Raw genomic sequence first — 48,649 nt, 5'->3', positions numbered from 1 at the left:
GGTAGCTGAACCCGCTCCAGTAGCTGAACCCACGTCCGCACCTGAGGCGTAAGGATGAACGACCTCAACCAGGTTGTCCTCACAGGCAGGATTACCAGGGATCCGGATATCCGCTACACACCCTCGGGCAAGAAAACGGCCCGTGTTTCAATTGCTGTGAACCGGAGCTGGAACGCGTCCAAAGATCCGTCTGTCCGTGACTGGAAGGAAGAAGCCTTTTTCGTTGACATCAGCGCATGGACTTACGTTGCCGACAAGATCGAGAAGTCGGCTGAGAAGGGTCTTCGCGTTCTCGTGACAGGACGCTTGTCCATTCGAGACTATACGGCCAACGATGGAACCAAGAAACGTGCTACCGAGATCGTGGCTACAACATTCGAGATCATCGGTACTCCTCAGAACCGTCAGAGTTCCGGTGAGCCCGCTGAAGCGCCCGGCGAAGATGACCTTCTGAAGGACTTTGAAGTCCCCGAGGGATCATTGCAGCAGGGTTCCGGCTCTGAAGACCACGACGTGCCATTCAACTGAGATGAAGGAGTAAACTACTATGCCAAACGCACCATTCAAGAAACCAAGCAAGACCGGCAAGAAGAAGTCCTTTTACTTTCGCGCGCGTAAGAAGTTTTGTCCATTCTGCGCTGACAGGACTGATGATATCGACTACAAGGATGCTTCACGGCTGCGCCGTTTCGTAAGCGACAAGGGCAAGATTCTCCCTCGCCGTGCGACAGGCGTGTGTGCAAAGCACCAGCGTGCCCTTGCGGGTGCCATCAAGAGAGCTCGCGTCATGGCTCTCCTGCCGTTTGTGAATCGGTAGTTCAACACCTGCCATGGACAGGAAGGTAGTTCTGCTCGCCGACGTCAAGGGCGTAGGCCACAAGAATGACGTGGTCAGCGTTTCTGTGGGCTATGCTGCCAATTACCTCCTTCCCCAGCGTCTGGCTATCGAAGCAACGTCCGAGAGAGTTGCCGCTCTCAGCAAACACAAGACGGCAGTGTCTCAGGAAAAGGATGTTGCGCTTGCGCGGGCCCAGGACTTGGCGGCGAAACTGACAGGTCAGTCGGTTACCGTTCGCGCCAAAGCGACGCCACAGGGGAGACTGTATGGCGCTATCACTCCGGACGAAATTGCTGCAGCCATTGGCAGTCAACTCGGTGTCGCCGTGGAAAAGAGAACCGTGAGTACCGATGAACCCATCAAGGCACTTGGTGTATATGCGGTTGCTTTGAAGCTGAATCCCCAGGTTACTGCCCTCGTCTCCGTCACCGTGGCGGAAATTGTCTGAGGATGGCCGATCGGAGTGATGCCCAGGTAAACGAAGCCCGCCCACGAGCCGGACAGAATGAATCCGGTTCGACTCCGGGGAATGTCGTTCCACCGTATGATATGGGGGCCGAGCAGTCTCTGCTCGGTTCCTTTATTGTCTCAAATACCACCGTCGACGAAGTCATGGACTATCTCAAGCCTGAGGACTTCTACTTCGATGAACACGTCGCCATCTGTAACTCCATTTTTCGCCTCCGAGCGTCCAACAAGCCTGTCGATGTCATCGTTCTGAGCAACGACATCAAGAGTCATGGCGACCTCGATCGCATTGGCGGTGTGGCATACCTGGCCAAACTCACTGAGCTTGTCCCGACAACCCAGAACGTCAAGTATTACGCTGAGATCATCAAAGAATCATCGATCAAGCGCAGTATTATACGTGCGGGCCGCGACATCTACGAGCTGGGGTTCTCTCCCACCGTTACAGCCATGGAGCTGATCGACCGGACGGAGAAGTTCATCTACGAAGCGTCTCAGGGTATGGTACGCGGTGACTTTCAGCCGCTGGAACGCATCCTCCCGGACACGTTCCGGGTGCTGCAGGAGCGGTATGACCACAGAGGTTCTATTCGCGGGATTGCCACTGGTATCAAGAACCTGGATCTTCAGATCGGCGGGTTCCAGCCCCAGGAGCTGGTCGTCCTGGCAGCGCGGCCAAGCGTCGGTAAGACGTCGCTTGCATTGAACATTGCGGCGTACAACGCAGTCCGCCTGAAGAAGCCCGTGGGCATTTTCAGCCTGGAGATGTCCCGAGAGCAGCTGGCCGAACGTGTCATATCGTCAGAAGCGATGATCGAGGCGGACAAGCTTCGGTCGGGCTATCTGTCGCAGGAGGACTGGCAGGCGCTGACACAAGTCAGCAACAAGCTATCGGAAGCACCCCTGTATATCGACGACGCGGCGGGGCTGACGGCTCTCGAGATACGGGCGAAGGCAAAGCGTCTTGCGGTCACAGCGAAGGTGGAACTCCTCATTGTCGACTACCTCCAGCTTGCTGCCTCTGGTGAGAAGGTCGAAAGCCGCGTCCTTGAAGTGGCGCAGATTACTCGCATGCTCAAGAACCTGGCCCGCGAACTCAATGTGCCGATCATTGTCGTTTCTCAGCTGTCACGGGATATCGAGAAGAGAGACCGCAAGAAACCTCAGTTGTCTGATCTTCGTGAGAGTGGAGCCATTGAGCAGGATGCCGACATTGTCATCTTCCTGTACACCGACGAAGCGATAGATACTTCCGAGATGAACACCCGGACGCCCACCAATGCTTTGGTCGCCAAGCACCGCAATGGCAAGCAGGGCAACGTGAAGCTGATGTTCGACAAGAGGTACACTCGATTCGAGTCTCTCGACACGACTGCAGAGGACTAAGTACAGCCACTCGGCGGTCGTAACTATTGACGAGGAGCCAGTTCTCAGTAGAATGAACTGGTGCGCGGGCCGTTAGCTCAGTTGGCAGAGCATCTGCCTTTTAAGCAGAGGGTCACAGGTCCGAGTCCTGTACGGCTCACCAAAAGCCCTCGTAGTCTAATGGTCAGGACACGGCCCTTTCAAGGCTGCGATAGGAGTCCGATTCTCCTCGAGGGCACCACCTATGGGCGGATGGCTCAGCGGTAGAGCACCTCCCTCACACGGAGGGGGTCGCAGGTTCGAACCCTGTTCCGCCCACCACGTTTCTTGTGTCACATATGGTAACAGCTTTGCGCGGCTAGCGAGGCTGAGACACCGGATGCTCACTTGACTTTTTGTGGAACAATCTATACTAAGTATGGTACGGGGTCGTGGTGTAGCTGGTCCAACACGCTGGCCTGTCACGCCGGAGACCACGGGTTCAAATCCCGTCGATCCCGCCAGAGCGGGAGTAGCTCAGGGGTAGAGCTCTGCCTTGCCAAGGCAGTTGTCGCGGGTCCGAATCCCGTCTTCCGCTCCATTTTTTTCGTTCTGGCCAGTTGGCTATTTTTAGGCCGGCGTAGCTCAGTTGGTAGAGCAGCTGATCCGTAATCAGCAGGTCGTCTGTTCAAATCAGATCGCCGGCTCCACTGTTTTTCGCTCCTACTTCGCGATACCCAGTACAGGAGGACCCTTGTAGTGAGTATTCCATCGCAAGCAGTTGTTGTCTACCCTCTCATTCTCGTTCCTGTCCTGTCGATTGTCGGCCTCTTGTTCGTAGCTGTTCTGGCGAGATCCATTGCGCGCCATCCACTCGATAATGAGGCAATCCTCCAGATCACTCTTACCATCCATCGTGGTGCTACCACGTTCCTGGCGCGTGAATATGCCGTGCTGTTCCCCATCCTGGCGGTCGTGGGCGTTCTTCTCGCCCTGGGGGACGGGCTTGTAGCAGGACTTTCCTTCGTTGTCGGTGCGGGATTCTCGATACTGGCCGGTTATGTGGGAATGCAGATTGCCACTATGGCCAATGGTCGCACAACTCTGGCGGCGCGACGTTCCCTAGGGGCAGCTCTCAACATGGCTTTCTCTGGCGGGTCCGTCATGGGGATCGTTGTGAGCAGTCTTGGTGTTGCAGGGTCGTTCCTTTCGATGTTTGGCACACTGTCTATCCTCCACAGTCCGGAGAAGGCTCTCGTTGCTGCAACCGGATACTCCATGGGAGCATCCCTTGTTGCACTGTTTGCGCGCGTCGGGGGAGGTATCTACACCAAGGCAGCGGACGTGGGAGCAGACCTCGTCGGCAAGGTCGAAGCCGGTATCCCCGAAGACGATCCTCGCAATCCCGCCTCGATAGCGGACAACGTTGGAGACAACGTCGGCGACGTTGCAGGCATGGGTGCCGATCTTTACGAGTCATACGTGGGGGCCATCCTGGCCGCCGACATCCTGGGCTACTGGTTCGCCCGTCAGCATGGAATTGCTGATGCTCTCTTGGCGGTGCGCTACGTCTACTACATCGTCGCGGCGGGTTTGATGTTCTCTCTGATGGCCGTGCTCCTGGTAAAGCTCCTGTCGAGAAGTGACCGGTTCTCGCCTGAGTCCCTCCTGCGCTATGGGTCCATTGGAGCTTCTGTTGCGCTCGTGGCTGCCTCGCTTCCTCTTTCTCTCGGAGTATTTGGCGACATGAAGGCAGGAAGCGCTGTCACCGTGGGCGTCGTGTCCGGAGTCCTCATTGGTCTGGCTTCGGAGTATTTCACGTCGTCACGACCTGTTGCGCAGATTGCGCTTGCATCCAAGAGCGGTGCGGCGACCAATATCCTCAGTGGAATGTCTGCCGGAATGCGCAGTGTCGTCATTCCTGTGGCCGTGATTTCGGCGGCCCTGCTTGCAGCCTATGCCGGACTCGGGATGTATGGCATTGCGCTGGCCGGAGTTGGGATGCTGGGAACCCTTGGTATATCCCTGTCAGTCGATGCCTATGGTCCGATTGCCGATAACGCAGGTGGAATTGCCGAACTGACTGGACAACTGCCTGTTGTTCGAGAGCGTACGGATCAGCTCGATTCGCTCGGCAACACAACGGCGGCAATGGGGAAGGGTTTTGCGGTCGGCTCCGCCGCCCTGACGTCGCTGGCACTGTTCAGCAGTTTCGCGCAAGCTATGAACTTGCCAGTGCTCAACGTTCTTGATCCGCGCGTGGTCGCAGGCATGTTCCTGGGCTCGGTTCTGCCATTCTGGTTCTCAGCGCTTCTCATCGAGGCAGTTGGTTCTACCGCAATGCTTATGGTTGCCGAAGTGCGCAGGCAGTTCCGCGAGATCCCTGGTCTTCTACAGGGTCTCGCTGCGTCCGATCCAAATGCGTGCATAGCTATCAGCACACGAGGCGCGCTCAAGTACATGGTGCCGCCGGCTCTCGTTGGTATTGCCGCTCCTTTTGTCACGTACTTCCTGCTGGGCAAGGAAGCAGTCGGTGGTCTTCTTCTTGGTGCTACGGTGACCGGCACACTGCTTGGACTATATATGGCAAATGCCGGCGGAGCATGGGACAATGCGAAGAAGCTTATCGAGCGATCACTTGGCGGAAAGGGCAGTCTCGAGCACCAGGCGAGTGTTGTCGGGGATACCGTTGGCGACCCATTGAAGGACACTGCAGGACCTTCACTGAACATCCTCATCAAACTTATATCGGTGGTCTCGCTCAGCTTCCTCCCCCTGTTGATGAAATAGACAGGATCAGTCCAGAGAAACCGACGATTCCTTCAGTGTTTGCGTCTTGCGCTGTCGCTCCAAATGCATACTCTTTGAGTACGCAGATGAACGAATCTGGACTCTTACGCGAAGGAACGTGCCAATGAAAACAGAAACCAAGAGACTGACGGGCTCTTCTCGCTCCACAAAGGTCCGCAAGATACTTCTGATAGGCGTTGTGTCCATTTTGACTATTGTAGTTTGTTTTGCAGGCTATACTGTCATTTCTCTCTATAATTCTCTCCGCTCGATCAATCCGAATGCAGGCGCCACGGCATCGACTCTCAACCTGAGGGAACGGATCAATATCCTGGTCGTCGGTGTCGACTCACGAGCCACGAACGATCCAGGTCGCTCTGACAGCATTATGCTCATCGGCCTCGATCCAGCCTCGCGTACCATGTCGGTCATGTCGATCCCCAGGGATTCTCGTGTCAACATTCCTGGACACGGCTACGACAAGATCAATGCTACGACAAATCCCGACTACTTTTCCGATGGTGGAATCCCACTTCTCGAGAAAACGGTCGAGGCGATGATCCCTGGTATCAAGATCAACTACTATGCGAAGGCCGATTTCGCCGGGTTTGAGAAGGTCATCGATGCTTTGGGAGGCGTGACCATCAACGTCGAGAAGGCGATGTACTACAGAGCAGTGGATACCCTTATCAACTTGAAGCCAGGGATACAGCACATGGACGGCAAGACGGCTCTGGAGTACGCCCGCTTTCGTCATGATGCAATCGGTGATTTTGGCTCCCAGAACGGCGAAGAACTGGGACGTGTTGTTCGTCAGAAAGCTCTTCTCAAGGCTATCGTAGCCCAGACCACCTCGCTTCGCAACGTCTGGAAGCTCCCGCCTGTCATCAGTGCGGTCGAGAAAGCTGTTGTGACAGACCTTCTCCCCAATGACATGCTTCGCATCGCCCTTGCTTTCAAGAATACGACCGACAAGGAAGTAACCACGGTCCCGTTCCCTGGAGTACCAGGGACTGTCGGGGGAACGTCGTACGTCATTCCGGACCTGGATGCCTTGCAATCGAAGATTGCTCCGCTATTCAGTCCGCTCGTCCCGTCCAACTAGGAGCCCTGACGAACGGAATCTCCGCCTGGGGTTGGCAACAACCGCGCAATGGTGCTTCATGAGCATCATCGCCGTCGTGATCACCTTGGACCGCCCCGAAACGGCATCGTGCTGTCTGTCGTCGATCCTGCACGGAACCCAGCGACCCGACCGGGTCGTCGTCGTCGACAATGGTTCTGCCACCCCATACACTGCTCCGCAGGAATACCGGCAAGATGTCGATGTCGTTCGTCTGGAAGACAATACTGGGCCTGCAGGAGGTGCAGCCGTCGGCCAGCAGAAGGCACTGGAGCTCAAAGCTGACTGGGTTTGGATGGTCGACGACGATGCTGTCGCCGATCCAGACGCCCTGATGCGCCTCATGCAAGGCGTCGAAACTCATGGCATACGGACGTACTTCCGCTCTGTGTGCTATAATATGCCACAACCGGAACTCCCTTTCTTCAACTCGTTCACGTATAGTCGCAGGACCGGAATGCTCAGGCCAGTGCCCCGGGAACGCTATCAGGATCCCGTATTCCCCTTTGACGCCTGTGCCATGGCAGGCCTCTTCGTCCCGTCTTCCTTGCTCCTTGAATCCGGCATCTTCGACGCGTCGCTGTACGGATGGTACGACGACACAGAGTTCACGCTGAGAGCAACGTTGGCGGGTTTCCACGGGTACGCCATCCCCACGAGCAGGTTGCTGCACCCTTCGGCCAACCGCAGAGAGCTGCGGGTTCTCGGAAGGTCACTTGCAGTGCTCGTCGACCAGCCGGTGCGCTTATACTATGGAACCCGCAACTGCATTTTGACACAACGCCGGCTCCTCACACGAGCTCGTTTTCTGACCTTGTTCCTTCCTCTCTTCGCGGTTCGACGTTTCGTTTCGATTGTGCTTTTCTACAATAATCGTCGTGCTTTTTTGCACTACTTCGTGAGGGGCGTCTCAGATGGCCTCCACGGCCGGAAAGGCAAACTCACACAAGGGGGTTGTATCATATGAGAAACAAATGGATTGTTGGAATCGTACTTGCGCTTGTCATCATCGCGGGTGTCGCTGCAGCGCACAAGCTGACGCGTTCGTCCAAGGGTGCGGCGGGTCTCTCAGGGAAGCGCATCGAGGCAACGTTCCTCGCTTTTGGGATCGAGCCGCAGACGGCCGCACAGATCAAGGTGAATACCCCCATTTATGACGAGACAGGCAGGGCCTGCTTTACGATTACGAACATCACGATGACTCCGGCTGAAGAGGACGCGTTTGACAGCAATGGGGTGCTTCATGTCGTCGGGCACCCGATTCTCAAAGACATCGTTATCACAGCACAGTCCATCGGCCCGAAGGTCGCGTGGGCCTATATGTTCGGCACAGACAAGATTCTCGCCGGAGCAAACCTTGCCCTCTATGGAGACAGCTGGAAGGTCTGGGTACGTACCCTGACGGTGCACGACCTCCCATAGGGACGGAATGAACCTCAACTCCACCAGGAGGCGGTTGGCAGCGAGAGTCTTTCTCCTGCTGGTCGCCTACTATCCTCTCGTCAACTGGGCCATCCGGAAGGCCAATTTCCCTCTTGCCAACCTCTGGGAAGAGATCATGCTCCTGGTCTTCCTTGCCCTTGCCGTCGCCACGAGTTGGCGGAAGATCGGACGTCTCGTGGCTTCACCCGTCGTTCTGACAGCTCTCCTGTTTCTTTCTGCGACACTTCTGGGCTACGCAGCGAATACATATTACGTTGGTGCGTATATTCAAGAAGCCCGTCTGGCGTTTGAACCATTCATGGCCTTTGTCATCCTCTTTCTTCTTGTCGATGGGAATGCCGCCGGTCTCCTCCGCGAGATGATTCCTCACCTCGTGGTGACTGCCACCATGGTAGCCCTCATCGGGGTCTATCAGTACGTCCGGAAGGTCCCTATACCTGCTCAATGGCTTGACAAGGCCACCGAGAGGGGGGTCATCAGTACTCGGGCATTCTCGCTGTTCGGCAGCCCTAATGTCCTTGCTGGTTACCTCGAGGCCATCATTCCCCTGGGTGTGTACATGGTCCTCGTGCGGACAAGGTGGTATGAGCGAGCAATTGCAGCAGGATGCGTGCTGGTTATGGGCTGCGGATTCCTTCTCACCCTGACGCGAGCCGCCTGGTTGTCGGCGGCAGGATCGTACCTTGTCGGACTCCTCATCCTGAACCCCGTAGTAGCAGCGGTATTTGCCGCTGCCGGCGCAGGTATTCTCATCGCTGTTCCAACATTCCGACTCCGCATGACTAACCTGCTCAGTTCAGCTTATGTCGACAAGAGCAACAACCTCGGCCGCCTGTTCCGATGGAGGCAAGCGTTTGTGAATCTCACGGACCACCCTCTGCTTGGAAGCGGTTTTGGCACATTTGGAGGTTCCGCCGCCCAGAAGTATGGCTACTTCACGGGCATTTCTATGGATTCGGTGTGGATTCGTGTGCTTGCTGAGACAGGCATGGTCGGCTTCGCTTTATATGTCTCATGGTTGTCGAGCGCTTTTGCCTGCGTCGCCACACGCTTCTTTCGCTCGAAGGACAAACTCTGGCTGTTCGCGTCGGTGGGCCTTCTTGCACTTCTGATCAATCTGTTCACTGACAACCTTCTCGACTCGTGGGCAATAACGCTTGTTATGTGGAGTCTTTTCGCCCTCGGCGCCGTTCCCGAGGCTGGCGAATGAAGGCGCTTGTCCTCAGCACCAACAACTATCGCTCGTTCCCCAGCCGAAAACAGCGCTTTGCTCGAAGACTGGTCGAACGAGGCTATGACGTTCTCTACGTTGAAGCGCCGGTAACCTGGCTAGCGCTCGCCCGTCCGAAGCAGCGGTGGAAGTTGAATGCCTGGCGGTCCGGTACGCACGAGCAAGGAGAACACATGTGGACCGCGTCGCCCACGCCGTGGCTTCCGTTCTTCAAGAAGTATGAACGTATGGCAGACCACGACTCACTCACCTACTACCGCTACTTGCAGAGTCTTGCTGGTGGCTGGACGGCTGAACCCGGCATCGTCCTGACGTATCTGCCATTTGTCCCAAAAACTCTTCGGTTGCTTGGCGCTCCGGTCGTGTACGATTGCGTCGACGACCACAGCGCGTATCCCGGACTCCTCGACAAGGGTACTGTCGATCGCCTCGAGGCTCGGACTGCCGACATTGCGTCTGCTGTGATTGCAACCAATGAAACCATCGCTGCCAAGTTCCCGTCGCACGAAGACAAGCTGAGTCTGATCCAGAATGGCGTGGACCACGAACTGTTTGCTGCGCCCGCCATGGCGTGGCTCGACACATTGATCGCCCTGCCGAGGCAACGCAAATTCCTGTATGTCGGAGCAATGCGCGAATGGTTCGATGTGCAAGCGCTTGGCGCCATTGCTGCTGCGTATCCAGACTGCGTGATCGACTGCTTCGGCGAGGCCTTGCCGCTCGTTCGTAGTGAACTGGCCATCCATACCAACATCGTCTTCAAGGGAACGCTTTCCCAAGCTGCGATCGCGCAGGAAGCCCCCCACTACGACGTCGCGCTCATCCCCTTCCGTGAATCGCCGCTGATTTTGGGCGTCGACCCACTGAAGTTCTATGAATACGTTGCAGCTGGACTGCCTGTGGTTTCGTCGACAATCCACGCCCTTGGAACATTCGGCAACGACCTCGTGCGACTTGCATCCACTCCGCAGGAGTTTATTTCCGCAGTGCAAAACACGATCGATGCGGATTCACTCGAGTTGCGCCGTTACCGCGTGCAGTCATCCCGACGTTTTGACTGGTCGTTCCGGATTGCCGAATTCGACCGCGTTCTTGACACGTTGATACCCCACCAGTCCTGAATATGGAGGAAAAGATGGAAAGAAAGCTTGCAATTGTCGGTCTTGGCTATGTCGGCCTGCCTCTTGCGCTCACCTATGCGCTCGATGCATTCCAGGTCTCCGGGGTCGATATCGACCCGCGTCGCATCGAGTCGATCAAGTCGTCTTCGCTCGGTATGCGCGAGGATTTCGACAGCGTGCCGGTCAATGATGTCCTCCGAACGTGTCTTGCAAACGGCAGCTTGAACGTCACCAGCAGGTTCGACGAACTCCCAAAGGACGTGGCGACCTTCATTATTACGGTTGGCATCCCTATCGACCATGCATGGACTCTGGACATGAGCATGCTCACAAGCGCCTGTGCGGAGCTCGGCAAGCTGCTCAAGAAAGGAGATCTCGTCATCTGCCGGTCCACAGTACCTGTTGGCACCACTCGTGGCCTCGTTCTGTCCACGCTGGAGCGTGCAAGCGGACTCGTGGCAGGTACCGACTTTGACCTCGCGTATTCGTCGGAGCGGATAGCTGAAGGACACGCGTATGACGAGTTCCGCAACATGCCACTGGTCGTCGGGGGCATCAACGGGAGGAGTCTCGATCGTGCGACCCAGGTGCTCGGAGCCGTCAACCGGGAACCCATCTTCAAAGCGTCCTCCATCGAACTTGTTGAGGCGGCGAAGATGTTCGAGAATGCTCAGCGGGACGTCAACATCGCAATCGCCGACCAGATGGCACGTTTCGCGAATTACTTCGGCATCCCCACGTGGGAACTGATCGAAGCCTGCAACACGCACTCCAGGGTCAAGATCCTCATGCCTGGGATTGGCGTCGGGGGGCACTGCATCCCGTATGCTTCGCCTTATCTGTTCGGTTCGCTCACAAATCAGGCTGAATGTGCAGAATTGCTTCCGACGTTTGTCTCCGCACGTCGGGCGAACGCCGCTCAGCCCGATTACATCGCCGAGCGCATGTCCAGGAGGATGGGCGGACTCGAGGGCAAGCATGTGCTGTTTATCGGCATCGCGATGAAGGACTACTCGGACGACGTCACGGTGAGCCCGGCCGTCGACCTTGCCAGGGCACTTGCCAAGGCGGGAGCCGACGTGCACGTTCTCGACAGCGTCGCTGAGGCGCCCAGGGAATTCGGACGCGAGATGGACATTGATACGGGCTGTTTATGGGCAGACGCAGTCGTGTTGCCTATCCGACAAGGCAATGTGGACTATGAACGCGTCAAGAAGCTCGTCATAGCAGCGGCCGGCCGCGTGATTCTGTTTGACTTCAGGGGCGTGTTCGAACATGACGCCGACGTCCTGCAGCAACTCTGGTACGTTCGTCTGTAGAAGGCGGATGCGTCCGCACGACAATGACTGAACGAGTCTACGTCGCCGGTATTCCGGTCGACAACCTGGACATGGACGAGACTCTCGCCACTATCGAGGCCTTTGTGGCGTCTCGGATCCCTCATATGGGTGTGGCCATCAACCCGGAGAAGGTTATCAAGGCCAGACAGGACAAAACCCTTCAGAAGATCCTGCGCAGAAGCGATCTGAATTTCTGCGATGGAATTGGAATCATCTGGGCTACGCGAGTGTTTTATCGCGTGCACATCAAGTCGCGAGTGACCGGTGTCGACCTGTTCTTGCGGCTGCTTGAACGGGCAGATGCTCGTGGATGGCGTCTTTTCCTTCTTGGATCGCGCCCTGAAATCCTCTCCGGAGTTGTGGCAATCGTGAAGGAGAGATACCCCGGGCTCGTCGTGGCGGGTTCACACGACGGATACTTCACCGCTGCAGACGAACCCGGGCTCGTCGCAGAGATCGCTGTCGCCAAGCCAGACATCATGTTTGTCGGCATGGGCAGTCCCAAGCAGGAGAAATTCCTTGCCGGCAACCTCTCGGCGATGGGCGTCCCGTTTGCCATGGGCGTGGGAGGGAGCTACAACGTCCTCTCGGGCGAGTTCAAACGTGCACCTGCCCGCGTCCAGAAACTCGGACTTGAGTGGTTGTACCGGTTCGTGCTTGATCCCAAGCGGCTGCCCCGCATTCTTTCACTTCCACGGTTCGTCGGTATTGTGCTGCGGTCATCTCGGAAACATGTCGACAACATCGACTTCTTTGGCATTTCCATCAGCAACAGGGATATTGACGAGCTTCTCGAGATAGCCGACGGTTTCGTGAAAAGCGGGGTGCCCCATCTCGTCGTTACACTGAATGGCGAGATGGCCGCTCGTGCGTTCAAGGACGCCGAATTCCTCGAGATTGTCCAACAGGCGGATCTGGTCGTTGCTGATGGCGTTGGCATCGTGTGGGGAGCGCGCATGCTGGGACCGCGCATCGAGAACCGCATTCCCGGTATCGAGTTCTCCGGCTCTCTGCTGGCACTTGCCGAACGGAAGGGATACCGTGTCTACTTCCTCGGTGCAAAGCCGGACATTGTCGAGCGGGCTGCCTCCAATGTCATGACTCGGTATCCTGGTCTTCATGTCGCCGGCTTTCACTCCGGCTACTTTGACGCGGCGGAAGAAGCGCTCATGATCCAGGAAATCCGGGCGGCACACGTCGACATTCTCCTCGTCGGTATGGGTGGAGGAATCCAGGAGAAGTGGATCTGGCACCACCGCGACATGGGTATCCCTATTGCAATCGGCGTGGGCGGCACATTTGATGTCTGGAGCGGACTTGTTCGCCGAGCGCCTCGATTCGTTCAGAAGACCGGCACGGAGTGGTTGTATAGACTGGTCGTCCAACCAAGCCGCGTACGGCGCGTAGGGAGTATCTTCTACTTCATGTTCCGCGTGCTTGCGCATCGTCGGACAGCATCCAGGAGCTAGATGACCCGAATCCTTGTCCTGGGCTACTATGGTTTTGGTAATTTTGGCGACGAGCTCATTCTGTCGGCTGTACAGAATGAATTGACGAGTATCGAGTGCGAGGCGGTGTTCGTGGTCAATGAACCGGGCCAGTATACGAGCCCCGTCTGCCCGCGACACACGCTCGTCGACCGACATAACCTGGTAGCGATGAGAGCAGCCCTCAGGACGTGCGACTATGTGATGCTGGGTGGGGGAGGACTCATCCAGGACGTTACCAGCTGGCGAAGCAGTCTTTACTATTTGGGAATTCTCCTGCTGGCCGCGCTACACAACAAGCGAATCCTCTCCTACGCACAGGGCCTCGGTCCCGTTAGGCGGTTTTGGATCCGCCGTATAGTGAGGTCGGTCTTTGACCGCATGATCCTCATCGATGTACGGGACGACGCTTCGCGAGACCTCCTGCTCGATTGCGGGATTCGAACACAGGACATCTGCGTGTCGTCCGATGTTGGGCTTGCCTATCTGGTCGCGTTAAGCGGTGAACCTGTCGCGGCTCCCCGTCGCGCGTCCCGGATTATTGCCTGTGTCAACGAACGATTCGGGTGGACACCCGAGGAAACAGCCTCGTTTCTCGACTGCCTGGGGTCCCAGTCATTTGCCCAGCTGGACCTGGTCGTGCTCTTTCCATCAGCAGACCTGGCATTCACACGAGCGGTCCAGGACCGCCTGCTCACGCCGTCAGAACTCATTATCTCGCCTCAGCCATTGGCACTGCTGGACCTCTGCAGTTCCGCCAGTTTGACGGTTGCGGGCCGATACCATATGGCTGCCGCGGCGGTCGCCGCGCGGTCTCCCCTGGTAGCGCTCGCCTATGACCCAAAGATCTCCCAGTTGGCCGACTGTTGTGGCTTTGATGCCTTCCAGCCAGGGAATTCACCGCAACAGGCTGCTCAGCGTGTTCGCACCAGAAGCATCCCGCCCGTGACCGAAGAATCCATTGAACGAATCGGCCGGACCAGAACGGACCGCATCGCCCGGCTGAAGACCGTTCTGGAACGTCGGAACCTGTGAACGTTCTGTCGGTTCTTCGTCAGGTCCTCGCTGACAAGGCTTGTTTTCTCTGTGGCGAGGAATCGGACCTTCCTATTTGTCCCGGCTGTGCTTCTTCATTTCGACCATGCGATCCAGGGTGGAGCGACAGCCATCTCGCTGCCGGCCATGTATCGGGTTTCTCGGCGTACTGGTACGAAGGAACATTGCGACAGGCCATCCTACAGATGAAGGTACAAGGTGAGTATCGGTTGGCCGGACAGCTTTCCGGCATGTTGGCGAGCCTCGCAAAAAGTCTTCCACTCGAAGATCGACCGGTTTTTGTCCCCGTTCCGCGGTTCGGCGCACGGGATAAGACAGAATATCGTCACTTCCCACATATNNCTGATAAAGACCCGTCGCACGCCTCTGCAGACACAGTTGTCGGATACGGAACGCCTCAAGAATGTTGATGGCGCGTTCGAACTCTCGCCCACTGCCGTCGACCGCCTATGCGGCAGGACGGTCGTCATCGTGGACGACGTCCTCACAACAGGAGCTACCGTCTGTGCCGCCACGAACGTTATCCTGCAAGCACGTCCACATCAATGTCTGTACTTGACCCTCGCTCGTAGTCGGGCTACAATACGGTCAGGCTTATGAAGGCAAGAGCCTAATCTGATGCAAAGGGAGGCACACATGAAGATAGAACATAAGTCCAAGACGCTTGAGATCCCTCCGCGCATTCTTGCCTATCTCAACGAAAAGGTCAGTCGGTTTGACAAGTTCTTTCGCAAGGAACCCACGCTCGGTGCCAATCTAAACCTCCTGCGAGGTAAATATACATGCGAACTCACGCTTGAGGTCTCTGGCCGCATCATCAAGGCTTCAGGACAGGGACCGGACATGGAAGGTTCTATCGATGCTGCGTGCGACAAGCTCGATGTGCAGATCCGTAAGTTCCACACCCGGGTCTTCCGGAGGGACTTCAAGGCGGTTGCCGAGCTCAAGGGTCTGTTCCAGTCTGAAGTACCGGTAGAGGATGTTGAAGAATCTCCTGAGGGTATCGTGAAGCGCAAGGAATTTGAGGTGCTTCCGATGTCTGAGGAAGAGGCGATCCTCCAGATCGAGATGCTGGGGCACCAGTTCTTCGTCTATCGGGAAGGCTTGTCCAACAAGGTCTGTGTTCTGTACAAACGTACCTATGGGGGCTACGGTCTGATTGAAATTGACTGACCAGACGAGACCCCCGATTGTTGCTGCGACACTGGCGACCATCACTTCAGCTTTGGCGCCGCGATCTGACGAGCCACGCCAAAGCTGTGTTGTGCCAGCGCCTACGCTGGAAGGCCGAGTCCTGTGACAGTCCATCAAGCCAGTGTAGTGTCTGTGTCGAAAAGTCCGGTAGTTCATTCTGTGGAGGTACCTCTCTGATGGGATTGTTCAGCTCGTTTTCTCCAGCTGCTCGCAAGCTCAAGACATATCAGGCTATGGTTGCACAAATCCTTCAATTCCAGCCGGCGTTGGCCGAGCTCGACGATGAGGGTTTGAAGACTTACGGAGCCGAGCTCAGAAAGCGGGCTGCGGTCGGTGCCACTGAAACCGAGCTGTTGCCTGAAGCCTTCGCACTGGTGAGAGAGACTTCCCGCCGTCTCATAGGTCTGGAGCACTTTCCCGAACAGCTCCTTGGAGGTGTCGCGCTCTACTTTGGCAACATCGCCGAGATGAAAACCGGCGAAGGGAAGACGCTTGTGGCCACCTGTCCCCTGTACCTCAACGCCGTCATGGGTCATCGAGGTCACCTTGTTACCGTCAACGACTACCTGGTCAAACGTGACCGGACTTGGATGGGGCCTGTCTATGAGTTCCTTGGCATGTCGGTTGGCCTCCTTCAGAACGACAGCTCTCCGGAAGAGCGCGGTGCTGCATACGCAGCCGACATCACCTATGGCACAAACAACGAGTTCGGCTTCGACTACCTGCGAGATCATATGGCCGGTTCAGAAGACGGCATGTTCCAAAAAGAAGCTCTCGATTTCGCCATCGTCGACGAAGTCGACAACATCTTCATCGATGAGGCTCGGACAGCACTTATCATCGCGGGCCCCGGTGGTGACTCGGACATGCCATACTACGAGGCTGCAGCGTTCGTCAAGCGGCTGAAGGGAACGGTTCGCTCCGAGATGGCCGCCGGTGACAACGAGACACCGGCCGGTTCCGACTACGTCTACGACGAGAAGCACAAGACTATCGATCCGGCCGAGGATCTGCTGGCCCGTTTTGCCCGTGCTGCCAGGATTCCCGAGGACAAGCTGCTGAAGGAGCAGGCCACCTATGGCAAGATTCTTCGCAACGCCATCAGAGCACAGGTCTTTTTCAGGAAGGACAGCGAGTACATCATCAAGGACACAGAAGTCATCATTGTCGATGAGTTCACGGGTCGACTCATGTATGGGCGTCGCTATTCTGAAGGATTGCACCAGGCCATCGAGGCAAAGGAAGGGCTCAAGGTCCGCGAGGAGAGCCAGACGCTGGCAACAATCACGATCCAGAACTTTTTCAAGATGTACCGCAAGCTGTCCGGGATGACAGGAACGGCACTCACAGAGGCAGATGAATTCAAGGAAATCTATGGACTTGATGTCCTCGAGATCCCTACACACCGTCCAGTGGGACGCCAGGATGCGGACGATGAAGTCTATCGGTCCGAGCGCGGTAAACTGGATGCGATTCTCCGCGAGATCCAGGCCCGAAACGAGAAAGGGCAGCCCGTCCTTGTGGGTACGCGTTCCGTCGAGAAATCAGAAGCACTGAGCCACGAGCTGAAGAAGCTTGGCATCAAGCATCAGGTTCTCAATGCAAAATATCATGAGAAAGAAGCGGAGATCATCGCCCAGGCAGGTCGCAAAGGCTCGGTCACCATTGCCACCAACATGGCGGGCAGAGGTGTCGACATCCTGCTGGGTGGAAACCCTGAGGCTCTTGCTCACGCCGCTGCTATTGTTCGTACCAAAGCTGACTCCAAGAAACAGCCGGAACAATATGCAGAACAGTACGCCAAGCTCTTTGCAGAGTACAGTGAGTCGTGGCCGAAGGAACATGAGGAGGTCGTAGGTCTGGGAGGTCTCTTCATCCTGGGGACCGAGCGCCATGAGTCGCGCCGTATCGATAACCAGCTGCGGGGGCGGGCGGGCCGACAAGGAGACCCTGGTGAGTCCAAGTTCTTCCTCTCGGCAGAAGACGACATCCTGCGCATCTTCGGTGGTGACCGCATCCAGCGTATCTTCGAAATGATGAAGGTCGAGGAGTCGGTGCCCGTGAATCATCCCCTCCTCTCAAAGACAATCGAGATGTCCCAGAAGAAGGTCGAGTCCTACAATTTTGATGCGCGCAAGAGCCTCCTTGACTACGACAATGTTCTCAACAAGCAGCGCGAGGTCATCTACGCGGAACGTGACAAGGTTCTTGCGGGAGCCGACCTTACGGACGAGGTTCACGAGTTCATCAACGAACAGGCCCAAACAACAGCACAGCAAGTCGTCCAGGCGCAACGAGCCGATGAGACCGATCTTGGCAAAGTCTACAATGACCTGGTCCTGGATGCCTTTGGCAGACCCGTGGCGATGACACTCGAAGAGCTGACGGACCTTGTCGAACGCCATGACGCCGAACAGGCGCTCACCACCACAATTCAAGACCGTGCCGAGGCTATTTACCGCGAGAAATACAACAGGTACGGAGAGAATGTCATGCACCAAATCGAGCACTACTTCTTCTTGCACACCATCGATAGTGCATGGAGGGACCATCTTCTTCAGATGGACGACCTCAAGGACGGCATCGGCCTGCGTGCTTATGGCCAGCAGGATCCGGTCATTGCTTATCAGAAGGAAGGGTACGATCTTTTCAATGAGCTGATGGACCAGATAAAGCACGATGTGACAAGGGCATTGTTCACCTTCGAGCTGCAGCCCCCACAACCAGAGAAGAAACATGATCGATCTTGAACCGCTGCGCAGGCGTGTTTCAGAGTGTGAGTCGCGCGTCTCCGGACTTTATCAGTCTGGCTGGCTGACGAGCCAGCAGGCGCGGCTGGAAGAGCTGCGGACCAAGACAATGGCTGCCGGCTTCTGGAATGACCAGACGAGCGCAGCAGAGATCATGGGTGGTATCGCACGCATCGAGGCAGACATTGCTTCCCAGCAGAAAGCACTGTCTGGGCTGGACAACGCTCGGACTGCCATTGAGCTCCTTGTCGGGATGCCGGATCCCGAGCTGGAGCGGGAAGCTGTCGGCAGCATTGAACATCTCGAACATGACCTGCAGATTCTTGAGACGACGGCCTACTTCAGCGGTCCCTATGATGCGTCCAATGCTATCTTGTCACTCTCGAGCGGAGCGGGTGGCACAGATGCGCAGGATTGGACCGAAATGCTTATGCGTATGTATACTCGTTATGCTGAACGACAGGGGTTCGAGGTGCTCGTGACGGACTACATGCAGGGAGAGGAAGCAGGTATCAAGGGTTGTACGCTGGTCATAAGGGGACCATATGCCTATGGCCTTCTGATGCACGAAAAAGGTGTACATCGCCTGGTCCGCATCAGTCCTTTCGATGCAAACAAACGTCGCCATACGTCGTTTGCAGCGGCAGACGTCATCCCGGAAATCCCAGAAACCAACACGGACGCCGACATCCCCGAAGGTGATCTGCGCATCGATGTCTTTCATGCGTCAGGTCATGGAGGACAGAACGTGCAGAAGGTTTCTACCGCTGTGCGTATCACGCACATCCCAACGGGCATTTCAGCCAGCTGTCAGAACGAGCGCTCGCAGTTGCAGAACAAGCGAATGGCAATGGCCGTCCTCAAATCCAGACTTCTTGTGCAGCGGGAACTGCAGCGTGATGCCCAGATTTCGGAAGTGCGCGGGGCCTTCAAATCAGCCGAATGGGGCAACGAGATCCGGTCGTATGTCCTGCAGCCGTACAAGCTGGCCAAAGACCACCGTACTGGTCTCGAGAAGGGAAACGTCGATGCAGTTCTCGACGGTGATTTGCAGGACTTCATCCTTGCAAGTGTGCGGCATGACGCGGAAGATCGTCGTTCGAGCGACACGTGACGTTGTCGGTATAACGATCGGGTGTTTCGTCTACGCCCTTTCGTTTGCCCTCTTCGTCATCCCTGTAGATCTGGCTCCCGGAGGTGTCTCGGGACTTGCGATCATCCTGAATCACTTCTTCAAGGTCATCCCCATCGGCATTACGATCATCGTCCTCAATACTCCGCTCTTCCTGATGAGCCTCAAGCGGTTGGGCAAGGCATTCCTGTGGCGTTCGGTGTACGCCACCATAGTCTCGTCACTCCTCATCGATCTTATCATGCCGTATACGCATGGCTTCCATGTGGACATGCTGCTCTCGGCGGTGTACGCCGGGGTCGTCATGGGCATCGGGATCGGCATCATCTTCCGCTTCTTCGGTTCCACCGGCGGCACCGATCTCCTCGCTCAGCTGCTGTCTGAACGTATCGGACTGAGTTTCGGGACAACCTTGCTGGTCATGGACACGATCGTCATTGCCCTCTCGGGTATCGCGTTCCGGAGTGTCACGATCCCCCTGTACTCAATCGTGTCGCTGTATATCTCAGCAAAAGCCATCGATCTCGTACAGGAAGGAATCTCTTTCTCGAAGGCGGCCTGGGTGGTCAGCAACCAACCGAAAGCCATTGCCGGCAAGGTCATGGCCGAACTGGATCGCGGAGTGACGAAATTCACTGCAACTGGCGGCTTCACGGACGAACGCAAGGAAGTGGTGTTCTGCGTCGTACCCCAAAGCCAGATATCTCATCTCAAGCAGATCGTCCATGAGGTTGACCCTGATGCCTTCGTGGCCATCATGGACGTTACCGAGACTCTGGGTCTCGGATTCAAGGAGCTGGGTACACGATGATACAAATGTTGAGCGTCTCAAAGAGATATGACGATGGATACTATGGTCTAAGGGATATCACCTTCAAGGTAAGCCCCGGCAAGTTCGTCTTTCTGACAGGTGAGTCGGGCGCAGGCAAGAGCACCGTTCTGCGACTAATCTATCGTGCCGAACGGCCGACGAATGGGACGATCCTGGTTGATGGAACGGACACGGCAGCGGCTCATGGCGGCTCGCTCACGTCTCTGCGGCGGAGAATGGGCATGGTGTTCCAGGACTACATGTTGCTATTCGACCGCTCCGTGTCTGAAAACGTGGCGCTGCCGCTGGCTGTCCGAGGCCTGGGCAAAGAGATCATCAGTCAGGAGGTAGACAAGTATCTGGATCAAGTCGGCCTCGCGGGATACCAGCGTCGCCTGTGCTGTTCGCTTTCAGGAGGCGAGAAGCAGCGTGTTGCTCTTGCCCGCGCGCTCATCGCAAAACCTGATATCATTCTCGCGGACGAGCCGACGGGGAACCTCGACCTGAGCAATGGAGAGAAGATCGTCGAGGTTCTCCATGACGCCAACCGCCAGGGTGCCACTGTCTTCATGGCTACCCATGATCTGTACCTCGTCCAGTCAACACGACTGCCGTTTGTACGGCTCCGTGGTGGACGAAAGGTCGAGGAGGGCAACTTCTGATATGTTTACATTCAAGCAGACACTGCAGGACCTTCGGAGACATCCTGTCCGTACTCTCCTCGTTTCAATCCTGATAGCTGTACTGATGGTCGCAAGCGCTGGCATCTATGCAATGTCCATGGACGTGCGCCACACCATCTCGGAGATCGAGGGCACACACTCCATCAACGCATACCTTCTGGCCGGCCTGGATCAGACTTCCATTCAGACTCTTCTCGAGCAGATGCAGAAAGACGAAGCCGTTGCCCGTGCGGAATACGTGAGTCCCGCAGACGGCCTCAAGAAGCTTGAGACTCAGTATCCCCAGTTTGCAAGCGTATTTAGCGACCTGACACATAATCCGATTCCACCTCTTATCCGGGTCTATCCAGTCTCCGTGCAAGGCATCACTGGCCTGGCTGCGGAGCTTCGTTCTCTTGCTGGCGTTCAAAGCGTGGAGTATGACGAAAGCTCGGTGCAGGGGATGGCCAACGCGAACGTATTTGTCCACAACCTCCTGCTCTACATGCTAGTTCTCGCCAGCTTTCTCTTCATTGCGGGTTTCTGCCTCATGGCATTCAGCATCATCAATGGCAAACGAAAAGAGACTGCAGTGCTGAGCGTGGTCGGTGCCAGCAACCTCCAGGTTCTTCTCTCAACACCCGCCCACCTGGTCGCTGTCTGGGCGCTCGCGTCAGTCCTCTTCGCAGTTGTTCTCCCGAGCGTCATCAGGTATTCCACAACACGCCTCAAGGCGTCCTTTTCGTGGGTGACACCCGAGCCTGCGGGAGTCATCTACGCTGGGGCCGCCTCCGCCGTTGTGCTGGCCTCCCTGGCCTGCCTCCTTCTGGCCTGCGTCATTGCAACGCTACTGGCGTACCGCATGGATGAGGAACAGCGTCGAGAGGAGACGCTTCTCGAATGAGAATCCTGAGGCTTTTCACTGCTATTGTCCTGATTCTCGCTCTGTTTGTCGGTGCCTCCGTCTTCGCTCCTGGCGTCGAAGGGGACCTCGCGAGCGACCTCAAGGCTGCTCAACAGAAGATGAACCAGCTGAAAACACAGCTTCAGGCAATCCAGAAGCTGATCACGGAGAACAAGTCGGCCAAGTACAACCTCCTCAGTCAGCTGACTTCTCTTAATGACCAAGTGGATCAGCTGGAAGGCGACATAGGGGACATCGACAGCCGCATCACTCAACTGGAGACTCTCCTCAGCAAGACAGCAGCTCAGATCGTCGTCAGAGAAAAGCAATACAACGAGTTATCAGCAGGAACCGGGTCGTCGATCGATCTCCTGTACCATGTGTCCAACCTCGACGTCGCAGGTCTTCCTTTCACAGGGGGCGACCTTAGTGCCACTGTCGAAGCACAGCAAGGCGTGTCAGCCGTCCTTCAGCAAATCACGGCGTCTCTGTCTGCGGTAAGTACGCAGAAACTCGCTCTACAATCGGACCGCGCCGCCTATGCGCAGACGAAGAGCCAACTGGACCAGGTATATGCGCTCAAGAAACAACAGGCAAGCCTTCTGGCACAGCAGAAAGCTGCCACGCAGCAGACCCTGGGTTATCTGGCAGCCCAAGGTACCCAATACACTGCAGACAACAAGCGCATTCAAGACGAGCTTGCCCGCGAAAACAAGCTCATCGACCAGATCGTCGCTGAGATCGATCGGCAAAACAATCCGGGCACGGGGCCGACAGGCAAGCTCCTCTGGCCGGTGGCGGGCCATATTCTTATCACCGAGCTCTTTGGGATGCGCCACGATCCAATTAACGGGGTGTGGGAGATGCACACCGGAATCGATATAGGGGCGCATATGTCAACACCTGTTCGCGCTCCTGCGGATGGTGTGGTTGTGTACGAGGGGAGATTCTCGGGATACGGCAATATGCTAATGATTCAATGTGGCCAGCACATGACTCTGCTCTTTGGGCATCTCAAGTCGTTCATTGCCAAGAAGGGGCAGTCCGTGAAACGTGGTCAGGTAATGGCTCTTTCAGACAACACGGGCTGGAGTACGGGCCCTCATCTGCACTTTGAGGTCCGGATCGATGCCATTCCGAAGAACCCGTTCCTCTATCTTGGGCCAAAACCATAGAGCTCACGGCCAAAGGAGAGCCATATGCCATCCAGAAAATCCTCGCTTGTCATAGCAATAGCCGCGCTGCTCGTTGTCGTGATCGCATTCTGGGCTGGATTCGTTGCATATCCAATCCTTGCCCCACGCCTTACAGGCTCTTCCCGACCATCATCAGTCCAGACGACTCTTGACCGCGACACCTATCTCAAGTTGTCCGGGAACATCTATGACACTCTCAGCCTGCAGTACTACCAGAAGGTCGATGCCAGCAAGCTCCTCAAGGGACAGGTCGCTGGGCTTGGCGACCCGTACACGGAACTGTTTACACCTGCCGAAGCGGCGGACTTTCGCGAACAGCTGTCTGGTGAATACGTAGGCATCGGCGTCGTCATCACGCCGAGCGCGAAAGCTGACGCCATCGAAATCGTAAGGATATTTGCTGGTACACCTGCAGAAGAGGCTGGACTGAAGCCTGGAGACCTCATCGATAGCATAGACGGCACGACCGCTCGGAAACTGGACCTCGATACCGTCTCCGCTCGTGTCAAGGGCAAGGCGGGTACGTCGGTCCGATTGAAGATCGAACGTGCCGGAAAACTTTTGGACTACACAGTCACACGGCGCCAGGTCGACCTGCCGGTTGTCGAGAGTCGTATCATCGGGAACAAGGTTGGCTACATCTCCGTGTCCTCATTCAGCTCTGGTGTGGCTGTGAAGTTTGCCCGGGCGCTTCACGCACTCGAGGACCAGAAGATTGCAGGACTGGTCATCGACATACGGGACAATGGCGGCGGCTATCTCAATGAATGTCTCGACATGCTGTCGAACTTCATTCCCCATGGGACAGCTTTGTGGACGAAGGAGGCTGGAGGCGAACTAAATCCAGTGACCGTCAGTGGTGGCAGTGTCTCGTTTCCAATCGTTGTCCTGGTCAACGAAAACTCTGCGAGCGCTTCAGAGATCTTCTCGGCCGCAATGCAGGAGAACAAGACGGCTCTCGTCCTGGGGACCAAGACATTCGGTAAGGGAGTCATCCAGCGCAGTTGGGACCTCGCGGATGGATACGAACTCAAAGTGACGGTCGAGGAGTACTATACGCCAAACAAGAACACGATCCAGAAGAAAGGACTGACTCCCAACATCGTGGTAGCAGATCCGACCCCCGCGCTCTTTGGAACGCTTCCGGGCGATGGCCAGCTCGCACGCGCTGTCCAGACAGTCGAGGAAGGGAAGCGACCATGATTGTCGTAGTATCTGGTCCTGGAGGTGTCGGCAAGAGCACTGTCGTCGCGGAACTGCTGCGGCGCCATCCAGATATGCACCGCTCGATCTCCGTCACGACGAGGGGCCCCCGGCCGGGGGAAGTAGATGGCGTCGACTATCACTTTGTGACCGAGGAACAGTTCACAAATTGGATTGACAAAGGACTGTTCGCCGAGTATGCTGATATACGTGGCCGTCACTATGGGACGCTGATGTCCTCGCTCGAAGCTGTCCGGCCACAGGAAATTCTGGTCCTGACCATTGATATTCATGGCGGCTGCAGCATGAAGCGCCTGTTTCCGGAAGCCCTTATGATTTTTCTGAAGCCTCCGGATGTGATGGAGCTCGAACGTCGTCTGGCGTGCAGAGGTTCGGAAACGCCCGAAGAGATAGCCGGACGCATCGAGCTTGGTCACTACGAGATGACTTTTGCCAAGGATTACGATTACATGGTCACGAACCGTGACCTTGAGACCACGGTCGACATTGTCGACAGCATAGTCCGCAGTGTACTGCGGAGATAGGAGTCGTGTATGGACGATCAGAAAGAACAACCTACCCAACAGCCAGAGCTGGCAAACCTCTATCTGGAGACGTTGATCGCCAAAGTCGACACGAACAAGTATCGGCTCATTCGTCAGCTTCTCGATACATCGCATGAATTGCTCGAAGAGAAGACCGACCCACTTCGTGAGCCTGTCGATGACATCCTTCGGAAGTCCGCCGGCCGCATGGTGGCTGCAGCGGCACGCGACGCTGCAAACCCCGTGATCGAGGACACCGAACCGAAGCGCTAAAGTACCCGGAATCCAATCACTTACGAAGAAGCGCCAACCACCCCGTACGAGCGTGCGGGGTGTCGATAACTTGCGAAAGGAGAGACCCATGGACAAAAATGCGCGCACCAGCCAGACCGTAGAGTTTGTGACGATCGGGCATCCCGACAAAGTCGCCGACCAGATCTCGGACGCCATTCTGGACGAACTGCTTACGCAGGACCGATACAGCCGCGTCGCCTGTGAAACCTTTGTCACACATGGCTTGGTCATTGTCGGGGGAGAGATTACGACTAACGCATTCGTCGACGTCGACGGCGTCGTCCGGTCGACTATCGACACCATTGGCTACAATCATCCGAAATATGGGTTTGACGCCAAGACCTGCGCGGTCGTCAACGCAATTGGTCGTCAGTCTCCAGACATTGCCCAGGGTGTCGATGCAGGTGGTGCCGGGGACCAGGGTATCATGTATGGCTATGCCACGGACGAAACGCCCGAGTATATGCCGCTACCGTACGAACTGGCGCGCAAGCTCACCATGCGGCAGGAGGAAGTCCGGCAGCAGAATATCCTTGACTATCTGGGCCCGGATGGCAAGAGTCAGGTCACGCTGGAATACGATGGCGACAAGCCCGTTTACTTGCGTTCTGTCGTCCTCTCGTCTCAGCACCTCGATACCGTTCTTGATCCTGACAATCCCTCACGAATGTCGAATGAGGCTCGTGAGGAGATTATCGAAAAGATCGTACGGCCATCGTTGCCGACTGACCTTCTCGACAGCAAGACCACGATCTTTGTGAATCCCACCGGCAAGTTTGTCGTGGGTGGCCCACAGTCCGACACGGGTATGACGGGGCGCAAGTTAGGCATCGACACGTACGGGGGACGTATCCCGCATGGCGGAGGATCTTTTTCTGGCAAGGACCCCACAAAAGTGGACCGGTCAGCGACGTATCTTATGCGGTATCTCGCCAAAAACATCGTGGCAGCTGGTATTGCCCATCGATGCCTTACGCAGGTGGCTTATGTTATCGGTCAGAAGGACCCCGCTTCGTTCGAGATTTCCTTCGAAGGCACTGGCGCGATTCCCGAGTCGATCGTACGGGACGCCATTGCGAAGAATGTCGAAATGACTCCCACCGCCATGATCGACTATCTCGGGCTTCGAAAGCCCATTTACCGCCAGACGTCCATGCACGGTCACTTCGGACGCCCGGGATTCAGCTGGGAAGAACTTGACCTGGTTCGAGAATTGAAGAACTGGCTCAACATCTAGCCCGTGTTTGGCAGTTTTGCCGTTCTGACACAGAGAGGTCCGTTTTCACGTAACCTCCTCTCATACGATCTCGGTTCGGTTGGGAACAATCCGGAACTAGGAACGTGGTTCCTGGTTCCTTTTATGCACGATGTGGCTCCTGCCCTGCTCGTATCGGTATCTGGACCCGAGGGTCCATGGTCCGAGACAGGGGGGCTTCCTCTTCCCGTCCTGAGTGTGTGCTCAGCGCCTGGCATCTATCCGGCGCGGGGGCTTGATGTGGTGGCGCTCCAGCATTCTCTCGAGAGACAGGTCCTTGGTTGGGAAGATGCCCTCGCGATCGTCCGTTTCCTGCAGGCATCTCAATCGCATGACCGCAGCAAGGCTCGCCTCACCGCACCCGAACCGGCACTGCTTCTGCACAATCTGCAGGTGATGGCCGCGCGGGACCCCTCCTTTTCCACAAAGACCGCTCCAGTGCGCCAATTGCTTTCAGACACTGAAGCCACTATCCACCTACAGACCGCGCTCTGGAAACTCTCAACCCCCGCAAGACGCAAGCTCTATGAACAGGGATTTGTTGTCGACAGCAGACTAGCCGACATCGAGCCACGAGTGTCTTATGCACGGGGCGACCACAGTGATCCACAGCTTATTGTCGGATCCTTCGTGAACAGAGCGATTCGCCTTCGCCCGGCCATCGAAGCCGCGATCACCGACGGTGGCAGCGTTGCCCTGATCGTCAGCTCGGACGTGCTCGCGAGTCTTTACGAAGGGCTCCTGTCCCGCGACTGGAACATTCCGGTTGTCCGTTGGCCCTCAGTCAGTGCCAGACGCTTTCGTGGCGACCGCCACTCGACCGTCTGGTTGAGCACCCGTCAGTTCTCGTCGTTGATCCTCCCTGAAATCATACTTGTTGTCGTCGATCTGGGGATCCCCGGGGAGTGGCCCTTTTTCTGGCAACACTTTTCGCTCAGAAGTCTTCTCAATGTTGCAGCTGACATGAGCAAGGCGCACGGCATCCCGTGTCTGGCTGGAGTGAGTGCACCCACACTCTCAGTGCTTGACGCGTGCGGCGTCCCGACAGACTCCGCGCTGGGGCCAGAGGTCGAGAACCCTGCCCACGTGTCTGCTACCTTCGTTCTTCGGAGTCAGAACGCTGCCTCGGAGAAACAGACTGGGCCTTCGGGGGTTCTCCTCGCACCCACGATGCGCCTCCTCCGGCAAACGTACGACCAGGGCAAGGACTCCATGCTTCTTCTCAACATCCGTGGTTTTGCGACACTGATTGAATGTGCGGAATGTGGGTACACGGCGACCTGCCCTGATTGTGGTGCGACACTGACCCTGGGAGGCGACAGGAAGAGGCTCTTCTGCAAACAGTGCGGTCATTCGGAGCCTCCGCCCGACCTCTGTCCCAATTGCCACGGGACACAACTTCGATCACGCGGGTACGGTCTGGACCACCTCGCCCGTGAGCTCCAGCGTACGTTTCCAGTCTCAGCCGTCCAGCTGATGACACCCACCGACGAGGCCATGGTCGTGCAGAACATCGGTCCGTCACTCTTTCTCGGCACGTATGCCGATGTCCAGCGCATCGCTGTCCTGAAGCCTGAGCTCGTTGTCTTTCCCGATGTGAGCGTAGGGCTCCGGCACCCGGTGTTCGACAACATCGAGCAGCTGGCCGTCGTCGTCCGTGGCGCGGTAGCAGAAACCGCGCCAGGCACTGTTCTGATCCAGCTCGACCGCCGTTCCACAGGCCTGCGAGGCATTCTCGACGGTACTGAGACCATGGCAGCCTTCCTTGAGAACGAGAGAGAACAGCGCCGCGAGCTGTTGATGCCACCTTTCGCACGCCAGTTCGTCATACGAGTCTCGTCTCGTGGCGCCAACCCCGATGTGGATGCAATAAGCAGGGACCTGGGGACTGCCCTTGCTGTGGAAGGAGTGGATTTCCGCGGGCTGCACGCGGATCTGCTGACAGTCTCAGCTCAGGCAAAAGTCCTCTCTCTCGAGTTCCGCGCCGACTCCCTGCAGGCAGCCCTTGGACTGCGTGTTGGCATCGCTCTCTCGCACAATAGACACTTCCAGAATGCCGCCATCCGGGTATACTAGTTATATGAAAATCGTGCTGATTGGCAGTCCCATCCTTCGAAAGAAGGCACAACCTATACGGAAGGTCACGAGTGAGCTTGTTTATCTGGCCGAATCGATGGAAGATCTCATGAAACCGATAGGAGTCGGCCTGGCTGCCCCTCAGGTCGGTCTTAGTCAGGCGTTCTTCATCTATGATGTCGGTGAGGGACTTCATCTCGTGGTGAACCCCCAGATCCTGGAGCGCAAGGGATCGGCGACCGATGAGGAAGGCTGTCTCAGTATCCCCGGCGTCTATGCACCAGTAGACCGTGCCACAGAAATTACGCTGTCATATCTCGACCAAAGGGGCAAGAGACGCATCCACAGATACGTCGATTTTGAAGCTCGCGTCATCCAGCACGAGTTTGATCACCTCCAGGGTATGCTGTTCGTCGATCGGATCACTGACCCGTCCACGATTTCCGTGCAGGAAGGAAGTCCTGTCGGCGCAGCACTGACTCAGACAATCAGGGAAAAGGGACAGCAGCTCTGACGATGGCCTCGGACACTCCCCGTATCGCTGTTTTTGGTTCGTCATCGATTTCGGTCCCGGTTTTCGAGACCATCAGATGTCGGTTTCACATCGTCCTTGCGGTCGTGTCAGAGGAGCCTCGCGTCCGCCGAGGCAAGCTCCTGGCCAACCCCGTACAAGCGTGGGCGCAGTCCCATTCAATTCCCGTGCTCAATGGCGCAGAGACCCCTGGAGAGGTACTGACAAAGCGACTGGTCGACGATGCCGCCGACATCCTGTTCCTGCTTTCCTACGGAAGACTCCTCCCGCAGGCTCTCCTGGACGCACCGCGTATTGCCTCCATCAACCTCCACCCATCCCCGTTGCCTTGGTACCGGGGAGCGGCTCCTATTGAACGCCAGATCATGGACGGTTGCAGACAGTCAGCCGTGAGCGTCATTCGAATGAACGGCCTGCTGGACCGAGGCGAACTCCTGGCTCAGGAACCGTTCACAATTGCCGACTCGGATTACCGCACCGATGTCGAGGCTTCTATCATCCGGGTGGGTACACCGCTTACGTTGCACGTCTTCGACCAACTGTTGCACAGGTCAACAACGCCACTGCAACAAACCGGCGCGGGCTCCTACGCACGTAAGCTCAAGTTTGACGACGAGCTCATCGACTGGTCAGGTTCGGTCGAGCAGGCATACAATCTTGTTCGAGCTCTTGCCCCTGAACCATGTGCGTGCACTTTCCAGGAAACGGACCGGCTGAAGATCCTCAGGGCTATCCCTTTGTCTGCAGACACCGACCTCCCCGCAGACGCCCCTTCTGGTACGGTTGCACAATTTTTGCGCAAGCGTGCCGCCGTTCGCTGCAGCGACGGATGGCTCGAACTTTTAGAGCTCCAGTTTCCGGGGAAGACTCCCATGTCGACGGTCGACCTCCTGAATGGTCGACGTATTGTCGTCGGAACCATCCTCCGTCAAACCTCGTCCACCTAGACTCCTCGTCTCGGGAGTCGCTGCAAAGTTATCCACAGTTGGACCCCTGGTTCACAAAGATTGATTTGTATACCACGATTCTGATCAGTCCATAGTCTCGAAAATCCAGGCCAACCAGAACCAGGTATTCATTTCGAAACCACACCGACATGTTTTGGTTTCCGAGCATACTGCCCAAACACCGAATCGTGGACAGCCTCTGAAAATGCTTCTGCCTCCTCCAAGGATTCGAATGACCGATGGACGCAAACGTCCCACTTCCCTGTGTCTTTCTTAAAAGAGATCCCCGGATAAGAGCTGTACTTGTTCCAGCCTGGCCGGTTTTGCATGTTCTGTTCGTGTGTTGCCCAACGAAGGTTCACCTTCCTATTGTCCAAGTCGTCTCCGTTTATGTGATCTGCCATAGCCCCCGGTTCTGAACGATGACCCAGGACATACCAAGAGAGTGACCAGTTGTTATCTGGGCGTTCTTCGGTCATGTCCACTGTGATACGGACAACATTGTCGTGCCTGTGCCACTGTCCCCCGATGTATGGGTGGACAAAGAGGCGACGGTTCTCGTCGTTGAGGCGGTTGTAGACATCCATGTCCACAATGACGTCGTAGTCCCTATCCGCTAGATCCTTCTTCTGGAATATCTTGTGGATGGTGATGATAACGGCATCTCCATCAAAACGCACCGGATAGTCGAAGCTCTTGCCTTGGCGATAACTGCCCCGACCTTCGTTGAGCAGCTTGCGAGAGTACTCTCGTTGTTCCTCTCTCGATATCATTGTCTCTCACTCAGCCTTTCCTCAACCGTTGGGGCAACTGACGCCCAGCGGGATTGAGTCGCTTTTCGGGCGAGTACCTGGCAAGACACACTGATTACAATTGCCCTATGCTGGTCAGGGATCATGGTTGGATTTAAGTGATCCTTCAAGAACGTGGGGTTTTTTGCGATCTCATTCACAACAGCACGTCTCGTGAATCGAAATCTCTTCCCAGGGCCACTTTTCCGCACATGGGGATAGACAGAGGCTGCTCAGATCTTGATGGTGTCTTCGGCCGCGTGCTCCAGCCGGTCAGTCGTATGAACGTAGATCTGTGTCGTCGTGATATTCTGATGTCGGAGCGTGTCACGCACTTGTTCTATCGTGGCCCCGTTCTGAAGGGCCATGGTGGCAAAGGTATGCCGCAGCGAGTGCGCGGAGATGCGCGAGGAGAACACACCGATTGCCAGCAGTTGCCGTTTCACCGCACACCGCAGAGTCTTCGTCGTGATCCGCCCGTCCTCGTTGTAGTTTCTGTGTGACACGAACAGCGCCGCCCGGGGGTCGGTGCAGTGACGCGCTGCAAGGTAGCGAGCAATCGGTTCGTAGGCCTCTCGGGTCAAGACAACGAAATCATCTTTTGCATCCTTCCCTTTGCTGCGAACGTACAGAAGCGTCGCGTTGGACGTCTGACGAATGTCTCCGACGTTGGAGCCAACAACTTCCATCGTGCGAAGACCTGTCCGAAGCATCAGGTTGATCATCGCAAAGTCTCGCAGGCCGATCATGTCGCTCGTATCGATGGAGTTCAACAGATCGCGCGCTTGCTGCAGGGTAAGCGGATCACGGTTGAACCCGTACGAACGCTTGAAGCCTTTGAGGCCCGCGGACACATCGGGATAGATGCGGTTGGACTCAAGATACTTGAAGAACTGGCGGACGGAGGTAAGGTACAGATTCCCCGTCCGAGGCGACAGCCCCTCCGCCAGCAGATGGCTCTTGTACTGGACGATGTCGGTCTTCGTCAGGTAGCCGACGCCGCCGGCAGCCTCTCGAAGCGACAGGAACTCCTTGAACCGTTTGAGCGCGCGTCGATACACCATTTTGCTCGTGATGCCGACATCCTGTGCCAGCAGGAAGCTCTCGATCAGCTGGTCAAGATTCGCCGCCAGCGTGCCTGCAGGCTGTCGCGGCGTGATCTCCTTCATTTTTCCGTGGAGCAGTCGCCTCCGGCCGGGTCAGCCGAAGTGTCCGTGACAATACCGGCGCTCTTCAGGGCATCTTCTTTGATCATGGAGGGCTCCCACGGAGGATCGAACACAAGATTCACCTTGACATTCCGCACTCCTGCTACAGTCCGAACCCCCTGATCAGCCTGCTGGAGCAGATAACCGCTCATCGGACATTGCGGAGCAGTCATGGTCATACGGACCGTGACGTCCCCCTCGGCTGTGATCTCTACTCCGTAAATCAGCCCGAGGTCAACGACGTTAATCGGAATCTCAGGGTCATAGACGGCCCGCAGTGCGTCAAGAACCTGCTCTTGTTCTATCATGGTCTATACCTCCGGCTGGTTGACACGAGTCACGTGCGCGCCCAGTTGAGACAACTTGCCGTCCAGCGCTTCGTATCCCCGGTCAATATGATGGATGGATTTTACGGTGGTTGTGCCATGCGCTGCAAGGCCGGCTAGCACCAGAGCGGCACCACCCCGCAGATCCTTTGCCTGGACTGTCGCCGAGTTCAGTGACTCGACGCCTTCGATAATAGCTGTCTCTTCCGCCACCTTAATGCGGGCGCCCATGCGCTCAAGCTCAAGGATAGCACCGAACCGGTTCTCGAAAATGCTCTCCACCACAACCGAATTGCCATGCGCCAGTGTCAGGTACGTGGTCATCTGAGGTTGGGCATCCGTCGGATATCCCGGGAACGTCAGAGTACGAATATCCGTCGACCGGTATCCTGGAATACCTTTGACGACAACGGCATCATCTCCCTTGACCTCAACCACCGCTCCAGTCTCTCGCAATTTGGCGACGATCGACCAGATATGACGGGCGTCAATGCCCGTAATGGTAGCCTCGCCCTGCGTAATGGCCGTGGCGATCATCAAAGTTGAAGCTTCGATGCGGTCGCCGATGATGCGGTGAGACGCTCCGTGCAGCTGAGCGACGCCCTCGATACGGAATCCGAATGGGAAAACGGGCACGATACGAGCGCCTGCCTTGTTGAGGAAGGAGATGAGATCGTACACCTCCGGCTCCTGGGCCGCGTTGAAAACACGTGTCGTTCCTTCGGCAAGAGCGGCTGCCAACAGGAGATTCTCCGTCGCACCCACGCTGGGAAAGTCGAGGTAGACATCACAGGCCTTGAGAGCCTTGGCCTGACCAACAAGATAGCCGTCTTTCCACTCGAACTGTGTGCCCATGGCTCGCAGCCCCTTGATGTGAAGGTCGATAGGTCGAGCGCCAATACTGCAGCCGCCCAGCGATGGGAGCATTGCCCTGTGCTCGCGCCCAAGAAGTGCTCCTACCAGTGTCTGCGTTCCGCGCAAGCTGTAGCCGTTGGTGTTTTCGACGCGCGTCTCAATGGGACCACGGGTGTCCAGCACCAGTTCTCCATTACTGAAGGAAACCAGTTTGACGCCCATCGCCTGGATGAGAGTGAGGAGAGACTGAAGGTCGCTGATGTCCGGGACATTCTGGAAACTGACAACGTCGCGGACAGCAATCGCAGCCGCCACCAGCGGCAGAATCGAGTTCTTGGCGCCACTGCAGCGGACCGAACCGTGGAGCGAATTCCCTCCCTCGATGAGAAAGCTCTGTTCCATGGTCATACGTTACCCTCCTGAGTGGGTCGCATTGAGATAATCGTCGATGCGAGTGAGTATCTGCACTGCAGTTGTTCCATCGCCATATGGATTGATCCCGTCCCCGCCCAGAACTACAAAATCACTTGCCACGAGCTGCTCGAACGACGAAACGATGAGGTCCTCGTCCTGGCCGACCAGCTTAACCCAGCCGCTTGTCACAGCCTCGGGGCGCTCGGTGACCTCACGGAGCAGGAGCATCGGCTTGTGAAGCGTCACGGACTCTTCCTGAATTCCGCCCGAGTCGCTGAGAACGGCAACACAGTGTTCAAGCATATACAGGAAATCGAAGTACGGAAGAGGGTCGGTGAGCACGACGTTCGACAGGCCCGATGCAATCCCGAAAACCGTTTCTCGCACAACCGGGTTGAGATGTACCGGAAAGACAAACGTCAATTCCGGATGCAACCTGGAGAGTTTCACGAGCGCGTCCGAGAAGATTGCAATACCGCTATCCCAGTTTTCGCGACGGTGTGCCGTCATGATGATCATAGGGCTGCCCGGTCGAACCCTCGACATGATGTCTGGAGCACGAAGATGGGGCAAGGCCATGTGCACGGCGTCCACGATTGAGTTTCCGACGACATCGATCCTGCTGNNAGCATGCGGTTCACTTCCTCGGGGAAGGGGCTGAACTTCTGATGAGACCTGAGTCCCGCCTCGACATGACCCACCGGGATTTTTGCATAGGTCGCCGCGAGAGCTCCCATGAAGGTGGTGGTGGTGTCTCCGTGAACCAGAACCATGTCCGGCTGCAGCTCAGCCATTGCATCCGAAATCTGCGTTGCAAGTGCCGCCGTCAGGTACGGAAGCGTTTGACGCTGCTTCATGACTTTGAGATCTCGCCACACCGGGATCTCGAACATTTGCACAACGTCGTCCAGCATCTGCATGTGCTGACCAGTCAGGAGCACATGACTGTCGAACCTGGGATCGGCCTCCAGCGCCTTGACGATGGGCGCCATCTTGATCGCCTCAGGACGCGTACCAAAGATACACAGAATGTTGCGACGCACGTCAGTGGACTCCCAAAAGGGCGATGGCCAGCCCGATCGAGCATAGCATGAACGTCACCAGATAGTACAGCGTCGTGATGCGTCGCTGGCTCCACCCATGGAACAGGAGCAGATAGTGGAAATGCCCATTGTCGCCCTTCATGGGAGACTGGTGTCTGGCCGCCCGGCGGAAAATGCTCGAGACTGTCTCCGCGATGGGGATGCCAAGCGCGAAAACCGCCACGATCAGCATGACAGTCGTCGGCAGTTTAAGGGCGCCATAGACGGAAAGACTCGCGATCATGAACCCAAGAAACTCAGACCCGGCGTCTCCAAGAAACACCTTCGCCGGATTGTAGTTGAAGACAAGGAATCCCAGGACAGCACCGAGCAGCGCCACAAGGATGGCCCCCATGGTTGCCATGCCCTTGAGCGCGGCGAAGAAGAACATTGCGAGGAGAATCAACGCAGCAACGCCACCCGCAAGGCCGTCTAATCCATCGATGAGGTTCAGCGCATTGGTGATTCCCACGATCCAGAAGTACGTGAGTATGATGCCGCCGATGCCAAGCTGGAAGAACCCCCCGTGCAGAAAATTGGTAAATGCGGTCACACGGACCCCAAACGCGATGACGACGATTGCTGCTACTGACTGTATTAGTAGCTTCAGCAACGCGGGGATGTCGAACATGTCGTCCAGGAGCATGCCAATGAACACGATGCCCCCACCGACAATGATGCCCTTCAACTGCATTGTGAGTGAATCGAAGAAGAACACAGATACGATGAACGCGATCACGATGGCGATGCCACCAGTGCGAGGAGTCACCTTCCGATTCACTCTGCGCCGTTGACCGTCGATGTTCGCCTCGGCATCGGTAGCCGGTTTGTCGGTGATGCCAAGTCTCAGCCCCAGCTTGATGAAGACCGGTGTCAGCACAAGACTCAGCGCCAGAGCCACGAGAAACGACAAGAGCTGTGCCTGCGTAATCACAAGATGCATGGACTACTTCGTCCCGTATATCCTGTCCCCGGCATCGCCAAGACCGGGAAGAATATAACCATTCTCGTTCAAACAACGGTCGATTTCCAGAGTGACAATTTGCACGTCGGGATGGTCACACTGCAGCACCTCGATGCCCTCCGGCGCCGCAATGAGACAACAGAAGCAGATGCTGCGAGGATGCCGTTCCTTGACCAGGGAAATAGCCTTGGAGGCACTGCCTCCAGTTGCAAGCATCGGGTCCACGACAAATACATCTGACTCACCGGTACTCTCGGGAAGCTTGCAGTAGTACTGAACCGGTTGCAGAGTGTTCTCGTCTCTGAATAGACCGATGTGTCCCACCTTGGCGTGAGGGATCATGTCGAGCATCCCCTGAGCCATGACGAGCCCTGCTCGAAGCACAGGCACTATGGTGACTTCGTTCTCCAGTTCCTGCCCATTATAGGGCTCCAACGGGGTCTCTATGGGGCACGCCTTGGTTCGCATATTCCTGCATACCTCGTACGTCATGAGCCCGGAAAGTTCCTGCGCCAGCTGACGAAAATCCTTGTGTGTTGTGTTCCTGTTGCGAAGAAGGGTCAGTTTGTGTCGAATCAGTGGATGATCCAGCACCTGAAGGTTACGATGGTCCATCAGTTCTCCTAGTACATTTTGCCTGCGTATAGTGGAAAACGGTCCGTCAACGCAGTCACGCGAGCTCGAATCTGAGCCAGTTTCTCCTCGTCATCACGCCCCATGATCGTCTCGTCGATCAGGGCGGCGATCTCAACCATCTCCGGTTCGCGCATGCCACGAGTGGTCACAGCCGGAGTCCCAAGCCGCATTCCACTTGCCTTGTTTGGCGGCAATGGATCAAAGGGGATGGCATTCTTGTTGACAGTGATGCCTACAGTCTCGACAAGCGCCTGGACTTCTTTGCCTGTAACTCCCTTGGACGTCAGATCGACAAGCATAAGGTGAGTGTCGGTGCCGCCGGAAACGATGCGATAACCGCGCTCCGTCAGCGCCTGTGCCAAGGCTCTTGCATTAGCGAGAACCTGCTTCTGATAGGCGGCGAACTCGGGAGTCGCAGCTTGTCTCAGAGCAACCGCCTTCGCCGCGATAACATGTTCAAGAGGTCCTCCCTGACTGCCAGGGAACACAGCACTGTTGAGCTGCTTGGCGTACTTCTCCTTGTAGAGGATGATGCCTCCTCGAGGACCGCGAAGTGTTTTGTGCGTCGTCGTCGTGACGAAATCCGCATACGGTACCGGTGAAGGATGGACTCCTGCGGCGACCAGCCCAGCTATGTGGGCCATGTCAACCATCAGCAATGCACCGACCGAATCGGCGATCTCGCGGAAGCGAGGGAAGTCGATGGTACGCGGGTACGCGCTGGCACCTGCGATAATCAGCTTGGGATGCTCTGTTCGGGCCAGCTCGGCTACCTGGTCATAGTCAATGGTCTCGGTGTCCTTCCGAACGCCATAGGAAACGATGTGAAACAGTTTGCCCACAAGCGACACCGGGCTTCCGTGGCTCAGATGCCCACCGTCGGCAAGAGACATGCTCAGAATGGTGTCTCCTGGCTGTAGAACGGAGAAGTAGACCTCGAGGTTGGCTTGCGTTCCGGAGTGGGGCTGGACGTTTGCTCCCTCCGCACCAAAGAGCGCTTTGGCACGCTCAATTGCCAGCGTCTCGATGACATCAACAAACTCACAACCGCCATAGTAACGTTTGCCCGGGTATCCCTCGGCGTACTTGTTTGTCAGGACTGAACCCTGCGCTGCCAAGACTTCTTCGGACACAAAGTTCTCAGATGCGATGAGCTCAATGTTGTTCTGCTGGCGGTGCAGTTCCTTGTTCAGTGCATCAGTTACTTCAGGATCAACTCTCATCAAGCCTGTCATGACGACCTCCCATCTTTTTTTTTCAGCATTTCGTCGTTCGAATATTCTACCACGAATGGCCGACGACGACACTACTTGCGCACATTCATACTATACTCGATTCCCCGTGCAGTCGCCTGCACCACCTGCCATGCATTCAGACCCCCCTGCAAATATCCGACGTACGGCTCACGAAGGGGGCCGTCGAAACTCAGTTCGATCGTGGATCCCTGGACAAAGGTTCCGCCTGCCATCAGTACTTCCGTCTCATATCCCTGCATGGGACTCGGCTCGGGTACAGCATCGGCGTCCAGCACAGAACATTCCTGCACAGCGCGCGCAAACGCTGCAAACCGTTCCCTTGACCCACACTCGATGCGCAACACAATGTCCCCGCGGAGCTCATGAGGGCCCGGATCCACGACGAAGCCGTTTTCCTGGAGAAGTGCACTCGCAAGAAGACTTCCCGTCAGAACCTGCTCAATTACCATCGGGGCAAAGAGCAAACTCCGCAGGAACGTCTCGGCAAATCCAAGATTTGGCCCAATCTCAGCACCCACTCCCGGACTCGAGTACCGGGTTGCGGCCAGGGCCACGGCCCTGGCAGTCCCCACCACGTAGCCGCCTGTCGGGGCAATCCCCGCTCCGATGTTCTTCATGAACGATGAGGCCAGCAGGTCCGCACCGTCCATTGTCGGTTCACGATCCTCGAGAAGGTCGCCATAACAGTTGTCGACAAGGACCAGACTCTTGGGCGAGACATGTTTCACCGCGGAAATCATTCGTGCGATTTCACCCTCGCGAAGCGCCTGGATGCGCTTGTATCCACGACTCCGCTGAATCAGGACAAGTTTTGGCAACTGGGCCAAGAAGCACCTCTCGAGCTGCTCCTCCCACTGCTCTGCAGGGGATGTCGTGATGTCGCACTGGACATAGCTGACACCAAACTCTTCAAGCGAACCATCAGATGGGCGGATTCCGATGATCTCGTCCATCGTATCGTAGGGAGCCCCGGTCACGGAACACAACAAATCTCCGGGGCGAAGCACCCCGAACAGCGCGATAGCAAGAGCATGGGTTCCAGAGATGATCTGCGGGCGCACCAGTGCAGCTTGTGCGCCGTACAGCAAGGCAAAAACGCGTTCGGTCTTGTCCCGTAAACTGTCCCCGATGCCATAACCCGACATTGGGCGAAGGTCCGATGTCGACAAGCCAACAGCGTGAAATGCGTCAAGGATACGCATGAAGTTTCGACGTTGAACTGCACGAATATCTGCAATTTCGGTCGCATACTCCACCTCGAGCTGCTGCGCACGTTCCGTGAGCTGGCGTTCCGTGATCATCTGCCCTGTCCTCCAGCAGCGGATTCGACGAGGGCTGCTGCCTCCGCCAGAACCAAATCAGGTGTTTGATTGGATACGTCGATCCAGTGAACGTCCTTCTCTCTTCTGAACCATGTCTCCTGACGTTTTGCGTAATTGCGTGTCCGCCTTTTCCAGAGCTCGATCGCCTCGTCGCGCCCTATCTCTCCGCGCATCCAGGCGCTCAGCTCTTTATAGCCTATACCCTGCATCGCGGTGTCGTCAGAGTTCAGACCATCCGCCAGCAGACGCCGCACTTCGTCTTCCATTCCTGCGGAGACCATGGTATCAACGCGCTGGTCAAGCCGTCTGTACAGTTCAGCCCGCTCTGCACGCAGACCAATGCGGAGGACTCGCCATGGGACCGGGTGCTGTCTCTGCTTCAGGGCACTTGGCAAGTCTCCTGACTCGGCACTCATCTCCAAGGCCCGCTCCAGTCGCCTCACATCGTTTGAGGCAATCTCGCGTTCTGCCACAGGATCGATTGCTCTCAGACGCGCGCGCAGCTCGCCCTCGGACAGCGTTCGCAACTGACTCCGCAGACTCGCATCGGGTTTCTCTGGCAGAAATTCGTATCCGTCGAGGACAGCCCTCACGTATAGGCCAGTCCCTCCCACCAGGATCGGCAGACGCTGCAAGCGGATCGCCGCATTCATAGCTTCGAGTGCCAGGAGCTGATATTGCGCGACGGAGAAGTGCTCTTTGGGAGGAACGACATCGATGAGAGCATGGGGAACGTCTAGGCGTTCTGACAAGCTGAGTTTCGCGGTGCCGACATCCATCCCCTCGTAGACCTGCATCGAGTCGGCAGAGATGATCGACCCTCCGAAACGACGGGCGATGCCCAGGGCAAGAGCAGTCTTGCCCGTTCCGGTGGCGCCGACGATGCCGACAATCAATGGGAGGCTAGCAGGCTTGGGCGCCATACAATCCTTCTCTCGAGCCATGGTCGATAGTCACACTGACGAACGTGCCAACTCCTGGCGCTGGTTCAGAACACGAGAACCAGACATTCCTGCCATCGATCGACCTGGCAAAGGCATTGCCGCCTGTATGTGCTGCCAGGACGAGCACGTCGACGCATCTGCCTGCCAGCACCTGGTTGCTCTGCTCGCTCAGGTCCTGGACCATGCTGAGCAGGGCGGAGTGTCGTTCGTCGATAAGCGCGGGCGGGACCTTGTCCTGCATTCTGGACGCTGGTGTACCCGGTCTGTCGGAATACTTGGCAAGGAAGACCCCATCGAACCGGAACCCACGGACCGCGTCGACCGTAGCAGCAAAATCATCATCCGTTTCCCCGGGAAAGCCCACAATGATGTCTGTTGTCAGTGTCCAGCCAGTGTTCTCGCGGATGGGTTCTGCAAGTTTGGCATAGTCTGCAATCGTGTACCGCCGGTTCATCCGCTCGAGAATGCGGTCACTCCCCGACTGCAGGGGAAGGTGCAATCGATGCTCGATGTGCCGCAGCCCCATGACCCGTCTCAGTTCCTCTGGTGTGAAGTTTGCTGGATGAGAGCTCAGAAACCAGAACCAGAAGTTGCCGTCCAGTTCATCGACTGTGGACATGATCTCAACCAGCCCTCCAAGGCTCGACCGATACCTGTTGATATTCTGCCCCAGGAAGAGCAACTCAGAGAAACCACTCCCAACAGCCCGTTCGGCTCGATGCAGGACTTCGCCGGCGTCGACAACGACCTCGGGGCCTCGCGACTTGGGAACAATGCAGTATGTGCAGTAGCTCTCACATCCACGAATGAGTTCGATGTCTGCCGTGGGGAACAGTGAGCGAGGAGCCGTGCAGTCCACTTGGCCGAGCGGCACAACAGTCCCTACGAGGGAAAGCACTTGCTCCATGCCCGCGGTGCCTTCCACGACGTTCAGACCACGGCCTGCAATGCGAACCGCTCGTTCTCTGTCGAGCGTGGCTGTGCAACCCATGAACACGATACGACTGGCACCAACAAGCTTCGCGGCTTCGCCGAGGAAGCTGAAGGCCTTCTCCTCTGCCTTCTCGCGGACTGCGCACGTATTGATGATGACAAGTGATGCTTCGCCAAGACTATCAGAAGGCTGATGCCCTCCATGTCTCAGCGCGTCAGCGATCGTAGCGCTGTACAGCTCGTTGAACTGGCAGCCGAAGGTCTTGATGAGGAACCCGGCCATGTCAGTGGTCCCTCTGCAGGAGTGTTATCGATGTGCTGCTTCCGGTGGACGCATCGATGTCGACCACGACGGCCATCAACGTCGCATCGCCCTCCGCAACGCGTGGTGCATACATGATGCCTGTTTCCAAACGACGCATCATGACTTCTGGGTCCAACCCGATGATCGAGGACCGTACACCCGTCATACCAACATCGGTGATAAATGCGGTGCCTGCAGCCGTGACGCGCGCATCCGCAGTTGGAACGTGCGTGTGTGTTCCGAGTACTGCCGACATGCGGCCGTCCAGCAGGCGCAGCATCGCTGCCTTCTCCGCTGTGGCCTCAGCATGAAAATCAACGACCTTTACACTCACGGCAGCAATCTCCGCATCAGTCAAGACCTCTTCCATGTATCGGAAGGGGTTGTCGACGCCGTTCATGCAATACTGTCCCATCACGTTGACGACGGCTATGGGACCACTCGGCGTCTGCCAGATAACGGACCCGTGACGCCTGATGGCGGGACTGATATTGCCGGGGCACAATACGGTCGCGTGTTCCTGCATCAGGTCAAGAATTTCCGGCTTGCCAAGAGTGTGATTGCCTCCCGTGAATATGTCGACACCTGCAGCACTCAGTTCTTCAAACGCCGACCGGGTCATACCGGTTCCGTGCGTCGCGTTCTCCGCGTTGGCCACGACGACAGTCGGCTGCAACTCTGCCTTGAGCTGTGGAAGCAGTCGCCGTACGATCGTACGTCCCGGGCGGCCGAAGACATCACCGATGAATAGTAATCTCACGACAAACCCTTGTTGAGGACGTGGACAGCAAAAACGCTGGCCCCCGAGGGCCAGCGCATATAAAGCGATTGATGCAGAGCGGACAACGGTTATGCCGTGCTACTTCTTCGATACTGTCTTCGGAGCGACCTCAGCAGGAACAGCGGCAGGAGCAGTTCCCGCAGCTGGAGCAGTTCCCGTTGCAGGAGCAGCGCCCTCGACCACAACACCCTCCTCAGGAACAGGCGGGGCTTCTTCGACAGCTGGCGCAACGACCGAGAAGACCGTCGCCATTTCGTTTGTAAGCACTTTGATCTTGTCGCCAAGCTTCAGATCGGCTACATGGATGGAATGCTTCAGTCCGAGGTCGGAAACGTCAACCTCGAGATACTCGGGAATGTCAAGAGGAAGAGCCTGGACGTCGAGCTCATACAATGAATGCTCGAGCACCCCGCCTTCCTTGAGACCGATGGCTGTCCCAATGGGACGAATCGGGATCCTGCTCGTCAACGGCTCGTCAAGAGAAATGGACAAGAAGTCGACATGCGTATACGTGTCCCGGATCGGGTTCATCTGGTACTCCTGCACAACTGTGGTTATAGCCTTATCACCCTCAAACTGAAGTTCGACGATGGCAGACTCCCCAGTCGTACGACGCACGCGTTCAAATGCTCGCACAGGAACGGCCACGGACATGGGTACCATTCCGTGACCGTAGACCACTGCTGGGATGAAGCCCTGCCTGCGCAGGGCGCCTAACTTGCCATGTTTACCGCTTTCACGGGCAACGGCGTCTATCGCTACTCTTTGCATACCAACTCCTTACTCATAAGATACCAGCATATCTTTGACATTGTATGCCAAATCAGCTCTGAATCAAGTAGAGAGGCTTCAGACTGTCACAGCTGGAAGAGGGCAGAGACCGATGAGTGGTTGTGGATGCTGTAGACGGCCTTGGCAATCAGCTCTGACACCGACAACACCGTGAACATCGAGGGATATTCGCGCCCGGGAACGAACATCGTATCTGTCACAAGTACTTCGCTGAAGTTCGACCGAGCAAACAACCCAAGGGAGTCCCCCGCAAAAACGGCATGAGTCGCACAGGCAATGACACTCTTGGCACCCTCGCTCAGGGCCCGATTGCAGGCATTCAACATGGTGTTGCCTGTGTGGATCGCATCATCAGCAATGATGACGTTCTTACCCCGTACATCGCCGATGAGCGACTGAATCTCGACTGCGTCCGGCGAAAGACGCTTCTTCACAAACAGGGCCGTTGAAGCATGGATGGTCTGGGCAAACGTACTGGCCCGCGACACGCCTCCCACATCGGGAGACAGGACGACAAGGTCTTCCAGCTCCTTGCGCTTGATATACTGCGCAAACTGGACCATGGCCGTAAGGTTGTCAGCGGGGATGTCGAAGAAGCCCTGGATCTGGGCGGCATGGAGATCAATTGCGACCACGCGGTCTGCACCCGCAACTGTTATAAGATTCGCAACCAGTTTGGCACTGATCGGTTCTCGCGAACGGACTTTCCGATCCTGGCGTGCATAGCCGAAAAACGGGATGATTGCTGTAATGCTTGCCGCCGAAGCACGTTTCAGCGCGTCAAGGAGGATCAGCAGCTCCAACAGATTATCTGCAGGCGCATTGGTGGGTTGGATAACGTAAACGTTCAGTCCCCGCACGTTCTCGCTGATACGGAGCTTGATCTCTCCGTCAGGAAACCGGCCAACCTCAGCCTGACCGAGAGGAATACCAAGATAGGACGCGACCTTCTCGGCCAGCGGCTGGTTTGCATTGCCAGAGAAGATCTTGATCGGGTTATACTCACTCTCCATGCTTTTTCCTCCTGACCCATCCCTCTTTGTCGACTTGGACCGCTCGTGCGATGGCAAGAGCGTCCGGGGGCACATCATGGGTGATAGTCGACCCGGTCGCAGTGTACGCTCCCTCATGAATCGTCACTGGAGCGACCAGATTGTTGTTGGCGCCGATGAAGACGTCTTTCTCGATGACCGTGTGGTGCTTGACATGCGTGAATCCGTCGTAGTTACAGGTGATCGTACCTGCTCCAATATTGACGTTCTCGGCAATTGCAGCATCGCCGATGTACGAAAGATGTGGAACCTTGCTCCCCGCTCCCAAGGATGAGGCCTTGAGTTCACAGAAAGCGCCGACCTTTGACCGTTCGGCTGTCAGAGTCCCTGGCCGGATGTAGGAAAACGGACCAACTGCACAGTTGCTGCCTATCGTGGAGCCCTCCACGAACGATGCAAGAACCGTTGTTTCATCGCCCACCTGCGCATCGATGAGAATCGTGTTGGGTCCAATGACGCTGGAGTTACCTACTTTCGTGCTTCCCTTCAGACAGGAACCTTGCCGGATCTCCGAATCGCGTCCGACAATGACGTCCCAGTCGACGCGGACAGTTGCCGGCATATCGATGGTAACACCCTCCCGGCACAGATGGTCCAGTTTTCGCCGTTGAAGCAGGCCGGCGGCCAACGCGAGCTCCACCCGGTCGTTCACACCAGACATCTCCCATGTACCATGAGCAACATGGCAACGCACATGGCTGCCATCCTGCACGGCCATTGAGAGGCAATCCGTGATGTAGTACTCGCCCTGAGCATTGTTGGGTTTCATCTGTGCCAGCCACCGGCGAAGCTCCACTGAACGAAACAGGTAAATGCCCGTGTTGATCTCGTGAATACCAAGCTGTTCCGGCCGCGCGTCTCGTGCCTCGACAATGCCAACAAATGCACCGTCCACGGTCCGCACGACGCGTCCCAGTTGGCCGGGGTCTTCGAGACATGCCGCCAGGACTGCCGCGTCTGCATGTTCAGCGAGACTCTCGTCTAGGAACTCGCGGTAGTCTTCCGCGGACGCAAAGGGATTATCCCCGTTGCATACAAGGACGTACTCCGCAGAAACGTAGTCCATGCCACACTGAACAGCGTGACCACTGCCATGCTGTTCGGGCTGAACCGCGTATGCCAGGCGGTCTCCGAACGCTGCACGAAACCCATCATTCTCTGCCGGTGTGACGACAACCGGCTGTACATCGATGTCCTTGAGCGCATCAACAACGTACCACACTATGGGATGGCCAAGGACATCATGGAGAACCTTGGGCACCGCACTCTTCATGCGGGTGCCGAGTCCTCCGGCTAGGATCAGGGCCTGGACAGCAGGATAAGACATCAGACGCCTAGCTCTTCAGAATGCCCAGCTCGAGAGCCGACTCATGGAACATGTCGGCTGCAAAGTCGAGTTGTTCCTTCGTGTGCGTCGAGCACAACATACAGCGGATGCGTGCCAGGTCTTTTGGAACGGTCGGAAAGCCAAGCGACTGCGCAAAGACTCCCTTTTCGAACAGCTTGGCAGAGAGATTCTTGGCAAGCTGTCCATCGCCAATGATGATGGGTGTGATCGGGGTCTCACTTCGCCAGGTGTCAAACCCATAGGCCTTCATTTTGGCCTTGAAGTACGCTGCGTTCTCCCACAGCTTGCGCACCAATTCGTCGCTCTCGGTCAAGATATCGATAACCTTCAGGATTGCACCGGCATCTGCCGGCGTGATGGTTGAGCTGAACAAGATTGTGCGGGACTTGTTCTTGAGATACTCGACAAGCGTGTGCGTGCCAGCGACGTATCCACCCACCACGCCGAACGCCTTCGACATGGTTCCGACCTCGACATCGACCTCTCCCTCGAGATGGAAATGATTCACAATACCACGTCCGTGATCTCCCAGAACTCCCTCGCCATGCGCATCGTCGACCATAGTGACTGCGCCAAGTCTCTTGGCTACTTCGACGATGCCGGGCAAGGGAGCGATATCCCCGTCCATACTGAAGACGCCATCGGTGATGACCATCTTCGTGCCTGGCTCGCTCTCGTACTCCTTGATTTTCTCTTCGAGACTAGCAACGTCACAATGTTTGAAGGGCACGATCTTCGCCTTGCTGAGACGGCAACCATCGATAATGCTGGCATGATTCAACTCGTCGCTGAAAATAAAGTCCCCATCGTGGACGAGCGCGGGAATGGTGCCAGAATTTGCCGTCAGACCTCCCTGGTACATTAGAACGTCCTCGACCTCTTTGAACTTCGCCAGTTTCTTCTCGCCTTCAACGATCAAGCGCGTATTGCCGATGATTGTTTTGACGGCGCCAGACCCCACGCCGAACTCATCGATAGCCTTCTTGGCGGCTTCCTTGACATCCTTGCGAGCAATCATGCCCAAGTAGTTATTAGCAGCAAGGTTCACGACGTACTTGCCGTCGATGGTACATGCTGGACCCTGTTCTGAGTCGAGCGTTCGTATGCGGAGGCTGAGCCCTTCCTTCTCGAGCCGGTCAAGCTCGGCCTGCATCATCTCCTGAAACTTCTCATTCATTGCGCTACCTCCCCGCAATCTGGAGAACGACTTTGCCACAGGTCCCGGCGACCATGGCATCCATACCTGTCTGCCAGTCCTCAAACTTCAGTTGATGTGTAATGGCAGGGCTCGGGTCCACAATGCGCGAAGCAAGCAGTCGGGATACAGTCTGCCACGTCGAGAAGATCTTGCGTCCAGTGATGCCATAGATGCGGATTTCCTTGAAGATGACTTCATTGGTCAGATCAATGGTCACCGGGCGCTCAGGAAGACCGAGCATCGACATACGTCCGCCTGGTGTCAGCGCCTTCAGACCCTGGTGCATGGCTTTCTCGCTACCGGACATCTCCAGTACAACATCGACGCCGATGCCATGTGTCTGCTCCCTGACCACGGCCTCGATGTCGTCGCGGCTGGGATTGAGAACGAAATCCGCACCCATGCTCTTGGCGAGATCGAGCCGGTAATCCGACAGATCACTCACAAAAAGCTGTGTAGCACCGAAAGCTTTGGCAATCCCCACGGCGAGTACTCCGATCGGACCCGCCCCTGTGACAAGGACAGTCTTCCCCGCTACCGACTCGGAATTGACCGTATCCAATGCGTTTCCCATCGGCTCCTGTATGGAAGCCCACGCGGCTGGAATCGACTGGTCGTTCTTCCAGAGCACGCGCTCTGGAACAGCGATGTACTCTGCAAATGCACCGGCACGGTCCACTCCCAGGATCTGGAGGTTCTGGCAGACCTCACTGTGGCCTGTATGGCACTGATAGCAGTGCCCGCAGTAAATATGTGTCTCGGAACTGACAAAGTCGCCTTCTTTGAATCCCCGCACGGACCTGCCTGTCTCCACGACGTGCCCGGCGAATTCGTGGCCCATGATATGCGGAGTCTTGATCCGGTTCTGTGCCCACTCGTTCCACACATAGATGTGAACATCGGTGCCACAGATAGACGCATAGTCGATCTTGACCAGCACCTCGTCCTCTGCGATCGAGGGGATGTTCACCTTTGTCAGTGTTGCCCCCCGTTCTGGACGTTCCTTCACAAGCGCTAGCATTGTTCCTGTCATTCCGATTCTCCTTTATGCCCCTTCATTTTCAGGTGACACGCAAACGAGCGTTCCGGGCACTCCATTCCCTGTAGACATACCGGACCGGCATTCTCGAACAGGAGAGGTGCCACGGCTTTGGCCTTTGCCAGCATAAGCCACGCCAGAGCTCGGATCTCGAACTGTGCCCTTAGACAGCAACGCAGTTCAAAGAAGTGTCTCAGTTCCCTGGCATTCATCGTAACTACCAGACGTGATGCAACGCCCTGTGGAAGGACGTAGCGGGCGTCTTCCTCGTGCACACCCTCTGCAAGCAGGCGTTCATATTCCATGTAAGCCTGCTCATAGAAGGGTCTGAAATCGTGGCCTGCGGGAGAGACAAAGACCGGCTGAGCCTTCGTGAACCGCAGGCTCTGCTGCGAGTATGAGGCGAGCCTGTGCCGTACCAACTGATGGGAAGCTGCACGTGACAGCCCCTCGACAAGAAATGTGAAACTGGCATGCTCAAGAACCGACAGGTGTCCGTTGCCACACACCTTGCGCAGTATACCAGCACTTCGATGGGCATCGAATGGTTCGGTACTGTAACAGATGTGAGCCGCGTAGGCACACAGCACGTCTGCATCCGGAGTATAAGCGAGAAGTTCTACCTTCATGAGTTCAACAGAAAGTCGAGCGGTTGCTCATCGTCAGCTCGTCCAGCTGGGAGTTGCGCGATACGCGGAAGAGATCGGCGCAAGACCTCAACCAGCGATGTCGATGCTGCAGCCATGGCGTCGAGAACCTCTTTGTGCGTAAGTAGAGAGGTCCCCATGCCGGCCGCGTAGTTCGTGACGATGGCGATTGTCTGATATTCGAGACTCGCCTCACGGGCAAGCGTCACCTCAGGCAAGCCCGTCATCCCAACCACCGATCCACCCATGGCCGCATACATGTGGACTTCCTGCGGCGATTCGAAGCGGGGACCTTCTGCCGCTACGTACACTTCACCGGTCTGAAACGAAAGGCCCAGGGCCAACATCTCCGTAGCCAGCACGTCCGTGATGGCTGCACTGTAGGGATGAGTCATGTCCGTGTGAACGACCTTGCCAACCTCGAAGAACGTCTGCACCCGCACTTTGGTGAAGTCCAGAAAACCATCCATCAACGCATACGATCCCGGCGCAATCGACCTCTTGAGTGACCCTACGGCACTCGTCGTGACGACTTTCTCGACGCCGAGCATATATAGTGCCATGATATTGGCTCTGTAGTTGATGAGGTGGGGCGGCACGACGTGACCTTCCCCATGACGTTTGAGGATGCAGACCTCCACATCCCCCAAGGAGCCCCGGGCATAGCATACGTCACCAAACGGGGTTTTGATGCTGGCAAGGCTCGCATCGGAAAGAACCTGAACACTGTCGACGCCAGTGCCAACGATAAGACCAACAGGTCTGGACATGACTGCTCCTCAGGAACAAGTTGTCTAATACCTAACAGATTGTAGTTCCAAGGTTGGGAATGTCAACCCAAAACCAGCTTCCAAGGCTCCATCCTCGCGATGGCGCTTTGACTATCACCGCGAAATTCATATAATGAACGCCGATGGGGCCGTGGCTCAGCTGGGAGAGCGCATCCCTCGCACGGATGAGGTCAGGGGTTCGAACCCCCTCGGCTCCACCATCTGACGATATTGCCGGCTGATGC

General features: G+C 56.5%; 46 protein-coding genes, 7 tRNA genes and 1 pseudogene. 35 read left to right on the top strand and 19 right to left on the bottom strand.

Going from position 1 to position 48,649, the window contains the following annotated elements:
* Nucleotides 1-54: 54 nt before the first annotated feature.
* The 34 genes from SMC3_RS03835 (at nucleotide 55) to SMC3_RS03670 (ending at nucleotide 29,742) form a co-directional block, all read left to right on the top strand.
* Nucleotides 55-528, top strand: a complete 474-nt coding sequence (locus SMC3_RS03835; RefSeq protein WP_119089845.1) for a single-stranded DNA-binding protein — start codon at nucleotides 55-57, stop codon at nucleotides 526-528.
* Nucleotides 529-547: 19 nt separating this feature from the next.
* Nucleotides 548-817 (top strand): 30S ribosomal protein S18, encoded by a 270-nt coding sequence (gene rpsR, locus SMC3_RS03830; protein ID WP_119085711.1) that lies wholly within the window; start codon nucleotides 548-550, stop codon nucleotides 815-817.
* Nucleotides 818-830: 13 nt separating this feature from the next.
* A complete protein-coding gene (gene rplI, locus SMC3_RS03825) occupies nucleotides 831-1,286 on the top strand; it encodes a 50S ribosomal protein L9 (RefSeq protein WP_119087449.1) in 456 nt (151 codons plus the stop codon).
* A gap of 2 nt (nucleotides 1,287-1,288) precedes the next feature.
* The gene (dnaB, locus tag SMC3_RS03820; RefSeq protein ID WP_119087448.1) at nucleotides 1,289-2,692 is read left to right on the top strand and encodes a replicative DNA helicase; all 1,404 of its coding nucleotides are present in this window, start codon (nucleotides 1,289-1,291) and stop codon (nucleotides 2,690-2,692) included.
* A gap of 66 nt (nucleotides 2,693-2,758) precedes the next feature.
* Nucleotides 2,759-2,834, top strand: a tRNA-Lys gene (locus tag SMC3_RS03815).
* 3 nt (nucleotides 2,835-2,837) lie between these two features.
* Nucleotides 2,838-2,912: transfer RNA gene (locus SMC3_RS03810), tRNA-Glu, on the top strand.
* 5 nt (nucleotides 2,913-2,917) lie between these two features.
* Nucleotides 2,918-2,992, top strand: a tRNA-Val gene (locus tag SMC3_RS03805).
* A 104-nt stretch (nucleotides 2,993-3,096) separates the two neighbouring features.
* Nucleotides 3,097-3,174: transfer RNA gene (locus SMC3_RS03800), tRNA-Asp, on the top strand.
* Between the two features lie 2 nt (nucleotides 3,175-3,176).
* A tRNA-Gly gene (locus tag SMC3_RS03795) sits at nucleotides 3,177-3,251 on the top strand.
* A 33-nt stretch (nucleotides 3,252-3,284) separates the two neighbouring features.
* Nucleotides 3,285-3,360: transfer RNA gene (locus SMC3_RS03790), tRNA-Thr, on the top strand.
* A 49-nt stretch (nucleotides 3,361-3,409) separates the two neighbouring features.
* Entirely contained in the window at nucleotides 3,410-5,440 is a 2,031-nt protein-coding gene (locus SMC3_RS03785) for a sodium-translocating pyrophosphatase (RefSeq protein ID WP_207799654.1), read from the top strand.
* A 124-nt stretch (nucleotides 5,441-5,564) separates the two neighbouring features.
* The gene (locus tag SMC3_RS03780; protein WP_119089844.1) at nucleotides 5,565-6,545 is read left to right on the top strand and encodes an LCP family protein; all 981 of its coding nucleotides are present in this window, start codon (nucleotides 5,565-5,567) and stop codon (nucleotides 6,543-6,545) included.
* Between the two features lie 58 nt (nucleotides 6,546-6,603).
* Complete coding sequence (locus SMC3_RS03775; protein WP_165846555.1) at nucleotides 6,604-7,530, top strand: glycosyltransferase; 927 nt, start codon at nucleotides 6,604-6,606, stop codon at nucleotides 7,528-7,530.
* Nucleotides 7,527-7,985, top strand: coding sequence for a DUF4330 family protein (locus SMC3_RS03770; protein WP_119087445.1), 459 nt, complete (start codon nucleotides 7,527-7,529; stop codon nucleotides 7,983-7,985). Before SMC3_RS03775 ends, SMC3_RS03770 begins: the two co-directional genes overlap by 4 nt.
* Before the next feature lie 34 nt (nucleotides 7,986-8,019).
* Nucleotides 8,020-9,216, top strand: a complete 1,197-nt coding sequence (locus SMC3_RS03765; protein WP_165846554.1) for an O-antigen ligase family protein — start codon at nucleotides 8,020-8,022, stop codon at nucleotides 9,214-9,216.
* Nucleotides 9,213-10,358 carry a glycosyltransferase gene (locus tag SMC3_RS03760; RefSeq protein ID WP_119089841.1) on the top strand — a complete coding sequence of 382 codons (1,146 nt, stop codon included), beginning with the start codon at nucleotides 9,213-9,215 and terminating at the stop codon, nucleotides 10,356-10,358. Before SMC3_RS03765 ends, SMC3_RS03760 begins: the two co-directional genes overlap by 4 nt.
* Before the next feature lie 14 nt (nucleotides 10,359-10,372).
* Nucleotides 10,373-11,677, top strand: a complete 1,305-nt coding sequence (locus SMC3_RS03755) for a nucleotide sugar dehydrogenase (RefSeq protein WP_165846553.1) — start codon at nucleotides 10,373-10,375, stop codon at nucleotides 11,675-11,677.
* A gap of 23 nt (nucleotides 11,678-11,700) precedes the next feature.
* Nucleotides 11,701-13,167, top strand: a complete 1,467-nt coding sequence (locus SMC3_RS03750; protein ID WP_119087441.1) for a WecB/TagA/CpsF family glycosyltransferase — start codon at nucleotides 11,701-11,703, stop codon at nucleotides 13,165-13,167.
* Nucleotides 13,168-14,220 (top strand): polysaccharide pyruvyl transferase family protein, encoded by a 1,053-nt coding sequence (locus SMC3_RS03745; protein WP_119087440.1) that lies wholly within the window; start codon nucleotides 13,168-13,170, stop codon nucleotides 14,218-14,220.
* Nucleotides 14,221-14,439: 219 nt separating this feature from the next.
* Nucleotides 14,440-14,841 carry a ComF family protein gene (locus SMC3_RS09885; protein WP_119089840.1) on the top strand — a complete coding sequence of 134 codons (402 nt, stop codon included), beginning with the start codon at nucleotides 14,440-14,442 and terminating at the stop codon, nucleotides 14,839-14,841.
* A 36-nt stretch (nucleotides 14,842-14,877) separates the two neighbouring features.
* On the top strand, nucleotides 14,878-15,414 hold the full coding sequence (gene hpf, locus SMC3_RS03735; RefSeq protein ID WP_165846552.1) for a ribosome hibernation-promoting factor, HPF/YfiA family: 537 nt from the start codon (nucleotides 14,878-14,880) through the stop codon (nucleotides 15,412-15,414).
* A 197-nt stretch (nucleotides 15,415-15,611) separates the two neighbouring features.
* Nucleotides 15,612-18,185 carry a preprotein translocase subunit SecA gene (gene secA, locus SMC3_RS03730; RefSeq protein ID WP_119089839.1) on the top strand — a complete coding sequence of 858 codons (2,574 nt, stop codon included), beginning with the start codon at nucleotides 15,612-15,614 and terminating at the stop codon, nucleotides 18,183-18,185.
* A complete protein-coding gene (prfB, locus tag SMC3_RS03725; protein ID WP_119087436.1) occupies nucleotides 18,172-19,299 on the top strand; it encodes a peptide chain release factor 2 in 1,128 nt (375 codons plus the stop codon). Before secA ends, prfB begins: the two co-directional genes overlap by 14 nt.
* Complete coding sequence (locus tag SMC3_RS03720; protein WP_165846551.1) at nucleotides 19,265-20,128, top strand: YitT family protein; 864 nt, start codon at nucleotides 19,265-19,267, stop codon at nucleotides 20,126-20,128. Before prfB ends, SMC3_RS03720 begins: the two co-directional genes overlap by 35 nt.
* Nucleotides 20,125-20,790: a cell division ATP-binding protein FtsE gene (locus SMC3_RS03715; RefSeq protein ID WP_119087434.1), complete on the top strand. Its 666-nt coding sequence runs from the start codon at nucleotides 20,125-20,127 to the stop codon at nucleotides 20,788-20,790. Before SMC3_RS03720 ends, SMC3_RS03715 begins: the two co-directional genes overlap by 4 nt.
* Nucleotide 20,791: 1 nt before the next feature.
* Nucleotides 20,792-21,694 carry a cell division protein FtsX gene (locus SMC3_RS03710; RefSeq protein ID WP_119087433.1) on the top strand — a complete coding sequence of 301 codons (903 nt, stop codon included), beginning with the start codon at nucleotides 20,792-20,794 and terminating at the stop codon, nucleotides 21,692-21,694.
* A complete protein-coding gene (locus SMC3_RS09800) occupies nucleotides 21,691-22,869 on the top strand; it encodes a murein hydrolase activator EnvC family protein (protein WP_119087432.1) in 1,179 nt (392 codons plus the stop codon). Before SMC3_RS03710 ends, SMC3_RS09800 begins: the two co-directional genes overlap by 4 nt.
* A 24-nt stretch (nucleotides 22,870-22,893) precedes the next feature.
* Nucleotides 22,894-24,093 (top strand): S41 family peptidase, encoded by a 1,200-nt coding sequence (locus SMC3_RS03700; RefSeq protein ID WP_119089838.1) that lies wholly within the window; start codon nucleotides 22,894-22,896, stop codon nucleotides 24,091-24,093.
* Nucleotides 24,090-24,638 (top strand): guanylate kinase, encoded by a 549-nt coding sequence (gmk, locus tag SMC3_RS03695; RefSeq protein WP_119087429.1) that lies wholly within the window; start codon nucleotides 24,090-24,092, stop codon nucleotides 24,636-24,638. The genes SMC3_RS03700 and gmk overlap by 4 nt, the downstream gene beginning before the upstream one ends.
* Nucleotides 24,639-24,647: 9 nt before the next feature.
* Nucleotides 24,648-24,911, top strand: a complete 264-nt coding sequence (locus SMC3_RS03690) for a hypothetical protein (RefSeq protein WP_119087428.1) — start codon at nucleotides 24,648-24,650, stop codon at nucleotides 24,909-24,911.
* An 88-nt stretch (nucleotides 24,912-24,999) separates the two neighbouring features.
* Nucleotides 25,000-26,169 carry a methionine adenosyltransferase gene (gene metK / locus SMC3_RS03685; RefSeq protein ID WP_119087427.1) on the top strand — a complete coding sequence of 390 codons (1,170 nt, stop codon included), beginning with the start codon at nucleotides 25,000-25,002 and terminating at the stop codon, nucleotides 26,167-26,169.
* 123 nt (nucleotides 26,170-26,292) lie between these two features.
* Nucleotides 26,293-28,263 (top strand): hypothetical protein, encoded by a 1,971-nt coding sequence (locus SMC3_RS03680; RefSeq protein ID WP_126850786.1) that lies wholly within the window; start codon nucleotides 26,293-26,295, stop codon nucleotides 28,261-28,263.
* Between the two features lie 4 nt (nucleotides 28,264-28,267).
* Complete coding sequence (gene def / locus SMC3_RS03675; protein WP_165846550.1) at nucleotides 28,268-28,777, top strand: peptide deformylase; 510 nt, start codon at nucleotides 28,268-28,270, stop codon at nucleotides 28,775-28,777.
* 2 nt (nucleotides 28,778-28,779) lie between these two features.
* Nucleotides 28,780-29,742, top strand: coding sequence for a methionyl-tRNA formyltransferase (locus tag SMC3_RS03670; RefSeq protein ID WP_119087424.1), 963 nt, complete (start codon nucleotides 28,780-28,782; stop codon nucleotides 29,740-29,742).
* A 128-nt stretch (nucleotides 29,743-29,870) separates the two neighbouring features.
* Here the strand turns inward: SMC3_RS03670 and SMC3_RS03665 are convergent, their stop codons facing one another.
* The 19 genes and pseudogenes from SMC3_RS03665 to SMC3_RS03570 all read right to left on the bottom strand — a co-directional run bounded on the left by SMC3_RS03665 (nucleotide 29,871) and on the right by SMC3_RS03570 (nucleotide 48,404).
* Nucleotides 29,871-30,515: an HNH endonuclease gene (locus SMC3_RS03665; RefSeq protein ID WP_119087423.1), complete on the bottom strand. Its 645-nt coding sequence runs from the start codon at nucleotides 30,513-30,515 to the stop codon at nucleotides 29,871-29,873.
* Between the two features lie 251 nt (nucleotides 30,516-30,766).
* On the bottom strand, nucleotides 30,767-31,702 hold the full coding sequence (locus SMC3_RS03660; protein ID WP_119087422.1) for a tyrosine-type recombinase/integrase: 936 nt from the start codon (nucleotides 31,700-31,702) through the stop codon (nucleotides 30,767-30,769).
* Nucleotides 31,699-32,049: a metal-sulfur cluster assembly factor gene (locus tag SMC3_RS03655; protein WP_119087421.1), complete on the bottom strand. Its 351-nt coding sequence runs from the start codon at nucleotides 32,047-32,049 to the stop codon at nucleotides 31,699-31,701. Before SMC3_RS03655 ends, SMC3_RS03660 begins: the two co-directional genes overlap by 4 nt.
* A 3-nt stretch (nucleotides 32,050-32,052) precedes the next feature.
* Nucleotides 32,053-33,330, bottom strand: a complete 1,278-nt coding sequence (gene murA, locus SMC3_RS03650; protein ID WP_119087420.1) for a UDP-N-acetylglucosamine 1-carboxyvinyltransferase — start codon at nucleotides 33,328-33,330, stop codon at nucleotides 32,053-32,055.
* Nucleotides 33,331-33,333: 3 nt separating this feature from the next.
* Nucleotides 33,334-34,256, bottom strand: a pseudogene (locus SMC3_RS09700) (UDP-N-acetyl glucosamine 2-epimerase).
* 124 nt (nucleotides 34,257-34,380) lie between these two features.
* The gene (locus tag SMC3_RS03635) at nucleotides 34,381-35,361 is read right to left on the bottom strand and encodes an MraY family glycosyltransferase (RefSeq protein ID WP_119087418.1); all 981 of its coding nucleotides are present in this window, start codon (nucleotides 35,359-35,361) and stop codon (nucleotides 34,381-34,383) included.
* Between the two features lie 3 nt (nucleotides 35,362-35,364).
* Nucleotides 35,365-35,997 (bottom strand): uracil phosphoribosyltransferase, encoded by a 633-nt coding sequence (gene upp / locus SMC3_RS03630; protein ID WP_119087417.1) that lies wholly within the window; start codon nucleotides 35,995-35,997, stop codon nucleotides 35,365-35,367.
* Nucleotides 35,998-36,005: 8 nt separating this feature from the next.
* On the bottom strand, nucleotides 36,006-37,253 hold the full coding sequence (glyA, locus tag SMC3_RS03625) for a serine hydroxymethyltransferase (RefSeq protein WP_119087416.1): 1,248 nt from the start codon (nucleotides 37,251-37,253) through the stop codon (nucleotides 36,006-36,008).
* 71 nt (nucleotides 37,254-37,324) lie between these two features.
* Nucleotides 37,325-38,575 carry a methionine gamma-lyase family protein gene (locus SMC3_RS03620; RefSeq protein WP_119087415.1) on the bottom strand — a complete coding sequence of 417 codons (1,251 nt, stop codon included), beginning with the start codon at nucleotides 38,573-38,575 and terminating at the stop codon, nucleotides 37,325-37,327.
* Nucleotides 38,572-39,519: a tRNA (adenosine(37)-N6)-dimethylallyltransferase MiaA gene (gene miaA / locus SMC3_RS03615; protein ID WP_165846548.1), complete on the bottom strand. Its 948-nt coding sequence runs from the start codon at nucleotides 39,517-39,519 to the stop codon at nucleotides 38,572-38,574. The genes SMC3_RS03620 and miaA overlap by 4 nt, the downstream gene beginning before the upstream one ends.
* Nucleotides 39,500-40,756 carry a MiaB/RimO family radical SAM methylthiotransferase gene (locus SMC3_RS03610; RefSeq protein WP_119089835.1) on the bottom strand — a complete coding sequence of 419 codons (1,257 nt, stop codon included), beginning with the start codon at nucleotides 40,754-40,756 and terminating at the stop codon, nucleotides 39,500-39,502. Before SMC3_RS03610 ends, miaA begins: the two co-directional genes overlap by 20 nt.
* Nucleotide 40,757: 1 nt before the next feature.
* Nucleotides 40,758-41,537 (bottom strand): YmdB family metallophosphoesterase, encoded by a 780-nt coding sequence (locus tag SMC3_RS03605; RefSeq protein ID WP_165846547.1) that lies wholly within the window; start codon nucleotides 41,535-41,537, stop codon nucleotides 40,758-40,760.
* 99 nt (nucleotides 41,538-41,636) lie between these two features.
* Nucleotides 41,637-42,329: a 50S ribosomal protein L25 gene (locus SMC3_RS03600; RefSeq protein WP_119087411.1), complete on the bottom strand. Its 693-nt coding sequence runs from the start codon at nucleotides 42,327-42,329 to the stop codon at nucleotides 41,637-41,639.
* 86 nt (nucleotides 42,330-42,415) lie between these two features.
* Entirely contained in the window at nucleotides 42,416-43,363 is a 948-nt protein-coding gene (locus SMC3_RS03595; RefSeq protein WP_119087410.1) for a ribose-phosphate diphosphokinase, read from the bottom strand.
* Entirely contained in the window at nucleotides 43,353-44,729 is a 1,377-nt protein-coding gene (glmU, locus tag SMC3_RS03590; RefSeq protein WP_119087409.1) for a bifunctional UDP-N-acetylglucosamine diphosphorylase/glucosamine-1-phosphate N-acetyltransferase GlmU, read from the bottom strand. Before glmU ends, SMC3_RS03595 begins: the two co-directional genes overlap by 11 nt.
* Nucleotides 44,730-44,736: 7 nt before the next feature.
* Complete coding sequence (locus tag SMC3_RS03585) at nucleotides 44,737-45,927, bottom strand: glycine C-acetyltransferase (RefSeq protein WP_119089834.1); 1,191 nt, start codon at nucleotides 45,925-45,927, stop codon at nucleotides 44,737-44,739.
* A 4-nt stretch (nucleotides 45,928-45,931) separates the two neighbouring features.
* The gene (gene tdh / locus SMC3_RS03580) at nucleotides 45,932-46,981 is read right to left on the bottom strand and encodes an L-threonine 3-dehydrogenase (RefSeq protein ID WP_119087407.1); all 1,050 of its coding nucleotides are present in this window, start codon (nucleotides 46,979-46,981) and stop codon (nucleotides 45,932-45,934) included.
* A complete protein-coding gene (thyX, locus tag SMC3_RS03575) occupies nucleotides 46,978-47,616 on the bottom strand; it encodes an FAD-dependent thymidylate synthase (RefSeq protein ID WP_119087406.1) in 639 nt (212 codons plus the stop codon). Before thyX ends, tdh begins: the two co-directional genes overlap by 4 nt.
* Nucleotides 47,613-48,404, bottom strand: coding sequence for an MTAP family purine nucleoside phosphorylase (locus SMC3_RS03570; RefSeq protein ID WP_119087405.1), 792 nt, complete (start codon nucleotides 48,402-48,404; stop codon nucleotides 47,613-47,615). The genes thyX and SMC3_RS03570 overlap by 4 nt, the downstream gene beginning before the upstream one ends.
* A gap of 145 nt (nucleotides 48,405-48,549) precedes the next feature.
* Between SMC3_RS03570 and SMC3_RS03565 the strand changes: the two genes are divergently transcribed.
* Nucleotides 48,550-48,625, top strand: a tRNA-Ala gene (locus SMC3_RS03565).
* Nucleotides 48,626-48,649: the final 24 nt, after the last annotated feature.

The organism is Candidatus Cryosericum hinesii, from assembly GCF_003570985.1.
Classification (GTDB): Bacteria; Caldisericota; Caldisericia; order Cryosericales; family Cryosericaceae; genus Cryosericum; species Cryosericum hinesii.
The sequence above is the reverse complement of the archived record's forward strand: the minus strand, read 5'-3'. Positions and strand labels throughout refer to the sequence as shown.

Bases quoted from the DNA above. Each gene is read 5' to 3' on its own strand.
- gmk (WP_119087429.1), top strand. From the start codon at position 24,090: ATGATTGTCGTAGTATCTGGTCCTGGAGGTGTCGGCAAGAGCACTGTC.
- SMC3_RS03710 (WP_119087433.1), top strand. From the start codon at position 20,792: ATGTTTACATTCAAGCAGACACTGCAGGACCTTCGGAGACATCCTGTC.
- SMC3_RS03745 (WP_119087440.1), top strand. From the start codon at position 13,168: ATGACCCGAATCCTTGTCCTGGGCTACTATGGTTTTGGTAATTTTGGC.
- SMC3_RS03635 (WP_119087418.1), bottom strand. From the start codon at position 35,361: ATGCATCTTGTGATTACGCAGGCACAGCTCTTGTCGTTTCTCGTGGCT.
- SMC3_RS03570 (WP_119087405.1), bottom strand. From the start codon at position 48,404: ATGTCCAGACCTGTTGGTCTTATCGTTGGCACTGGCGTCGACAGTGTT.
- SMC3_RS03585 (WP_119089834.1), bottom strand. From the start codon at position 45,927: ATGAATGAGAAGTTTCAGGAGATGATGCAGGCCGAGCTTGACCGGCTC.
- SMC3_RS09800 (WP_119087432.1), top strand. From the start codon at position 21,691: ATGAGAATCCTGAGGCTTTTCACTGCTATTGTCCTGATTCTCGCTCTG.
- def (WP_165846550.1), top strand. From the start codon at position 28,268: ATGAAAATCGTGCTGATTGGCAGTCCCATCCTTCGAAAGAAGGCACAA.
- SMC3_RS03680 (WP_126850786.1), top strand. From the start codon at position 26,293: ATGCACGATGTGGCTCCTGCCCTGCTCGTATCGGTATCTGGACCCGAG.
- glmU (WP_119087409.1), bottom strand. From the start codon at position 44,729: ATGTCTTATCCTGCTGTCCAGGCCCTGATCCTAGCCGGAGGACTCGGC.
- prfB (WP_119087436.1), top strand. From the start codon at position 18,172: ATGATCGATCTTGAACCGCTGCGCAGGCGTGTTTCAGAGTGTGAGTCG.
- upp (WP_119087417.1), bottom strand. From the start codon at position 35,997: ATGGACCATCGTAACCTTCAGGTGCTGGATCATCCACTGATTCGACAC.
- SMC3_RS03700 (WP_119089838.1), top strand. From the start codon at position 22,894: ATGCCATCCAGAAAATCCTCGCTTGTCATAGCAATAGCCGCGCTGCTC.
- SMC3_RS03595 (WP_119087410.1), bottom strand. From the start codon at position 43,363: ATGGAGAGTGAGTATAACCCGATCAAGATCTTCTCTGGCAATGCAAAC.
- secA (WP_119089839.1), top strand. From the start codon at position 15,612: ATGGGATTGTTCAGCTCGTTTTCTCCAGCTGCTCGCAAGCTCAAGACA.
- SMC3_RS03600 (WP_119087411.1), bottom strand. From the start codon at position 42,329: ATGCAAAGAGTAGCGATAGACGCCGTTGCCCGTGAAAGCGGTAAACAT.
- SMC3_RS03750 (WP_119087441.1), top strand. From the start codon at position 11,701: ATGACTGAACGAGTCTACGTCGCCGGTATTCCGGTCGACAACCTGGAC.
- SMC3_RS03660 (WP_119087422.1), bottom strand. From the start codon at position 31,702: ATGAAGGAGATCACGCCGCGACAGCCTGCAGGCACGCTGGCGGCGAAT.
- SMC3_RS03610 (WP_119089835.1), bottom strand. From the start codon at position 40,756: ATGGCCGGGTTCCTCATCAAGACCTTCGGCTGCCAGTTCAACGAGCTG.
- glyA (WP_119087416.1), bottom strand. From the start codon at position 37,253: ATGACAGGCTTGATGAGAGTTGATCCTGAAGTAACTGATGCACTGAAC.
- SMC3_RS03835 (WP_119089845.1), top strand. From the start codon at position 55: ATGAACGACCTCAACCAGGTTGTCCTCACAGGCAGGATTACCAGGGAT.
- SMC3_RS03780 (WP_119089844.1), top strand. From the start codon at position 5,565: ATGAAAACAGAAACCAAGAGACTGACGGGCTCTTCTCGCTCCACAAAG.
- miaA (WP_165846548.1), bottom strand. From the start codon at position 39,519: ATGGCGCCCAAGCCTGCTAGCCTCCCATTGATTGTCGGCATCGTCGGC.
- SMC3_RS03665 (WP_119087423.1), bottom strand. From the start codon at position 30,515: ATGATATCGAGAGAGGAACAACGAGAGTACTCTCGCAAGCTGCTCAAC.
- SMC3_RS03715 (WP_119087434.1), top strand. From the start codon at position 20,125: ATGATACAAATGTTGAGCGTCTCAAAGAGATATGACGATGGATACTAT.
- SMC3_RS03775 (WP_165846555.1), top strand. From the start codon at position 6,604: ATGAGCATCATCGCCGTCGTGATCACCTTGGACCGCCCCGAAACGGCA.
- dnaB (WP_119087448.1), top strand. From the start codon at position 1,289: ATGGCCGATCGGAGTGATGCCCAGGTAAACGAAGCCCGCCCACGAGCC.
- SMC3_RS03720 (WP_165846551.1), top strand. From the start codon at position 19,265: ATGACGCGGAAGATCGTCGTTCGAGCGACACGTGACGTTGTCGGTATA.
- SMC3_RS03655 (WP_119087421.1), bottom strand. From the start codon at position 32,049: ATGATAGAACAAGAGCAGGTTCTTGACGCACTGCGGGCCGTCTATGAC.
- SMC3_RS03620 (WP_119087415.1), bottom strand. From the start codon at position 38,575: ATGATCACGGAACGCCAGCTCACGGAACGTGCGCAGCAGCTCGAGGTG.
- hpf (WP_165846552.1), top strand. From the start codon at position 14,878: ATGAAGATAGAACATAAGTCCAAGACGCTTGAGATCCCTCCGCGCATT.
- rplI (WP_119087449.1), top strand. From the start codon at position 831: ATGGACAGGAAGGTAGTTCTGCTCGCCGACGTCAAGGGCGTAGGCCAC.
- rpsR (WP_119085711.1), top strand. From the start codon at position 548: ATGCCAAACGCACCATTCAAGAAACCAAGCAAGACCGGCAAGAAGAAG.
- SMC3_RS03670 (WP_119087424.1), top strand. From the start codon at position 28,780: ATGGCCTCGGACACTCCCCGTATCGCTGTTTTTGGTTCGTCATCGATT.
- SMC3_RS03755 (WP_165846553.1), top strand. From the start codon at position 10,373: ATGGAAAGAAAGCTTGCAATTGTCGGTCTTGGCTATGTCGGCCTGCCT.
- SMC3_RS03760 (WP_119089841.1), top strand. From the start codon at position 9,213: ATGAAGGCGCTTGTCCTCAGCACCAACAACTATCGCTCGTTCCCCAGC.
- metK (WP_119087427.1), top strand. From the start codon at position 25,000: ATGGACAAAAATGCGCGCACCAGCCAGACCGTAGAGTTTGTGACGATC.
- tdh (WP_119087407.1), bottom strand. From the start codon at position 46,981: ATGACAGGAACAATGCTAGCGCTTGTGAAGGAACGTCCAGAACGGGGG.
- murA (WP_119087420.1), bottom strand. From the start codon at position 33,330: ATGACCATGGAACAGAGCTTTCTCATCGAGGGAGGGAATTCGCTCCAC.
- SMC3_RS03770 (WP_119087445.1), top strand. From the start codon at position 7,527: ATGAGAAACAAATGGATTGTTGGAATCGTACTTGCGCTTGTCATCATC.
- SMC3_RS03690 (WP_119087428.1), top strand. From the start codon at position 24,648: ATGGACGATCAGAAAGAACAACCTACCCAACAGCCAGAGCTGGCAAAC.
- thyX (WP_119087406.1), bottom strand. From the start codon at position 47,616: ATGAAGGTAGAACTTCTCGCTTATACTCCGGATGCAGACGTGCTGTGT.